We start from the raw sequence: 57,671 nt of genomic DNA, 5'->3' as shown, positions 1-57,671 counted from the left end.
AGCCGTTAAGACATATTTAACGGCTCCTTTTTTAAGTTAAATCACGTTTTAAAAATACTGTATAGGAAATGATTAAAAATACAAATAAATACAGTAATAACATACATGATGCAAACGGGAACGTTACTCCATCAATAACGCTTCCATTCTTTGCAATACTATATAAATCTGTGTTTGCTGGCAATAAATATTTCGCCCAATCATATCTAGTTGCTGCTAGTAATGCGATGTTTCCTGATAAAGCAAGAAATAGTGAAATACCAATCGCCCCTCCGCTAGATCTTGTTAGCACAGAAATCATAAACGCAAACGCTGCGTACACAATCGTCGGCAACCACGATAAAATATAATACTTACTAGCTTCTACAAAAATATTTTGTTTTATAATATTTCCATCTTGGAAAATAAACTCGCTCCATGCAGGCTGCTGGAATTTATAAATAACCAGTCCACATAAAATGGAGAAAATCATATTAAATATAAACAATAATGCTGCAAATATGACAATTGCTAAAAACTTAGCTGTCAAAATTTTAAAGCGACTCGCTGGTCGTATTGTTAAAAATTTATATGTTCCCCAGCTATATTCATTCGCAAAAATTGTACTTGCATACACGAGGATAAACGGAAGTAATATTGGAAATACGATAAAGCCTGTATCTCTCATGAAAGAAAGTGGAGAACTACTTGCCGGTGCTGTATCTGTATCTAAATGCTTCATCTTAAGCTGATATTCCTTTACAAGCTCATCCCCAGATCGTTCCGCTAAAATTGCTTCTTTTTCCATGCCTAGCTTTTTCTCAATTTCTACAGTTCGTTCTGTATAATCAGCTTTCCATCCTTTTGTTTCCGGCTCCAAATACTTTACAGTAACCCATCCTAATCCGATTATTAATACTGCAATAACTGCAAATGGAATAATCGTTCGCTTTCGCTTAAATATTTTATACAATTCGTTATACACTAAATTAAACAATATCTTTTCCCCCTGTTAATTCTAAAAATTGCTCTTCTAACGTTTTTCTTTCTTCATATACACGATATACTTGAATGTTTTTCTCAAGCAATGTACGAATAACATTTGGGATTTCTTCATCTTTTACATGAATAAGTAAATCATTACCTTTTATTAAAACATCTTGGTCTAACATTTCCGCCGCTTTATTCGCATCATCTACGCGTATACGGATTGGCTCCATCTCTTCACTTTGATGATGCTGAATATTTTGCGTCGCGACATATTCTCCGTGCTGAATAATGATAACTCTATCACACATTAGTTCAACTTCTGAAAGTAAGTGACTAGATACAAGAACAGCTTTTCCTTGTTCATGTGCAATTTTCTTTATGTACATTCTCATTTCATGTATTCCACTAGGATCTAATCCATTCGTTGGTTCATCTAATATCAATACATCAGGATCGTGAATAAGCGCTTGAGCAATTCCTAATCGTTGTCTCATACCGAGTGAATATGCTTTTACTTTGCGATCAATGACTTGTCCCATACCTAGCAGTTTCACTACTTCATCGATACGTTCTTCTGTAACGTTACCATTCATGCGTCCGAAATATGTTAAATTCTCATAGCCACTCAAAAACGGATAAAATTCCGGTGTCTCAATTACCGCTCCAATTTTCGAGGCAGTACTTTCAAATTGCTGTTTTACAGATTGACCATCAATCCAAACTTCGCCCTCTGTCATACGAATCATACCGACCATCATTCTCATTAAAGTCGTTTTTCCAGCACCATTTGGTCCAAGCAAACCAACTACTTCACCTTTTTTAACTTCGAAACTAATATTTTCTACAAGTGTCTTTGAACCGATTCGCTTCGTTAACCGCTCAACCTTTACAATCGATTGTTCATTTGTCATGCTATACAACCTTTCCTTCCCATTCTTTGTCAGGTCTTTACACTGTAACATGATTATTTTTATGTGTAAAATGGAAAAAGGCATGATTTCTCATGCCTTTTCTTTAAACTGAAATGAATTTTCATCTTGTAAACTTTGAACAAATCGAATACATTGCACCATCGATAATAGAAGGATAACAATCATAATTATACTCACTACTACTATTGCATATATTGTAATCGGTGCACTATTTATCCCTTGTATTCCTGTTATTTTCATAAAGATAATCGTAAATAATTTTAAAAATAACATCCCATTAACTAATCCAAAAACAAACGCTGCTCCATAAATAAATAATTGCTCCTGACATAATAAACATAGTACATCATTTCTCTTCCTATTCTCTGCTACATAAGATTTAATTTCTTCTTTCCTCGCTTGCAAAAGAGAATAAGTCATTTTATATGTAATAAACGTACATATGAAAATGACTACGATAAACAACGTGTAAAAACACATTTGAAATAAAAGTGTAGTCCCTAATTCCCCAGCAACTACTTCATTAAATTGTAGCGATATCATAAAAAACAAAATCATAATACTCATAGCAATCCACATAAATTGCTTCATCCTTTTGGTAGCAAATGTTCTTATATTTTTTCTCGCTAACCGACATAAAGACATAAAATTCTTCCCCTACCTTATTACATACGCATTCTATACTACTAGTGTATAAAAATATGACATTTTAAACATCACACTACAATCGGAATTTTCTCTAAGTCTTTAGTCCTAGAAAACAAAAATGAACATGTTTATCTCTTTCGTATAGAACTAAAAAAAGAACACTAAAGCGGAAATGCAATTACATTTCCGCTTTAGTGTTTAACGAGGTGTAATTTTTAATAACTTAATTAATCTCATCCTCAACTTCTATTCTTTTCTTCTCTCTTGCAATTTTTAAAAACTCTAAAAGCTCTGGATTGCTATTCATTTTTTTATAAGCGACTGACATTTCTGCAACAAAATTAGAATCATATAGCTCTTTATATACAACTTCGGTTTTATATAATTTATTTGCCGATACCGGTATTACTGTAATTCCAATCCCTGCTGCTACAAGTCCCATAACTGTTTGATATTCCGTTGCTTCTTGCACAATACGCGGGCTAAATCCAACTTCTCTACAAAGGGATAAAATTGTATCATACAAAGCTGGCCATACTGGTCTCGTAATAAATACAAACGGTTCATCCCGTAAATCTTCTATATGTATTTCATCTTTCTCTGCAAGTGGATGAGCCTTCGGTAAACATAAAGTACAAGATAGTTTTTGAATTGGCTCTAATTCTAATAATTGTGTCGGGATTGGTGGACGCAAAAATCCAATATCAATACGATTATCATGAAGTGCATGCACTTGATCTGGAGTAGATAATTCATGTAATGCAACAGATACCCTCGGAAATTTCTTTCTATACTCCCTTACGATAGATGGTAAAATATCATATATCGCCGCACCTACAAAACCAATTGAAAGTGAGCCCACTTCTCCCCTTTGGGCACTTTGTGCAATCTCTACAGCTTTTTCAATTTGTTCAAACGCTTTTTTTACTTCTTTCAAAAACATTTCTCCAGCTTCTGTTAATTCAACCTTTCTCTTCGTTCTTGAAAATAACATAACTCCCATTTCTTTTTCTAATTGCTGAATTTGTTGACTAAGCGGTGGTTGTGTCATTTGTAAACGAGCAGCTGCTCGTCCAAAGTGTAACTCCTCTGCCACTACAACAAAATATTGCAAATGCCGTAATTCCATTTTGGACACCCTTTTCCATTTCAATTAATACGTCTAATATATTAATAACATATAATTTATATATTAGACAAATTTTTCGAATGAACGTATAGTAGAAATTGTTAATTCTTTTTTACAATTTTTATGTAAAAAAAGAAAGAGGGGGTTACTGTATGAAATGGTGGAAATTAAGCGGACAAATTTTACTATTGTTTTGTTTCGCTTGGACAGGTGAATGGATTGCAAAACAGGCACACCTCCCAGTTCCAGGAAGTATTATTGGTATTTTTTTATTATTAATTTCATTAAAATTTAACCTAGTGAAAAAAGAGTGGATACAGGACGGTGCAGACTTTTTATTAAAAGAACTTATTTTATTTTTCATTCCTTCTGCAGTCGCTGTCATACGCTACAAAGATACACTATCACAATATGGAATCGATCTCATCTTAATTATTATGATTAGTACACTTTGTGTCACTCTCGTTACAGGACTCTTAACAGAATTGCTACTAAAGCGGAAAGGATCCGTGTAATGATCGGCTTTCTTTGTTTACTATTAACACTATTCACATATTGGATATCGAAGAAAATGTATCAACGCTGGAATTGGAGCCTACTTTCTCCTCTTCTCGTCTGTCCTATTATTTTAATCGCTTTATTACTCGGACTAGACACATCTTATGAAACATATGAAACTGGAGGCCACTGGTTAACAGAATTATTAAAACCTGCAACAGTTGCTTTCGCGTGGCCCATCTATAAATACTTTGATTTACTCAAGAAACATGGAATAGCTATTTTACTTAATGTCATTGTCGGTTCGTTTCTATCAGTTATTACTTCAGCACTACTAGCAAATTATTTTCAAATTGATTCGTCGTTAGAACATAGTTTAGCACCTCATATTGTAACGACACCAATTGCAATGGCTATTTCAGAAATGATTGGTGGTATGTCACAATTAACAGCAGTATTTGTTGTTTTAACTGCGTTAACAGGAGCATTGCTCGGACCTTCTCTCATTCGTATATGCCGTATAAAAACAGCAATTGCAAAAGGTATTATGTTAGGAACAAGCGCAAATGGAACCGGTACATCAAAAGCATTCGAAATCGGTCCTGTAGAGGGAACAATCGCAAGTTTATCTATGCTTTTAACAGCAGGAGCTAGTTTAGTTATCGTTCCGCTTTTCTTATCGTGGATACATTGAAAAAGCAAGTGTTCAAACACTCGCTTTTTTATTTATGTATTTGTTTAAAATCTCATAATCCTCCGGGAAAGATAGCGTTAATTCCTTCATTTCCTCTATCCCCTTCCAAGCAATTTCATGTATTAACTCATCAGGATCTTGGATTTTCATTCTACCGCCTATTTTTTTACGACATAATAATGAACGTATACAGGAACCCCGTATGTAATCCCTTCTTTTTCGTATATTTTACTTACAACTTCCACATTGTAACCTGTTTCTTCCCAAACTTCTCGGATACAACATTCCTCTAGTGTTTCTCCTTTTTCAAGTCCTCCACTTGGGACGGACCACCTTTTTTCTTCACCCTTTTGTCCTTGCAATACCATTAAAACTTCATTTCTTTCATTTACACATACTGCTGCACAACCTATCCATCTTTCCATATATATCCCTCCCCTACTACTATTCGTCTCCTTTTTTATTTTCTCCTTGAAAAAAGAGGAAAAAAGGAAAACAATGACGAAAATTTACATCAACTTCATAGGCAGTTCCTTCTTAGCAATTAAAAACGGAAGGATGAAAGCATGATTTCTAAATATGTTGTGGAATGTGTCTTTTGTGAAGAAAATCGAAAACCTCGCCAAGCTATCGTCACAGTTCCTGCTACTACTCAGATACTAGCCATTGCAAAAGTGCGTGCAGAATGTAAACGTCGTTTCGGAAAAACTTTATTATTACAAACAGAAATTAAAGAAGAAATAGTTTTTGAACAAAAAGAAAGCTGACCATAAATTGGTCAGCTTTCATATCCGATCATATTTTCACATGAAGATTAGGGGCATCCTCTTTAAGGATCGGGATTTTCCCATTATGTACGTTCCATAATGGTCATCGAACAATATATTTCTATACAATTAAATATTGAATAGAATAGGGCAAAACTTGTTCGCATTTTTAGAAAAGGGATAGGGATATAATTCAAGTAGTACTTCGAATACTCGAACTTTACACTCATTATATTAAAGCAAATCCTTTTATATGGGAAATATGAATTACTTACATAATTCATTCGTAAAACATATTAGTTTGCTATATTATTTTCATTCCATTAATAGCATACATCCAGCGAAAACTGGTGTCATAATCATTGAAAACTTCAAAAGCATACGTGGTGCATAATTTGTAAACTTCGCACCGATATAAGCTCCTAACATCGTCCCAATTAATACTTGCAATAATAATATATAATCTAGATACCCTTCTGAACTATACCCTAACCCACCCCCAATCGCAATGGGCAATATAACAAGCATTGTTGTTCCTACAGATTGCTGAATCGTCAATCCTAATAGAACCATTAATCCAAGTTGAATAAATGGTGCAGAACCAATCCCAAATGAACCAGCCATCATTCCAGTGACTAATCCAAGACATATACATTTCATTATGTTCTCTTTCGAAAAATCTTTAATCTCTGCTAAAAGTAACTCTTCCCTATTTTGAAACTTAATTAATTTAATAAACATAAAAATTGCAGATAAAAATAACATCCCAGCTGTAAACCAATGAAGAAGATGTCCTGGTATAAGTGAACCGATATAAGAACCAAGCGCTCCACATCCCCCAACAATCCCGCCTATAGTAAGTACTACATTTCCTTCACGATAATGACTTATAACCCCAGATAATGTCGTAAATGCCATAGCAGTTAAAGACGTTGCAAGTGCAACGTGAATAGGAATATGGAATACTAAAGTGAGTATCGCGATAATGAACCCGGCTCCCCCAGCTCCAACAAACCCTAATAAAATCCCCATTACTAACATCGTTATAATAATTGCCACATACTCTCCCTCCAGTAAGGCAATTATCCACCATATTCTTTCTTCTACACAAATAAAAAGCATCCATCTAGGATACTTTTCATTTCAATACTATGTACTTAATCTTGATTAATCAAAATAACCGCGGGGCCAGCGACTACTACTCCAGCTACTTCGATTTTTTCAAATTCCTTTACTGTAATAGATATAACGCCTTCTCTTTCCATCAATTCTTTACTCAGGACATCAGTCGGTATAGCTTTCACCGTCTTACCTCCTTTTCATTTATACAATATGCAAAAAACAACTTAACGCATCTATATATATGCATCACCTCCGCTTTCATTCCTTATTCCCTTCAAAACCCTTCTCTCCCTTCCGTAACGTATTGAAAAATAAAAAAAGCACTCGCAATCGCGAATGCTTTTTCATTATTTACTTTCTATTACTTTTAACATTCTATTAATAAATGCTGCCGATTCTCCACGCGTTGCAGAACCTTTCGGCATAAATTCATTATTTTCATTTCCTTTTACAATACCTAATCCATAAACACGTTGTACAGCTTGTTTATCATATGCTAAATCTTGATCTGAAAATGGTAACGAGACTAAGTTACCTTTAATTTTTTTATATTGCAGTGCACGGTCAATCATGATAACAGCTTCATCTCGTTTAATCATATCGTTTGGAGCAAATATACCATTTCCTCTACCACTTATTATCCCAGCACTTGCTGCACGATTAATACCATCTATTAGCGATGGATGTGCTGTATTTAAGTCATTAAAATTCGATGATCCTTCAGGTAGCTGCAATGATCTTGATATTAAATTTGCAAATTCACCACGTGTCACAAGGCGCTCTGGCCAATAAGAACCTTTTCCATCTCCAACCATAATACCGCGCTTATCTAATTCACGAATGTCTGCTTCATACCAACCACCCGTTATATCATCTTTATGGTTCGCATCATAATAAACTTTCGTTCCTTGCAAGAATGGTTCCCACCCATTATTTTTAATCATAATGGCTGGACAAATCTTCCCACTCCAAAATTGATGTTTTTTCACATTTTCTAAAGGAATATTTAATTCCCCCATTAAATAAGCTGCTAGTTTACGAGCATTTTCAACAGCTTTATTATAATCACCATCTTCGTTTACAGCAATTTCAATCGCAATTGATTCTCGATTCCCAGTTCCTTCTGCTCCATCTCCTGCATGCCAAGCATTTTCGTTTAATGGCAGGTGTTGATAAATCTCTTTATCGTCTACCGTAAAGTGCCACGACGCTGAACGATCTTCCGTTCCTATTGCTTGGTTATATAAATATATCGCATGGTTTCTAGCATTTGCCCCAACATTATAATTATCGGTCTCATGAATCGTAATATACTTCGGGTTCATCGCATAACCTGGACGAATATTTTCATTTCCTTTTGGTACAATCATTTCTTTTAAAGGTACACCATAAATATCCGTTGTTTTCTCTTCTATTGGCGCAGCATACATAGCTGCTGCACGTTTTGTACGTGTTGGTGCTGCATCTTGTATAAGTGAAGCTTTTGTTCCTTCAAATTTTGCTGAAGGTGAATGAATCCATTTCATCTCATTATTTATTTTTACTTGGAACCATTCTCCCGCCTGTCCAATTGCTTGAATAGTTTGCGGCTCCAGTACATTTTCTTCTTTGTATGAAGTAAATGGTTCAGAGTAAGTAGAGCTTTCTTCATTAATAACTAACTTTTCACTTAATAACGGGTGAATTTCTTTAACCTCTACATTTCCATCACTATTTTTTATCCATCCCGTTCCCGATGAAGTTTGAACATAGTAAGCGTTTCCTTTTCTCTTCTCAGCTTTTACGACTTGATTCGAAATACGAATCCCTGTCTCTTTTTGAAAATTACTAGAATCGTATAAAGGTACTTCTTTCACTATATGTACAAGAAACTCACCTTGCACTTCACTTCTTACTCCTTTATCTTCCCCTCGACCATCTTCATCTTTCATATGGTTTTCAATACTTTTTAAAGCTTGTTCATCAGATGAAACTGTAACAGTTTTTCCAAGTTCATTAGCGTAGGAATAGTTTGGAATAGTTACCATACTAAATACAATTGATGCAGCTAAAACATTATAAAATCCTTTTTTCATCATACTACTTAACACGCATATCATTAAATTCGTGTTAAAATTCCCCTCCTCAACCAAAATATAGATTATCTACTAAACTATTAAGCAACATAACCATTTACAATATAACAGACTCATTCCAATTCGTATAGATAGGAATGACTACTATTTGCCTACATTTACTATATTGGAATATAAAAAAGAAGCTATAATATATAGCTTCTCTCTACGGTTCTTTAATCGGTATGCACCTTATATTCCAAAACTTTACCATCTCTATCAAATTGTAAAACAAGATGTTCACTATCTATGCGAATAAAGCCACGTTCAGTTCCAAGATAGTACGAAGTGATAACCCCGTTTTCTCCATTTCTCGTTTCAGTAGGCGTTCCTAATAATTGTGTAATTTCTTCATTTGATTTTCCTGTTAATTTATATTTTTGCAATAGATCATCTACCATATGTACCCGTTTATCTTCAGCATGTAACCACCGATCTTGGTTAAAATTGGAAGTGTACGTATTCATACTTAATTGTGCAGTACATACTACTAACGGAATAAGTGCTACTATTAATACTCCCGACATTTGCTTCTTTTCTTCATTACGATTTTTAGCAACATATAAGATCGACTTTTGAATTATAACTAATAAAACAAATGGCATGACTATTATAAAAATGCTCGTTACACTTAATGACGTATGAGCCATACCAATAATAAACATAAAAGCAAGATACATGAGTATATACAAACAAATATAAACATACAAAATACCCCTTAATATAGCACTCAGAAAGCCCACCTCTTTTTAATTCATTATATAATTCATTCGATTAATGGTTTCTCGAAGTTTTTCTAACTCTTGACCTGTATATATTACTTTCCCCGTTAAGAATTCATTTCTGAAAAACGATACAAGTTGCTCTCTATCTTTTAATCTCGGCGTTTTTTCTTCAGAAAGATCTAACACTTCTTTCCCATTCTCATTATAAAAATATACAATCGGATTTATGTTTTCCTTTACAATATCAACTTGCATTTCTTTCAAACAATTGTATAGAATATGAGATAGTTTCTTCGCTCTATATACTGGGTTCCCGTCATTTTTCACTTGTATCGTTAATGAATCTTCACCTGTAATATATTCAAACGTCTCTTCTTTCTCTATCTCTTGTTGATACTTGCCAATTTCATCAATCATAAATGAATATGTACTAGCATTTTCTTTCGTTAAGCCATGAATTAATTTCCCTGTCCATTCTTTCGTTTCAAGTACATACATACCCGTTTTACTTAAAACAAGATGATGAATTCGAAAATCATTTCTTCCATGCTGATTTCTCATAAAAACATTCGGCATAATATGAAATTCATTATCTAGTATTATGCCTTGCTCTACGAAGCCACGCTTCATATACTGTAATGTTTCGTGTGTACTCACTTCGGCTCCATTTTTCGTATACTCTCGCAAATCTGCAATTAACTTTTGAAACATATGTATTTCGTTACTATGTTTTTCTTGCATTTCACTGCGTTCTTTACTATGTTGCACAGCTAATTGATTTTTCATCATACGCATATTTTCAAGTTCTCTCGCTGCACTTATTTGTAAATCATTGTATTTTTTCTGTTCCATATTTTTTAATGTATTTTGCTGCTCTTTATGTTCTGTAACCGTAGCTGCAATTTCATTTTCGTACGTTTCAATTGCTTGTTTTTTTTCAAATTCCGCTTGCTGACTCTCTGATTCTAGCTGTTTATTTTTATAAAACAGCACGAATACTGCAGCTAATAATAATAAAATTACACCTATTAGCACATATTCCATATTTTTTCTCCTTTATTGCATTTCCAATTATTTTTATAAACATCCATTATATTATACTATGCTTTTAATATACACTTTGTAAAAATTACATATTTATAATAAAAGGCATCTCAAGCGAGATACCTTTTACGTTCATTTTATTGTACACTATACTGAATATAACTCGGATCATAGTATATCCATTCGCTTTCACCTAAAGCAAGCCAACTATCTTGTTCGTCCAAAACTTCATATGATTCTCCTCTATTTAGCTGACGGATTACATTTGAATGTAAAGATGGTCCACCCCATAAATTTACATTATCGCCATTAATTACAGTAACACCATAGACTGCAGTAGCACTACTGGGCAGGGAAACATTTCCACCACCATTTGTTCCATTTCCTTGCAAAGCTTCTAATGAAACCGCTGCTGTGACGACGTTTATACTATAGACATAAAGAGTAAACATATTTTATAAACAAAGTAAAAAAGCCTTGTAATTACAAGGCTTTTTGTAAACTTCCTTTATTTTGTAGTAAGTACATATTATAATACAATCCTTGTTCACTCAGTAATTCTTGATGTGTTCCTCTTTCTACTATCTCTCCATCGTGCATAACAAAAATTTGATCTGCATCTTGTATGGTAGATAATCTGTGTGCAATCGCTATCGTAGTCCGTCCTTTTCGCATTTGCTGTAACGCTGTTTGGATTGCATCTTCAGTTTCTGTATCAATATTTGCTGTTGCTTCATCTAATACTAACACTTTCGGATTCGTTGCTATCGTTCTAGCGAAAGTAATTAATTGTCTTTGACCACTAGAAAATGCAGCTCCTCTTTCTACTACTTCCGTTTCATACTGCTCTGGTAATTTTTCAATAAACGTATTCGCTTGCACAAATTGTGCCGCTTCTTTTACTTCTTCATCCGTAATTTTTTCATTATACATACGAATATTTTGTTTTACATTTCCCGCAAATAAAAATGCATCTTGCAATACAAGTCCTATTTTCTTTCTAATTTCTTGTTCTTCAAATTTCTCTAACTCTACACCATCTATTACAATATTTCCGGAATTAATATTATAGAATCTCAGTAATAAATTCATAATAGTACTCTTTCCGCTGCCAGTGTGCCCAACGAAAGCAACCGTTTGCCCTTGTTTCACGTGAAAAGATACATTTTTTAAAACATCACGTTTTCCATCGTACGAAAAAGTAACATTTTTAAATTCAATATCTCCATTAATAACTTGAGGATTTCCATCCCCTTTTTGAACTGGCGCTAAATCTTTCTCATCCATTAAATGAAATACACGTGATGATGAAACCAGTGCCTGTTGGAAAAATGATAATTTCATCATCATCTCATTTACAGGCTGGAAGAAACGATGTATATAGTTAACAAACGCATATAAAACGCCTACTTCAACAGGACTCTTCAAAGCATCAATTCCAAATAAACCAAGTACTAACGCAATAGCTACAATATGAACTAAATCAGTTGCTGGACGTAAAAGTAATGCATCTAACTTTAATGTACGTCGCCCTGCACTATAATGTTTATTATTCACTTCTTCAAATTCTTTTCTCATGCGCTTTTCTTGTCTGAACACTTGAACAATATTCATCCCTTGAATGGACTCGTTTAACTTTGCATTTAACACACTTAATTGATTACGGACTTCTAAATAAAAAGCTGCACTTTTCCGGCGATATAATACCATAATCGCAAACATGATCGGAATTAATACGAGAGAAAATAGCGCTAATTTTACATTTAATAAAAACATCGCTACTAAAATCCCTACTAAAAATACGATATTCTTAACAAATGTTGATAATACACTGACATAAAAATCTTTAATTGCTTCTGTATCATTCGTTATGCGCGATACGAGCGTACCAATCGGCGTACGATCAAAGAAACTTAATGACAATTTTTGAACATGCTCATATACTTCAACACGCATATCTTGAACAATTTTAAAAGCGATATTTTGAAAATATAACAAGTCTAAATAAGTAAATAATACTTTTAATAAGTGAGCAACAATATACACTACAAATAGAGTAACAAGTGCTGATTGATCAAAGTTACGTGGTACTAAGTGTTCATCAAGAAATTGTTTAATTAAAAAAGGACCCATCATTTCTGTTACAGTTGCACCAACTAGAAATAAAAATGCTAATGCTAACAGTCCTTTATATGGCCTCATATAAGACAGTAATCTTCTTAAATCGCTCTGTTTTTTCTCAGCCATCATACGCCTCCTTTCTCGACTAATGCTTCTAACTGCTGGCTCTCATACATTTCTTTATACCAACCATGTTCTTTCATTAATTGTTCATGTGTACCTCGTTGTACAATTTTACCTTCATCCACAACAAGAATAAGATTGGCATGCTGAATTGCACTTAAACGATGGGCAGTAATAATTGTCGTTTTCCCTGCTCTCTCCCTCTTTAAAGCATTTAAAATCGTTTCTTCTGTTTTTGCATCTACTGCTGATAAACAATCATCTAAAATTAAAATTTCAGCATCCGTTAATAAAGCACGCGCAATAGAAATTCTCTGTTTTTGACCTCCAGATAAAGAAACGCCTCTTTCCCCAACTACTGTTTCATATCCTTCTGAAAATTGAAGGATGTCATTGTGAATACAAGCAATCTCTGCAGCACGGGTAATTTCATTATATGTAGCATCCGCCTTTCCAAAGGCAATATTCTCCCCAATACTCGCTGAAAATAAAAAATGATCTTGCGGCACATATGAAATAGCAGAACGGACACCGTAAAGTGTTACATCGCGAATATCCCGCTCTCCAACTTTTAATTCACCATTAAAATGATCATACTCACGGATTAAACATTTTAATAAAGTCGTTTTCCCTGCACCTGTACGTCCTACAATCCCTAACGTTTCCCCTTTCTTCAAATCAAAGTGAATATCTGTTAAATGTAACAGTTCATTTTTCTTATACGAAAACGAATCAACCGCAAATGAAACATCACCGCTCGCTATTGTATGCACAGCATTTTCTCTATTTACTACATCTGATTTTTGTGAGAGAATTTTTTCTACACGGTCATACGAAGCACGCCCACGCTCCATAATATTAAACAGCCATCCAAACGCTAACATCGGCCAAACAAGGGTACCTAAATACGTCGTAAATGTAACGAGATCACCTACTGTTAATTCACCTCTCACAACTAATACTGACCCGTAACATACTGCGATTAAAAATGAAAATCCTACGATAAGAGCGATTGTTGGATCAAATAACGAATCAATACGTGCAACTAACATATTTTTATGTACGACATCTTCTGATTTTTTTCGGAACGCTTGCAAATCTTCTTTTTCTTGTCCAAGCGATCGAATTACCTTCATCCCACTCATACTCTCTTGCACTTTATCATTGATTTCCGAAAACGATTGCTGTGCTTTATGAAACCTTTTATGTAATAAAGTGCCGTAATAATTTGTCGATATTGCTACAATCGGCATTGGAATTAAGCTTAACAATGTTAACTTCCAACTAATTGTAAAACCCATTGCTACGAGTACACATCCTCCAACAGCCAATGAATCAACAAGTGTTAAAACACCCGCCCCAGCAGTTTGCTGAATTGCTTGAATATCATTGGTCGCGTGCGCCATTAAATCACCTGTGCGATTTGACTGATAGAAAGATGGACTCATCTTTGTAAAATGTTCATACAAATTTTTTCGTAATTGGCGAGCTAACTTTAATGAAGACCCAAAAATCATAATGCGCCACACGTAACGTAATATGTACATCGTAATACCTACGAGTACTAAGAGTACAACCCATTTCAGTAACTTTTCAGTCGTTAATGTTCCATCGTTAATTTCATCTACAACAATCCCAATCACTTTTGGTGCTACAAGTTCTAAAAGTGCGACGCCAAATAATAAAATAATTCCGGTTATGTACGCTCGTTTTTCTTGTTTAAAAAACCACGCTAAATTCATAAACACTTTCATATTTTTCCTCCTCCCTTAAAATGAGCGATGTTTTCAGTTTAACAAAAATACAGAATTTTTAAAAGTTTTAAACTCTATTCGTATAAAAAAGAAAAGACACTCTTAGCGAGTGTCTTTTAGCGCTTATTTCATTTGTTGCTTGTTCATCGCGCTCATCATTTGATTGATTTTCTTTTGGGAAGGTTTTTGTCCCATTTGCATCATCATCATTTTTAACATTTGTTCGTTAATTGGTGGATTTTTTTGTAAGTAATTCATCATGTATTTGCGGGCAATGAAAAATCCTAACGCCACGCCTGCTACTAGTGCTACTACGCCCACTAGAATACCTAACCAAATTGGCATATATTTTCCTCCTTCATGTTGTCTACCTTACAGTGTACTAAAACCTTTTCAATAAGACAAGATACAATTCGACATTTTTTACACATATGTTCGTACTTGTTTTAGAGGATTCAGCCATCCGTACTTTGTATTTTCATAATCCATAGCTAAAAATGTTAATTCACACTTCCGAAGCACCTCAAAGAAAGTCGTTTCCATAGAAACATTTCCAGAGGTATTCATGCGAATATAGTGTGGTTTCACCATTATTTCGCCATATTCTGCCCCTGTATAAAGTGTATGTGTATGATGTGTTCGATCATATTTACCAAGAACGCGCAAAGCTTGTTCTAATTTATGATGAATTTTCATTACTTGTAATGGCATCGTTATATACATCATTTGTTTATATAGCACTTTTTTCTCCGAAAGGGACCCAGATTCTGAAAATCGAGCAAATAAATCAAAAAACAAATATTCACGACCAAAGTAAGCTTTCGCAATATCCTCTTGAATTAAATACAATTCATACGTTTTCATCTTTCGCCTCCCCATCTGGACAACCTTTTCTCTTCATTATATAGAAGAAATTTTGCAATGATTGTCTGACTGCGGAGAGAGAAAAAACTTTTTCTGTCGAAAAAACTCATTTACATAGAAAAACCTCTCCATGCCGGAGAGATTTTTCTAAAATCATTAAAGCATTTCTTTTACTTTACGAACAACGTTCTCTACAGTAAATCCATACTCTTCCATAATCTTCTCACCAGGAGCAGAAGCACCAAATGTATCGATACCTAACACATCTCCTTCAAGACCTACGTAACGGTGCCATCCGAATGTAGCACCCATTTCGATTGCGAAACGTTTTGTTACTGCTTTTGGTAATACAGATTCTTTGTACTCAGCAGTTTGAGCTTCAAAGCGATCCATAGATGGCATGCTGACAACAGATGCGTCAACACCGTCTACTGCTAATGCTTTTTGAGCTTCAACAGCTAGACTTACTTCTGATCCAGTTGCAAGTAAGATTACATCAGCTGTTTCTTTCTTGCTTGCAGAAACTACATATGCACCTTTTGCTACTTTTTCATACGTATCGTCTTTTGCACCTTCTAATGTTGGAAGATCTTGACGAGTTAATACTAAAGCAGTTGGTTTGTTTGTAGATTCTAGAGCTAGTCTCCAAGCCGCAACAGACTCGTTACCGTCAGCTGGACGAATAACAGATACATTTGGCATTGCACGTAGCGCCGCTAATTGCTCGATTGGTTCATGTGTTGGACCATCTTCACCAACAGCGATACTGTCGTGTGTGAATACATACGTTACCGGCAATTGCATTAATGCTGCAAGACGAATTGCTGGACGTAAGTAGTCAGAGAATACGAAGAATGTACCACCGTAAGTTTTTAAACCACCATGTAGTGCAATACCGTTCATTGCTGCACCCATTGCGAACTCACGTACACCGTACCAAATGTTCTTACCGCTGTAATCATCTCTTGTAAAGTCTTTTTCGTTATTCATGTATGTTTTGTTAGAACCAGCAAGGTCAGCTGATCCACCGAAGAATGATGGTACAGATTCTGCAATTGCATTAATTACAGCACCAGAAGAATTACGAGTTGCTGCTTTTGATCCTAATTCATAAGTTGGTAAGTTTTGCTCCCAACCTTCTGGAAGTTGACCGTTCATTGCTGCTTGGAATTCGTTTGCTAATTCTGGGTATGCTTGTGCATATTCACCTAGCATCGTGTTCCACTCTGCTTGCGCAGTTTCACCAACGTCTTGTACTGTTTTACGGAAGTTGTCGTATACTTCTTCTGCTACGTGGAAGTCTTGCTCAGCAGTCCAAGCGTATGCTTCTTTCGTTAATTTTGTTTCTTCTACACCTAGTGGAGAACCATGTGAAGCTGATTTTCCTGATTTGTTTGGAGAACCGAAACCAATTGTCGTTCTTACTTCAATTAGCGTTGGGCGTTTTTCGTCAGCTTTCGCTTCTTCGATTGCTTTTGCGATAGCTTCAATATCGTTTCCATCCTCAACACGGATTACTTGCCATCCGTATGCTTTGTAACGATCTTCTACACTTTCAGAGAATGAACGATTTAAATCGCCATCTAATGAAATATCGTTTGAATCGTAAAGCACAACAAGACGACCTAATTGTAAATGAGCAGCTAATGAAGATGCTTCAGCAGAAACGCCTTCCATTAAATCTCCATCACCACAAATAGCGTATGTATAATGATCTACTACATTATACGCATCACGGTTATATTTAGCAGCTAAATGTCTTTCTGCCATTGCCATACCTACAGCAGTTGCAATACCTTGTCCAAGTGGACCAGTCGTTGCATCTACACCAGCTGTATGACCGTACTCAGGATGTCCTGGAGTTTTGCTTCCCCATTGACGGAAGTTCTTTAAGTCATCCATTGTTACATCATAACCAGATAGGTGAAGTAGGCTGTATAATAACATTGAACCATGACCTGCAGATAATACGAAACGATCACGGTTAAACCACGTTGGGTTATTTGGATTGTGTTTCATAAATTGAGTCCATAATGTATAAGCCATTGGTGCTGCACCCATTGGCATTCCTGGGTGACCAGAGTTTGCTTTTTCAATCGCATCGATGGATAATGTGCGAATCGTGTTGATAGAAAGTTGTTCGATTGAATGTGACATGCTATTCTTCCCTTCGCTTATATTAGTAAACGTTTTATACATTTATATGATAGCTTCCCACGCAAGATTATACAACATGTATCGACAAATATGTTGATGTTTTTTTGATTTTTTATAAAAAAATCAATGTTTTCGGGAATGTATGGGTATTCAATATGACATACTTTTTTATTATTTTTATTATTTTTATTTTGAAAAGAAAGGGAATTATCTGTATATTTATACAGATATACAAAATTCTTCTATACTTACTTTTTTCAATACATTTTACAAAACACAAAAAAGCATCTAACTTCGATGCTTTTCAAATCAGTTAAACAATCCGTTTCCGAATCGAACTTGAAATAAAATCAATGATAATGACCATTAAAATGATGCCCAATAAAATAATTCCCACGCGAGACCAATTACGTGAACTCAGCGCAAAAATTAGGGGCGTACCAATACCACCTGCTCCAATAACACCTAAAATGGCAGCGGATCGTACATTAATTTCGAACCTGTATAATGTATACGATAGAAAATCTGGTAATACTTGTGGCAATACTGCATACCAAAGTATTTGGAACCGGTTTGCGCCTGTAGCTATTAACGCCTCTGTCGGCCCCTTATCTATATTTTCAATTCCTTCTGAATATAATTTCCCTAACATTCCAATAGAGTGTAATCCTAAAGCTAGAACGCCGGCAAAAGAGCCTGGTCCAACAGCCTTTATAAATAAAAGGGCCATAACTAATTCAGGAAATGTACGAACAAAACTAAGTACAAATTTCCCAGTTCCTGAAGTTAGTTTTCCACTGCTCATATTCGTCGCCGCCCAAAAAGCAAATGGAACAGATAAAAAGGCAGAAATAAATGTACCCAATATCGCAATTGCCAACGTATCAATTAAACCATGTAATAAATCTTCACCATCTGGCAAAGATACATACGCCCAATCTGGATTCAATACACCTGTCATAATTGCTTTTGTAATTTCTCCTGCCGTATCCTTAATTCCTTCTAGCGGTACTCCTGAAAAAGCCCATACGTAAACAAATGTAAGTGCTATAAAAATAAACAAGCGATACACACTCGGTTTCTTCGTTTTTGGTACGATTATCGTCGTTTTACTCATTATAATTTCTCCCGCAACAATGTACTTACATAATCAATTAACAATACAACAACAAGGGTATAGATAATAATAGATGCAGTTTGCTGATATTGTAAAAATCCAAGTGTACGATCATAGTATAATCCAATACCACCTGCTCCTACTAAACCTAAAACAGCTGCTGCACGTACGTTCACCTCAAATGTATACAGAACATAAGAGACAAAATGCGCTTTCACTTGCGGAATTACTCCATAAACAATCCATTGCACTTTATTTGCTCCTACTGCTGTCATCGCCTCTAACGGACCTGGATCAATTGATTCAATTGACTCATACAACAATTTCGCCACGAGCCCAATCGAGAAAAAAGTAAGAGCCAGAATACCTGGAAGTGGCCCGATTCCAAAAATCGCTACGAAAATTGCCGCTAATAATAAATCTGGTATCGTTCGGATAAAATTTAATATCATTCGAGCTGGACTGTATAAAAATGTACTAGTAAATACATTACTTGCCGCAAATAGTGCCAGTGGAATAGCTAAAATCGCACCTAAAGTCGTCCCAATAATCGCCATACGTATTGTATCTAACATCGCTGTTGTAATAACTTGAAAATAACTCCAATCTGGCGGCACCATCTCTTTTAACAAATCCATCATATTAGGAAAACCAACTACTAGTTTTGACAATGATGCATCGACCTGTACACTACTTCCCCACAACAGTAAAATGACTAGAACAGCCGTTAACATATGTTTCAACTTACTCGGTGGCTTCGGTATCGATTTCGAATATATCGTCACGTCATTCATTTAACTGCCACCTCTAACAATTCACTTTTCTGTACTACGTCACCATAAATTTCAGCAAACTTTTCATCCGTTGCCTCTTCTACTAAGCCATCAAAAACAATTTCTCCTGCATGTAATCCAATAATGCGCGTCGCATATTGCCTAGCTAAATCAATAGAATGTAAGTTTACAATTGTTGTAATTCCAAAATCTTCATTAATTTTCTTCAAATCATCTAATACTTGCTTTGTTGTTAGCGGATCTAACGATGCAACAGGTTCATCTGCCAATATGATTTTTGCTTCTTGCGCCAACGCTCTAGCAATCGATACACGTTGCTGTTGTCCTCCTGATAATTCATCAGCACGCGCATATGCTTTTTCTAAAATATTTACTCTTTTTAACGATTGAAAAGCAAGCTCCAAATCTTCTTTCGGAAATAGGCCTAACGTTGTACGCAACGTCGAATGATACCCAACACGGCCAGCTAATACGTTCTTTAATACTGTTGATCGCTTTACAAGGTTAAAACTTTGAAAAATCATACCAATATCCCGGCGCATGCGGCGTAATCCTTTTCCTTTCGCAGCCGTAATAGACTCACCTTCAATCATGATTTCTCCTTCTGTAATCTCATGAAGACGATTTACCGATCTTAGAAGTGTAGACTTTCCAGCTCCGGAAAGCCCTACCATTACAACAAACTCACCTTTTTGAATTTTCAAGTTTATATTATTCAATCCTTTTGTACCATTTGGATACACTTTGGAAACATTTCGAAACTCTATCACACATCTTACCTACCTTCTATGTATTCAAAACGGCAAACTAACTGAAAACATACCTTTCCAGCTAGTTGCCATTTCCATATGTATTATTGCGTTTTTACTTTCTTTCCATATTCACGAACGATATCAAATTTACTATCATCAGATTTAACATATCCTTCATGTGAATATACTTCTTTAATGATTTTGTGACCTTCCTCATTCTTTCCAATTTCAATGAAAGCATCCTGTAATTTCTTGCTCCACTCTTCATCTAAATCAGAACGTACCGAAATCGTATCGTTTGGAATTTTCTCCGTAAATTTCACTATTTTCGTTTGATCGAATATATTCGGATAATCTTTTTTTACAATATTACGAGCATCTTGGAATACAACAGCTGCATCTACGTCACCATTTAAAAGAGCAATAAGCGACTGATCGTGACCTTTTAATGTAACAGGTTTCACATCTTTTAACGGATCAATGCCCTCTTTTAATAGTACAGCCGCAGGCCACACATATCCCGCTGATGACGTTACATCTTGATAGCCAATTTTTTTACCTTTTAAATCTTTTACACTATTAATATTTGAATCTTTCTTAACAACAAACTCAGATTTATAAAAGTCTACTAAGTCCTTTGTAGGAGCTCCCGTTTCATCATCTACGCCAAAACGTTGCGCTTGTAAAATTACGTTTGCTGCCTTTTTCTCATGTGCTAACACATACGCTGTTGGGGGTAAAAATCCTACATCTACTTGCTTAGATGCCATCGCTTCTACAATTGTATTATAATTCGTTGAAATACTAACTTTTACTGGAATATTTAACTTATCACTTAATAGCTTCTCAAGTGGTTTTGCCTTCGCCTCTAACGTATCTGCATTTTGAGAAGGAACAAATTGAACATTTAAAGTCTTCGGTACATACCCTTTTTTCGTATCTTCATTTTTACTTGCGCTTGATTCCTTCGTTCCACAGCCACTTAACAAACCCGCTGCTAATACAACTGTTGTGCTCATTGCAAAAACTTTTTTCAACATGTTAATGCCTCCATTTTTCATTGTTATAAAATAACCTTTCATAAACATGAAGAAATATATCACACATTTTTACAAATAATTGATTATTTACAGAATCTTTACACATTCTATACACTCACATTAAAATTCTCTCCATATATTTGATATGCTTAATCAGTAGATAATAATAGAAAAGGTGAATGATATTGAATCAAAATCAAATTGTAACTTTAAACATCCTATTAACAAGTGATATACATGGTACTGTTTATCCAATTCACTACCAAGATAACTCTCCAGCAGAAATTGGTTTAGCTAAGATTTCTACTCTTATAAAAAAAGAACGGTCCCAAAATAAAAACGTTCTTTTAATTGATAACGGTGACTTCATACAAGGAACACCATTTACTTACCATTACGCTACATATGAAAAAGATAAGAAAAACCCAATGTCATTAATAGCAAACTATTTACGTTATGACGCTGCAGTGATTGGGAATCATGAATTTAATTATGGAATGGATGTATTAAACAATGCTATTTCTACTGCAAACTTCCCATATTTATCAGCAAATATTTTAGACAAAAGCAGTAAAAAACCTTATTTCGGGAAACCATATATAATAAAACATATTGAAGCAAATATAAAAATTGCTATTTTAGGGGTGACAACGCATTATATTCCAAATTGGGAACAACCCCATCACATTAAAGACTTGCAATTTGAAGATGCGTTAGAAACAACAAAAAATTGGGTTTCTTACATTCACGAACATGAGAAACCAGATTTACTAGTCGTAGCGTATCATGGGGGATTTGAACGCGATTTACAAACTGGAGAACCGACTGAAGTTTTAACAGGCGAAAACCAAGGGTATGCTATGTGTCATGAAATTGAGGGCATAGATATTTTATTAACAGGCCATCAGCACCGAGAAATGGCTCAAACAGTGGGTACTGATGTAACAATTTTACAGACTGGATGTAATGGACATTCAGTTGGAAAAGTAACTGTAACATTTGAAAAAATAAAACAAGAGTGGGTAAAAAAAGAGAGTTATTCAGAACTATTAACTGTGCAAGAAATCGAGGCAGATCCAGATGTTCTTTACTTGGTAGCCGATTATGAAGAGAAAACACAAAAATGGCTTGATCAACCTATTGGAACCATCCACGGTGACATGCAAATTTCAGATGCTATGCAAACTCGTTTGCAAGACCATCCTTTTATTGAATTCATAAACAAAATACAGATGGATATAGCTAATGTTTCTATTTCTTGTACAAGCTTATTCCATAATACATCTCCAGGTTTCCCGAAATATGTAACAATGCGTGACATCGTTTCTAATTATATTTATCCAAATACATTAAAAGTAATTAGAATAACTGGAGCAGATATAAAAGATGCTCTCGAACTCTCTGCTTCTTATTTCACATTAAAAGAAGATGGAACCATCATCGTAAACCCTAGCTACATAGAACCAAAACCGCAACACTATAATTACGATATGTGGGAAGGAATTTCGTACGTATTAAACATTTCCAAACCAATTGGCGACAGAGTAGAATCTTTACAGCATAAAGGCACTCCTCTTAATATGAGTGAAGAATATGACGTCGTTATGAATAATTATCGCGCGAGCGGCGGAGGGAACTTCTTTATGTTTCAAAATAAGCCCGTAATAAAAGATATACCAACAAATATGTCTGAACTTATCGCTAACTATATATTGAAGCATAAAAAGATAGAAGCAACAGTCAATAACAACTGGAAAGTTATTAAATAAATAAAAAAAGATGGGCTTCGCCCATCTTTTAGTTTAATTTTGCATTATCTTGCTTTTTTAAAGCTTTTAATTTCGCCGGTGTAACATCAGTACCTTGTTCGTTAACGACTTTAATTCCTTTTAGTTCGTTTAACATATTTTGACGAAATCCTTTTAAATATTGTTCACGTAGCGATTGACGCTCACGTTGTTCTTCTTCAGTTAAACCTTCAGCTTTTGCTTTTTTCGCTAAGAAGTTAATGCGTTCAACGAGTTCGTGACTAAGCATCTCGAATCCCCCTTCTACTCAAAACTGATTATTATCATACAATAGTTACTCTTCTTTATCAAGCAATTGCTTTGTATACTCTACATATCTACGATGTACCGTCGCTTTTGAAACATTATGACCAAAGCCACGTAGTGTTGCTGCAATTTCTTCGAAAGTAAGTTCACTCTTACGCAAACGTACAATTTCCTCAATTGGCACTTCTTTCTTCTCTCGTCCTACACTTAAATGACGATTCTTTAAATTATTTTCTGGACGATAGCCTTTTTCTACTGCTCGTTGCATACCACGTTTAATTTTTAAATTATGAATCTTTCTTTGATACTCTTCAACAATACCAATAATATCTAATACCATTGAATCAGAATCCGACAATTGCAATTCACCATTATGTGTATGCGTATATACTTTTATTCCTTCTTTATGTAAACAGTGCATTAACGCAATCTTTGCATTCCCCCTACCAAGGCGCGTTTCATCTTGTATAAGTAGCACATCAATTTGTTCGTCTCGAATTGTATCTAGCACTTCTAATATACCATCACGTTCAATTGTATAGCCACTAGCCTGCTCTTCAATCACCTTAGTAACATTCATTTGATAGCGCTCCGCTAAATGCAATAATTCATCTTTTTGACGTAATAATGATGTTTCTTGCGCTTCTTTTGTTGTACTCACACGCGCATAAATAATTGCATTCATTATGAACCCCTCTTTCTCACTATAATTTCCCTTTAGTGTAACATAAATTCGCCTTTTGTTCGAACTTATGTTTGTAGAATGTTTTTTCACATGTTATACTTATTAATAAGAAAAATGAAAGAAAACGAGGTGTTAGAAAACATGGAAAAGTTAACGAAACGCCAGCAAGACATTCTCGACTTTATTAAGCTAAAAGTACAAGAAAAAGGATATCCACCTTCCGTACGTGAAATTGGTCAAGCAGTCGGCCTCGCTTCTAGTTCTACAGTGCACGGACATTTATCAAGATTAGAAGAAAAAGGATACATTCGACGCGATCCAACAAAACCACGCGCAATTGAAATTTTAGGTGAAGACCGAATGGATACAGAAACACAATCTGTTATTCAAGTTCCAATTGTCGGGAAAGTTACTGCTGGATTACCAATTACAGCAGTCGAAAGCGTTGAGGAACACTTCCCTCTTCCAGCTAGCATTGTCGCAGGAGCAGATCAAGTGTTTATGTTACGTATTTCTGGAGATAGTATGATTGAAGCTGGTATTTTCGATGGAGATTTAGTTGTTGTTCGCCAACAACAGTCTGCATATAATGGTGAAATTGTAGTCGCTTTAACAGAAGATAATGAAGCAACTGTTAAACGTTTCTATAAAGAAAAAGACCATTTCCGTCTACAACCGGAAAACTCTTCATTAGAACCTATCATTTTAAAGCAAGTGTCAGTTATCGGTAAAGTAATTGGCGTATATCGTGATTTACATTAAGAATATAAAAGAAGATAATTACCTTATTTATATAAGGTAATTATCTTCTTTTTTTGTATTTTGATAGATTTTCACACATTCTATTTCTTACGAACGCGTTTCAATCGTCACATCGCCCGCAGCTGTTTTACCGCTAATCTTTTTACTCCCATTACCAATCGTTACGTCTTTATTTTCTTCATTAAAAATTGTTACATCCCCGGCAGCACTTTGCCCAGTAATTACCGCATCTTTTGGTTTTTCCGATAAAGTAATATTTATATCTCCCGCAGTTGAACTTGCTTCTAGATTGTACTTAGAATCATGATCTAGAATATTTATTTCCCCACTGGTCGTTTTTGCAGTCACTTTCCCTATTACTTTTTTAAAGTTTACTTCACCAGCTTTTGTAGATCCCTCCACATTCTTAGCCGTTACATGTTTCAAATCCACTTCTCCAGTAAGTGTTCTAGCACTTACACGGTCACTTTTCACATCACTTATTTCAATTTGTCCAGCAGATGAATTTACTTTTACATCTTGGTAAGAGCGTTCAGGCACAAGGAGAGTCAATGTAGACGTTTGAAACCTAAAATCGTAAAAAGAAAAATCAAATGAAGCACCTTTTTCTCTTTCTCCAATGATTTTTAATGTGTCACTATCTTCAGTAATACGAATCTCTTGTTTACGCGCATCTCCTGATTGCTTTACATAAAAAGAAGCGTCAGGAGATTTTTGGACAACAATATCCCCGACATCTAACTTAACTTCTATATTTTTTAGTGTTTCGTTTTTAATTATATCTTCTTTGTTTCCTTTTTCTGCAGTTTGCACTGCTTTTTCATATGTTTGTGAAATTCCTATTACTCCAATAATGATACAAGCGATCGCTACTAACAATATTTTTTTCATCATCTACTCTCCTTTTATCATTTTGAAGTTCCATATGACATAACGTACACATAACCTTTTAAACCACTTCGTACTATAATAAGCGATAATACATAACAACAAACCTATCCCAACAAATGTTATACTTACGAATACATCTAACCATATAAATGTACCCATAAATACTTTTCCAATTACGAAAAATGGTGTCACTACACTAGCAATCCCACCGACCCAAAAAGAGAATATAAAAGCGATAATTGCAACTAACGGGCCTAATACAATAATGAAATTAAACAAACTAAGTCCAATCGCTGCCATAACAGCTCTTGTCACATTTGAAGTTGACGGATCTTTTTTCATTTCATCAAATCGATACATCGCAAGTAATTCTTTTGCAATTACTTTCGGAGAGCCAAGACCCTTTATTATTTCCGATTCAGTTTTCCCCTCTTCTATCCCAAACTGAAAATGCTCTTCATAATCAAATAAAATATCTTTCCTCTCTTCGTCCGGTAACTTTCTAAGATGACTTGATAATTCCTTAAGAAACTGTTCTTTACTCATCCCATTCCACCCCTTCAATAATTTCTTGTACACCTTTCGCAAAATCACGCCACTCTGTTACTAACAAATTCAGTTGCGTTTCCCCTTGCTCAGTTAGTTGATAATATTTACGAGGCGGTCCCTCCGTAGATTCTTTTAAATACGTTTGAAAATATCCTTCTTTCGTTAAACGACGTAATAAAGGGTATACTGACCCTTCCGATATTAAAAATTTATTTGAGATTTGCTGAACAAGTTCATAACCGTAACAATCTTTACGTTTCACAAGTGCCAATACACACAGTTCTAACACACCTTTTTTAAACTGAACGTTCAAGTGCAATCCCCCTTTCTCATTCCAGTACTGTTCAATACACGGTACCTGGCATATCCATAATATACCACTCGATATTGTTTATTGCAAGGTACTCATTTGTATTTACTACCTAAATTTAAAAAACGCACAAATAAAAGCCCTAATAATGTCCTATTATAACTGACCATTATTCGGGCTTTTATTCGATTCGAACCGCTTGCATACAAAACTTCATTCACTCTTTCTCCTCTAAGAACCAACTTCCATTTGTGCCCCTAATAAACTTCGGAATACACCTTTTCTCTCTTTAGCCAATTGATTAAATTCACCTTTTTGGACAATTTCACCTTTTCCTAAGACAATGACTTGATCTGCATTGCGTATAGTTGATAAACGATGCGCAATCACAACAATAGTCATTGTTCCTTTCAATCTTTCTATTGCTGATTGGATTTTTACTTCATTTTCAGCATCTAATGCACTTGTAGCTTCATCTAATACTAAAATCGATGGCTTTCTTAAAATAGCTCGAGCTAATACAAGTCGCTGACGTTCACCACCTGAAAGCCTCACACCACGATCTCCAATCAATGTATCAAGCCCCTTTGGAAGTGTTTGTACAAATTCAGCGGCGGCCGCAAAACTTAATGCATCCCAAATTTCTTCCTCACTTGCATTCGGTTCAATCATCAATAAATTATCCCTTATGCTCGCATTAAATAAGAAAGGATCTTGTGGTACATAACTAATAGCCCGTCTTAATGACAATATATTATCAGTTATAAGTGGAGTACCATCTATTAATACTTGACCTTTTTCTGGCTGGATTAATCCCATTAATACATCAATTAATGTACTTTTTCCTGCACCAGAATGTCCCACAATGGCCGTCATACTATTTATTGGAATTTGTACATTAATATTTTGAAGTGCGTATAAAGATTCTTGCTTATTATAACGAAAGTGAACATCCTTACACTCAATACCTTGTTCAATACAAATCGGCTTTATATGCTTTTGCTGATGTATATCCTGCATTTCAAACACTTCCTTATATTCCTCTTGCAGCTCCCATAATGACTTAAAAGCAGGAATACTTGCAGCCAGTTGTTCTAAATTTGACTGAATCGTCATAAATCTTGGCCACAGTCTAGAAAAAATGAGAATGATTAATAGTAGTTGAGTGGATTGCGCTTGAAACATACTTACTGATAATAATAAAAAAAATGCAATTAATATAGCCATTGAAACTTTATAAAACAATTGAGAGTTCGATCTTATTCTCATATACTCCATTTGCTCATTACTCATCTTTTCTGTTATAGATTGTAACCAATCTAAACGTGATGATTCCAAAGTATTACTCTTTATCTCTTTAATTCCATTAAAATGATCTGTTATACCAGAAAGATAATCTTTTGCCAATTCTGAGGTCTTACCGCCTAGTATTCGTGCTTTTTTTATAAAAACACGAGAAGCTACCAAGAATAATAAACCAAAGACCAAAACAAATATAGTTATTTGAGGAGATAATAAAAATGCAATCCCCACCTGTATAAATGTAAACAGAATAGCAGCTAACAATTGTAAAATTAAATTAACCCCATAACTTACACGAGCTAATTCTGTAGTTAATATATTTATTAGGTTTGTTTTCCTTTTCTCTAAAAAAAAACTCCACTTTGCTTTTAAAATCATACTATATGTTTCTATTCTTAATTCTCGTACAAAAGCTTGTTGCGTTCTCGCATCCCTTAGCGCTATATTTCTTTGTAGTAAATTTTGACCTAACACTATTAGTATATATATACCTAAAATAAAAGCTAAACTTGTTGTTTTAGGAAAATCCTGCAAAAATCTAGAGACAGGTACAATAAAAGTAGTCTCCTCGCCTAAATTAATTATTCCAGTCATACTTATCATAGGAATTAATAAAATAATACCTATCCCTTCAAGTAAACTGATTAAAACCATACCAAATAAATTCACATACATTATTTTTCCCGCTGAAGAATATAATTTCTTCATAAAATATATAATATGATTCATCGATGTTCCCCCTATAACAAAGCAAGCTTCTTTGTTTTCCTCCAAAGACATAAAAACGGGCGTAAAGGAAAATATAAAAAATGAAGAAATTTAGGTAACGGTAATGTTTTTGCATCAATGGGATAAGGATATAATTGGCTCATAATATATAAAATCTTTTGCTGATTAGACATTAATGAAAATAAGTGTCGACTATGATAGATAAATACTTCTTCTGGGACAGGTTCGGTATGCAAATTTATCATTTGCTTGAAATAAAACAGCGCCTCTTGAGCTAACTGCTTTGAATGTTTTTTCGCTACTAATTCCATCATCCTTTCATCTAGTCGTATACCTAGCAATTGAGCTGCTAAAATTAATGCTTGTCCTCCTAAATGAAGCATTTGATATTTTCTCATTAACTTATGAATCTCACTCCAATTAAGATCTTGATCGACAATTTTTTTTATATCCACTAACCAGCGTAATCTGGACCAACCATGTCTAGCACCATGAGATACAAGAAACAAAAATAAATCTTCCTCCCCTAACATATATACAGAATTACTCGTAAGGGTACTTTTTCTCTTTCGCTTCCAAAGTTCTTCAAACCCAGGTTCCTTACCCGGTCCGGGATTTAACCTCCAATGAATCTCAAGCTTAATCTGCTTTGTTGGATGAAAAAATGTTATATGATGATGCCTCCATTTCCAATCATTTAATATCGTTTGAATATAATCATCTTTTACGTACCCCTGCTCTAAAAGTAGGATTTCTACTTTTTCTAAATTTTGCATCGGAATTAGAACGTCCAAATCACAGGATGTTCGTAAAGAAATATCCCCATATAAGTCCTGAGATAGTACTGGTCCTTTTAGAAAAATCATACGAATCCCATTTTCATTACATAGTTTATTTATTCGTTCCATTTCAGCACTTAAATAAAGCATGTGAAATGTATTTTTTTTATATTTCCTATTCAAAGTTTGTACAATATGTGAAGGAATTAGCTCCTCATCCACCTGTTTAAATTTTTGATATATCACCGGATAAACGCGATGATGCACAGCTTGCTCAAGAAATACCTCCCAATCAATATCCGAAAACCATTCATTACTGTACGTTTGCACTGTTTCATCATCTTGTAACTTCAAAATTGCAAAAAGAAGTTTCAATTCCTTAGACATGAACTCTACATTCAGACCAAAATCTTTCTCCATTTTATTCTCCTTTAATAGTGTCCTCACTTAGCCTCTTTGCAAATGATCCAACGACAGTAAATTTCTCCATTCCTTCTGATCCAGTAACATAAAAAGAACCACTCCGTAACCATGCATGCGCAATTAATTCCCCATGATTATCCTTAGCAGTTCCTAAATAAAGAGTACTCTCAATGTGACGTTTTTCGAGCATTTTCATCCCAGCTATAGCTTTAACAAGGCACTGACTTTCCCAAAAAGTATAACGGCTCATAATAGAAATAGCTTCAGACACCTTTTTTAGTGTATCCCCGTGTGGCTGAATTTGAGCAACTGATGTTTCGTTCATGTAATCCCCTAAAGAAGGTGCAACTTTGGAAAAGGTAATACTTTTTAGTACACGCGCCCACCCTAAAAAAATAAAAGCCTCTAAAAATAAAAGCTTTGTTTCCATGTTCAGCGATAAAAATACCCTTAACCTTTTCACAATATTCATTAATCCCTTCCTAACAGTTTTCTTAACATTACAAATCTATCTATTAGATTGACCTTTTATTTGAATTAAATCTTCTTGAAATAAACACTCTAAAAAGGAAAGAACTTGTTCTTCGCAATCGCTCCGTTCAATGTTGTACTTTGACAACAATGTACTGACAAGTTCGGTAACTATAATTGGAGTTTTTATTAGGTCCCAAATTTCCCCCCCTGTTTCTCCCAAATTATAATATTTCCCTTTCCGAACATTTAACATTACTTTTTCCCCATCCATATCACTCACAATATTCTCTTCACTTTGGACAATCTGACACTTTAGAGAAATTCTCTCTGTATACATCATCTATTACTCCTCCATGTATAGTTTTTAATATAATTGATACGAGCTCATGTGCTGTAAACCTATTATTTGGACGTTTCAAATGAAACATATCTACCTTGTTTATCACACTTGTAGAAGTAGTGAAATGCCACTCTGTCAATTTTAATTGCGTAACTAAAAACTTACGAAACGTGTGAAAAAACAATGTACGCAGCCGTTCAAGTCCTTCCATTCGAATTAATTCAACATTCTCATCCTCTGTTTTCGTTAACTCAATAACACCAGCAAGAGGTAATGGTTCAGAGAAAAAATGAGATTGTACAGGCACAGCATACTTTGTTTCTCGCTCAAACAATGGATTATAACTTGCCGTTCCCATTCCAAAAGCATTCAAACTTTCCGCCCACAATTTTTGTTGCGGATAAGATGGAATCACAATTGGAGTCTTATCTGCTGAAACTGTCACAGCAATTACATCATCACTCAAAAGTGTATATCCTTTACTTAAAAAAGCTGCTGCTAGGGTTGATTTCCCAGCTCCTGAATTACCTAAAATAGCATACACTTTTCCATCAATATTTATTGCACTCCCGTGCAAAGGCAATATTCCTCTCTGCATTAATAAGGCTCCCATACAAATTCCAAGTATATAAAGTCGTATCTTATCTTCACAAGTGTTCCCCATAGGCGAAACAATGATTTGCTTTCCTTCTTGTATAGAAAATATAGCTGTATCAGGAATACGAATCATAACTACGTTTTTATCAACTACAAAATTTTGTTCTGTGTTAGTAAATTCACTCCATTTCTGAAATAAATCAGCAGTTCGTATTATTACTTCCCTCGTTTCTTCTTGTTCATTAATTCTAGGTAATTCTGGCAATTGAATTTCACTCAACACTCTTAGCCCAAAAACTTTATACATATTTGTTTTTGTAGTTTTAATCAACTCTCTCACTCCAAATAATTATCAACGTTGTTTTACAAATCCCCCTTATACTTCTAGTGTATAAGGGGGATAGGAAACATGAGATCTAATTGCTACTCGATAAATTAACTATAGTGCACTACTTCATCAATATCTGGTTGAACAGCATCCGGTGTTTTAAGTCCCGGTCCAGCCATTGTCATATTAATATCAAGTACTTCCAGTGTAGGAGTGGTCCAATCTTTTTTCATGATGTCACCTCCCTTCAAATAATTTTCTTCATAAATCGATATACTATTAAACTACGCATTAAAATTCGAAAATCCAAATCAAATGCATATTCTGGATGGGGTTCTTCTTTAATCTTAGAAATCGCAGTTCTAATAACCTCTATATCCAAGAATTCTGAAATTATAGGATCCTTACTAAGCTGCTCAAGCTCTTCAATAAATCCACTCCATTGATGCGTCATACGATAAACACCATCAGAACCTTGAACACCTCGAGTAAGTTGATTTAACCTTATCTTATCAGGCAAATAATTTTTGGTTGCTCTTCGAATTAGTGCCCGATCCACACCATTTTGAACGTATTGTTCCTCTGGAACAGCTAAACAAAATTGAACAACCCGTAAATCATTCGTTGGATCTCGATCCCATAAAGAATAGCGCAAAGATAATTTAGATCCGTATGTACCAGTTATGCTCCAATAATATAACTGTTCAAATTGCCTTTTTTTTATTTCATATACATCTGTTATAGAGGTTCCTGTTATATCAACATCATGTTCTAGAAGTTTCTCAAATACATTCATTCTATTTGCAAATTCTGGATTTATTATTTTAGGAAACATAATTTGATTTTTTGATAAAGACATTCGATTCAAAAATGGAAATGTCTTTTTTCTCACCACTGAAAATACTCGCGATTTCTTTACACCAATATTTTTACTATACGAATATAACTCGTGCAAAAAGCGCCGCAATTTCATCTTTTTCAAAAGCATAGCTTGATAATCCAAAGCCGGGCCCCATGACACCGTCCAGTTTCCTCTCTGTCCGTTTAAAAGTACCCCAATCCCTTGTAACCGGGCCTTCTCATAAATTCCCCTAAGCCAAAAAGTGTTCTCGAAGAATTTATATGGCATCTCTAGAATTTCAAGCCACTCATCTATTTCTGATAGAGGACTTCTTCCTGAAAAATCCAAATAATGCTCCTTAATATTCCCTACATGCTGTACAGTTGATTGAATAAAAGGTCGTTCATCAGCCATTCTACTTCTATGCGTCCAATCTACAAAGCCTTTTACTGGCACATAACTATATGTATGTAGTCGTTTATTTGTTGCACTTAAATCTCGTGCAGCAAAGCTAACTACAGAACCCGAATCAAGTCCTCCACTCAAATGGGCCCCTACTTGATGATGAGTACGTAAACGTGATCTTATAGCATTTTGATACACTTCTAAAAACGCTTCTTCATACTCTTCATTTGATTTGAGCTGAAGCCTTTCTCCAGTAATTGGTGTATTGTATCTCGCTAACTGCACTTTCCCATTTTTCACAATTACAGAATGGGAAGGTGGGATTTGCTCAATAGTTTTATATACTGTTGAAGAAGGATCTACCGATTCGAAATTCACAGGTATAGCTAAAAATTCAGCAAACCACTGCTCATTCAATTGTTTTTCAACGTATGGTAGAGTAAATAATGGCTTTATAATAGTACAAAAAGCAAATTTTTCCTCACCACGATAAAAATAAAGCGTCCGGTTTCCCGAAAAATCTCTGGCCCCAAAAAGCATTTGTTTTTTTTCATCCCAAATCATAAAGGCAAAATCGCCTACCAAATATTTTGGAGCCTCTTCTCCCCATTTCTGATAAGAGAGTAAAATTAACTCACTATCTGCCATATTTTTCCGATCTGAATAATCCACTTGTAATTTTTCAAATAACTCATCACGATTATCAATAATAGCATCCGCTGTAATTGTCAATTGCTTTTCATAATTATAAAAGGGTAGTTGTTCACCAACTGACTCTGGTGTAATCCACTGTGCGTGACACCCAAAAAAAATATTTTCTTTGTGCCATATTTGAATATCGTCAGCAGGGTACTTTCGTAAGTCACTCATTAATCGTGTGCCATGTTCAATTGATATAGGTTCATTATTAAAGTGAATAATGCCAGTTATAGCGCTCATTTTCCCCTCCTAATATATAGAAAATTACTACAAATACTATTTACATATTAAATTCGTTAACCCTCCCTCTTTTTCATTCTTTTTTAAGAACGAAATTATTTATTTTCTCAATTACATGCCTTACTTTACTTTTAGACTAATACATAGATATTCAACATCCATAATCCTCTCTTTTTTATGGATTTTAAAACTGATCGCCTAAAAAAATTCATTATAAAGAACAATTTGTGGTACGTATACACATCTAATTCCACTTTCACTCACTTTTCTTTTACTTCTTCCATTCTACAGCTTTTAAAATACCTTGAATTACCCTTTGTTGATCTTCTTCTAACATATTAGATCCTGAAGGCAAACAAATTCCGCTTTGAAATAGGTACTGCGACATATCTTCATTTTTGCTATGCGGATAATACTTCTTACCTTTAAAGAGTGGCTGTAAATGCAGTGGCTTCCACATAGGACGTGCTTCAATATTCTCTTCTGCTAAAGTTCTCAATAATTTTCCACTAGAGATCGCGGATTCCTTTTCATCAATTGTCAATGTAGTAAGCCAACGATTCGAGCGGGTATTTTCTAATTCAGGCATAAAATAAAATCCTGGTATGAGAGATAATTCTTTGTAATACCGTTTATATACAGATCTTCTAGCTCTCACCCTGTCTTCTAACACTTCTAATTGTCCTCTTCCAATACCAGCCAATATATTACTCATTCGATAATTATACCCTACCTTACTATGCTCATAATGTGGCGCTGGATCCTTTGCTTGTGTCGCTAAAAATCTCGCCTTTTCTAACGCTTCCACATCATCAGAAACTAGCATTCCGCCGCCTGAAGTTGTAATAATTTTATTTCCATTAAATGAATAAATCCCAAACCTCCCGAATGTACCACTTGCTTTCCCTTTATATGTAGAACCTAAAGATTCTGCTGCATCCTCGATTATAGGAACATCATATTGATTACAAAGCGAAAGAATTTCATCTACCTTAGCACTCTGACCATATAAATGAACAAGAATGACAGCCTTCGGTAATTTCCCTGCTTTATTAGCATCATGCAACGCAAATGCTAGAGCTTGTGGTGACATATTCCATGTTTCCGGTTCTGAGTCAATAAATACCGGTTCAGCTCCCAAATAAACAATCGGATTCGCACTCGCTACAAAAGTGAAACTTGAACAAAATACTGTATCTCCCTTTTGAACGTCTAATAATCGCAAAGCTAAATGAATGGCAGCCGTACCCGAACTAACCGCAGCCCCACCCTTAACTCCTACAAAAGAAGCAAGCTCTCTTTCAAATTCATCTACATTTGGACCAAGAGGTGCAATCCAATTTGAGTCAAAGGCATCTTTAATATATTTTTGTTCATTTCCACTCATGTGTGGAGAGGAAAGATAGATTTTCTCCTTATTTTTTATCATCATTCTTCATCTCCTCTTAATTTACTACATTAATAACTTTGGCTGGAATACCAGCAGCAGTACAATTAGATGGAAAATCATTTATGACAACAGAACCAGCTCCAACAATTGACCACTTACCAATTTGAACACCTGGAATTATAGTAGCTGATGCTCCTATATGTGCCCCCTCTGCTATAGTGACAGAACCTGTAAGCGTAGCATGTGGTGAAATATGAACAAAATCATCAATTATATTATCATGTTCTATTATTGAGCCCGTATTTATTATAGTATGGTTACCGATGAAAGTATCCGCATTAACAACCACATTTGGCATAATTACCGTTCCGTTTCCTATATAAGCATTTGAACTTATAATGGCTGTTTTATGAATTAAAGTAGCATATATGCTACTTTGTTGATTTAATATTTCTGCAATTTCCCTTCTAATTTTATTATTTCCTATAGCAATAACGAGCTTTACATCATTAAAATTATTGATAATTTCCCTTGCATCTGCAATTGCTCCAAAATAAAGATTATCTACAATATTTATACCTGTATACAAATCATCTAAATAACCGACTATTTCATATCCTTTATTTGATAAAATTATATCCCTCACAACCTTGCTGTGCCCACCACATCCTATTATTAAAATTTTCATTTTCCCTCCCCCTTTATTTCTATTTTCCCTCCAGTAAATCGCTCCATTGTCACATGCCCTACATGGTTTATTCCCTCTGTTTTAAATACTTTTAATATTGTAAGTACAATTATTTTCAAGTCTAATAAAAAAGAGCGATTCTCCACATACCATACATCCAATTCAAATTTTTCTTCCCAGGTAATCAAATTCCTACCATTTATTTGTGCCCATCCCGTAATTCCCGGTTTTACATTATGCCTTTTAGCCTGTTTACTAGAATATAGGGGTAAGTATTCCATCAATAATGGTCGTGGACCTACTAAACTTAAATCCCCCCTTACAACATTTATAAGTTGGGGTAACTCATCCAAACTATATTTTCGAAGAATTGCCCCAAAAGCAGTCAGTCTATTTTGATCTGGAAGTAATTCCCCATCACTACCCTTCTTATCTAGCATCGTTCGAAACTTATAAAGATTAAACGGCTTTCCATGTTGTCCTGGGCGCTGTTGTGTAAACAGTACAGGAGATCCTAATTTCATCCTAACTAAAATTGCTACAACAAAAATAGGAAGTAAACATACAAATAATAACAATAAAGAAATACATACATCAAAAATTCTTTTCATGTACTATCCTCCCTTACCTATTTATGTTTAATACTCCTAACCTTTTAAAACTTTATATGCAATTAAACAAAACAAGAGGCAACTAAATTTAGTTGCCTCTTGTTTTGTTTAATTACGTTATCTATCATTCATTCTATCTCATCAAATAGGTTAACATAACTAACTCATGTAACTATTTCCATGCGGTATCACTACTTAGGAAGTGTCTGTTACTCCATTAATTCCTATAACTTTACACGGAAGGATCAAAGACGCCATTAATATAATTATCCTTTTTTATATGTTCATCCCTTAACTTTATAACTACTGTGTCCACAATATTATCTTTAAAAATCAAAGTGATTGAGGATGAAATCTGATTTGCATTCAAGCCTATCATGTTTTTATTTGACCTAAATATATTATTTTCTATTAACATAAACTCACTCGTAAATGTTTCATTCCAAAAATTAATTATACTGTCTGTCGATTCCGAATTAAGGTATTCGAATGCATTATTATTAAATTCGATTCTTCCCCCAATGTCCCACAAAAAAAATGCTGAGCCCCATCTTCCCCCTCTAAAATTACTATTTTTCACTTTTAGCATCGCTATCCTTTGAGAAGACTCAACAGTAAAAAGATTATACGCATCCCAACTAAATGAACATCCATTAAATTCATATTCTGCTTGAGGCGTTTTTGTAACAAATGATATTGTACCGCTGTTCTCAAATTTGCATCCCGTATATACTCCTGGCGGTAAATTCGTAATGATTCCTTGCGGGTGTTTCGTATCTATAAAAGAAATATTATTTAATCTCCATCCATTTTTCATACCAGGTGATACACCTGTTAAACTTGTACCCTCTACAGCCCCTCCTTTAATAACACAATCTGATATAGTTTGTGGTTCTGCTGAGAAACCTATTATTGAACCTAACTGTGAAAATGAATGAAATAAATCTTGATCACTAAAAAATTCGCATTGGTTAACTTGAATGCAATACGCTTTATCTCTTCCCATTAATAACGCACTATTATGGAAAATACAGTTACCAATAAGCGCTTCTTTGTCTCCTTGATCTATCGTGACTCGAGTAGCATACATTTGATTATTTGTAAAAGTTACTTCTCCGCTTAAAACACAACTTACTTCCCTTAAGTGGTTATTGTTTATAATCACTTTCTCTACATTTTCGCCCACTACTAATGAATTATTAGCTAATTTATTTTGAATAATATTAATATATCTACCACCGACTACAACAATGTTATATCCTTGATTATCATATATATTATTACGCTCAATGTTTATATATTGATTTAATAGATATCCATCTTCAATATCTATTGCTCCCTGAGGTGCTGTACCTTTCATTTTGTAAATTTCACAATCTCTAATGTAAATTTGTTTCGCTCCAGATACGCTTATCCCAAGTCTTCTACAATCATGTATTTTACATTTTTCAACAAAGACATTTTTAGAGAATTCCGGAATTCTAACAGTTATTTTACAACCATTTTCCGTAGGTATTTCACCTTGGTGAAGAACTATTTTCGCATAATCTGCTTCTTTCGGAACACTCACTTCTTCAAAAAACCTTACTCTCTTAGCAGCCGTTACAAAAGTATTATCAGCCTTATAAAACAACACATCATATAATTCTGTGTATATCTCTGAACCAATTCCACCATAGCCATCTCCATACAAACCGAAATATCCCCACTTTATAATGCTATCATGATGTAAATCTATTTTTAAATTCGATCTAATTTTATTATCATCTACTATTAGGGCACCATTGACATCACTAATCCCGCCCACTTCAAATGTACCAGCAAAATCATATTCTCCAATTTGTCCCCATGTACTTTCCATCGCTATACCATCGCCAGTACAATTCAAAATTTCCATATTATCTATTGAAATGTAATTCATATTACTCCCCTCAGCAGGAGTCGTATTCCCTACTTCAATCCCATATCCCCATTCATGAGTATGAGGAATCGTTGTATAATCGTGTGTATCTTTATCCCCTTCAACTCTTCCATTGGTAACCCGAGAAAATTTTTGATTTCTTTGATATCGTACGATTGCATATTTAACTAATCCATTACTTCTTATTTTTAAAGTTGATCCACCTAAATTTAAAGTCATAAAGCTTTGTGGCTCAATTGGTGTATTTTCATCAATTAAATATGTCCCCGGGGGTAAAACAACTTCTATAAACCCTTGTTGAGATGCCCATAATAATGCATTATTAATCCCTTTAGAAGTATTATCAGCGTCCGTTCCATCATTTTTAACATTCCATCTCTCTAACTCAAGAACATACGTGCCCGAAACCACATTAGCAGATTCTGTTTCTCCAATCAGTGATTTTCTGGAAGTAAAACCTCCAAATGTATTGCTTTTAATTTTACTTACTAACCTCTCAAATTTATTCTCTGTTGATACTTTTACATTCCCTTTTTTCGTCCCAATAAATAACTCACTAGTATCTATACAAAAACAAAATTCTCCCTCGCTTAACACAGGAAGATTACTTTTTAAAACACATGTCACCTGAAATTTTGCCATGATTTATATATAACCTCCAACTAAGATGCAAGCTGAATTTCACCAGAAAATTCAAACTTATATCAGTAGATTGGGATAAATATTTTATATTCTGCCTACATAAGTATCCCTTTAATAGAATACTATGCATGATATAAATATTATGTTAGGGCTAATGCTTCACGTTTTCTAATTAAAATCAGGTTTCTACAATATTATACTTTCTTATTAATTCAAATCAGTATAATGTCCATACTTTTTTATACCTAAATAACGTTTTTTTTCTTTTTAATTTGTAAAAACATCATACTAAATATATTCCTTACATATTGAAATTCTGTGCTTTTATAAAAAATTAAAACGTATATTACATTTGGTACTAATAAACAAATCACACCTTTTCCAACTAACGAAATAAAGGTACTACCTTCTATAAAATAATTACATATACTTGTAGTAATAAAGCCTGTCACGACAGTTAAAAACACATAAAATACATATGTTGTAAAATACTTCCAAACTGATTTCTTAAAAAGATTTCTATATACAATATAAGGCTGAATCCAAAGTACAGTAGCAATTGTACTAATCGCCGTTCCTATGAATATACCTACCAATCCAAACATTTTAGCTAATAGAATAGATAAGCTTAAATTGATTATCGCTTCAACTAATGGAATATACTTATCTTGTACAAATAATCCTGCTTTATTTTTAAAAATGGCTATTGCGGTTCGCATCCCTGTTATATAAAAGTTTATGAGTATCACTACAAAAACTATGTTATTTAATAAATACTTCTTATCAAGCCACCACCCTATAAATGGCTCTAACAGATTAAATAAAAATATGGTACAAAAAGAAAAGATCCAAAAATTCACTAGATATGTCACTTTAAATATTGCATAATTTTTGTCACTATTCTCAGTTGCGATTAGATTTCCTACACTTGCTTCAATACCATTTAATATAGGATTTACTACAGCTGCTAATTGATTTATTATCATTGTATAGTTCGAATATATCCCGACCATAGCAAGACCTATAAAAGATGAAATCAGTATATTATCCGTTCCAAATACAATATATCCTCCAATATTATGCAAAAACATCGCCTTTACATTTATAATTAATTTTTCTTTCGTATCATTATCTATAGAATACTTCTTTTTCGTCTTTATATAAGAATAGTTTTTATTCACAATCCTACCGTTTACGACATTTTGAATTACATATATACTCAACTCTATAATTAAATACAATATATAATTTTTTGTGTACATTAGTATAAATATTTTAAATATTGTAGTTACCACTTGGAATAAGAGATCCACCCTAGCCAATACGTATCCTCTTTGATCAGCTTGTATTAAAGACCTCTTATGAGCATTTAAATAGGTAACGACATTTTTCACCACGAATATCGAATAGATTATCGCAACATTCGATATAGACTCCCCATCTTTCATTAAATGACTTAAGACGGGATATATCATAGCACTTATTACTAAAATAATGATCGCTAAAATCTGATAAATTTTTTTATATAATTGAACAAGGGCTATAATTTTATACTGATTATTTTCTGCCAATGGTTTATACAAATTGTATACTATACTCGCTCCTATACCAGCTTCAATTAACACTAACATAGATAAAATATTAATTAACAAGCCATCTATCCCTAAATACTCTATTCCTAAACTATCTAAAAAAACTTTCCTAGATATAAACCCTAGAATAACGATAACCATTTGAGAAAGTATACTTATTGATATATTCTTGATTGAATGCATCGTTCGCATGATTAAACCCCTTCATAAGTTAAACTAAACTATCGATAGGTGAATATTTAAATTGTATTATTCTGGATATCCCTCACTCCTATCTTTTAAAATCCCAGCTACAGCCACCTCTTCTTCATACCTATCCCCTTTTTGCAAAATTATTAATTAAAAATTTATACAATAATGGATGTAGCTTGGTCGCCAACAATAAAAACTTTACACTTTTCCCATACTCTTTTAAACGTATTGTTTTATAAAAATAACGATTCAATATACCAGTAACCTTATAATAGTTATTCTTATGCTCAGCAAGCCTTCCATTCGCTAATATTAAATTTAAAACTACCATCGAGCAATTTCCTAGTTTTAATATAACTAGGTTATATAGCTCCTTATAGTATCGCTCCATAAAACTACACATCTCATCATAAATTAAGACTGAGTCAATCTTAATCTCTTTTACAGCCTGATCCATCATACTATTATCACGCTTTATATAATGATATTTAGGTTCTCCTATAAAACATACTTTTTTACACTTATGAATAACTTTATACGTAAATGCTGTATCTTCATATGACATACCTACTGGAAATTTAATATCTTTTAACAATTTCCTTTTGAACAATTTCGTCCACACAACTTCATCATATAGATTCCCTTCTAACATCGCTTTCATCGCACTATTTCTATCATGAATAACAAACGGATGATTGCTTGAAATTACTGTTTTATCATTGTAATGAATTTCACTACTACAAATAGCTATATCACAATCCTGTTCTACACACATACCATATAACAATTCATACATATCCACTTCTATCCAATCATCACTATCAACAAACCCTATATAATCTCCTTGCGCTATTTGTAATCCAACATTTCTTGCAGAAGATAAACCACCATTCTCCTTATGAATTACTTTAATCCGGCTATCTTGAATCGCATACCTATCACAAATCTCACCACAACTATCAGGGGATCCATCATCAACAAGTATCAACTCAAAATCTTTGAACGTTTGCTTTAATATAGAATCTATACATTTATGGATATACTGCTCTACTTTATAAACTGGAACAATAATACTAATTTTAGGATTCATAATTGCACCCTTTCATTTGCAATTAACTCAGAAAACTATTTACCTTTTCTGAATTATTAAATTTCTCTTCTGACAATTTAGTCGTTACCTCTTCACGCACTCTTTGTTGATCCAAAAGATATTTAATCTTGTTATATAGACTTTCCTCATTACACTCAGCAACAAAACCATTGTATCCATCTTTTATTTGCTCATATGCCCCTGTAAAATTAGTCGTTACAATAGGTTTTTTTAAGCATTTCGCCTCAGCTAATGTGAGGCAGTACCCTTCATGCCTAGAAGTTTGAACATATATATCTGATTGATTTACATAGGGATATGGATTATGTGTCGATCCTAATAGTACAAAATCCTTTTTTAGATTATATTTACCTATTAGTGTCTCGTAATACGCTCTATTCTCTCCTTCTCCAATACAGTACCATCGTACTTCATATCCTTCTTTACGTAACATTGATAAAACTTTAATTGCAATGTCTTGGCCTTTTTCTTTTGAAAGTCTACCTACTGTTACTATCTTCATACCTTCATATCCATTATCAAATTCTATTTTTTCTTTCGCCATTTCATTTATTAAATCTGGAAGTACAATATTTAAAAAGACACTTGTCTTACTTTTTACTTTAGGAAATTTCTCTATTAAATGTTTTCGTGCTTCTTTAGAAACTACAAATATATTATCCAGCTGCTCATATAATTTCTCATATAACTTTGTATTAATTTGATGTTGAAACACATCAAAATGTATCCAAGAAATTTTCTTTTCTGCATTTACTCTATTAACTATATAATAATCAATTATGTCAGTAGGTCCTTGATATGCTATTGCAATATCATATTGATTCTTATTATGCGGAATATCTTTAAACACCTCTTTATAGAAAATATATCTATCCTTTAATTTTTTGGATATCACATAAGTGCGTAAAAAATTTAATCCCTTAATATACCTTGCATTTTCAAAGTACTCTTTAATCGTTTTCTTTGGTGGTTGCATAATTATAGGTTTAATATTTTCAAACCAAGTAACTTCTTCTACCTTTACCCAACTTGGCAATTGTTTCAAAAACCCCCCTCGTTTCTCTAGCATCAATACTGTAACATCATACTTTTCTTTCGAGATTACAGATAACAATGAAAGAAGTGATTTTTCTACACCACCTATATTCATACTACTTACCATAAAAAGCACTCTCTTCATAACAATCTCCTTATATCACCTAAAAGTTGTATAACAAAATAAAAAACACCTTCCTAAAGATGTTTTCCAAACAACATAATTTATAATAATGAGCCGCCAATTTTTTTGTAATACGAAAATAATACCTTCTAAAACAAGTTACATATTAGAGTTTACTATTCTATATAACTTTTCCAACTCTTCCCTCGTATCTACCACTTCTTTTTCTATATTTTTTCTCAACCGTCCACCCAGCAATTTATCACTTAATATTTGTACAATAGAATCATACATTTGCTGCTCATCAAATTGAACAATTAATCCATTGTGGTTATGAATGATTTGTTCACTTGCTCCTGTAAAATTTGTACTAATAATTGGGTTATTAAAACACCTAGCTTCTGCAAGCGTTATGCAGTATCCCTCATATCGGGACGGCTGTACATATATATTACATTGTTTCATAAATGGATAGGGATTGGACACTGATCCTAAAAATATATAATCGTCCTGAACATCGTAATCTTCCACAAGCTTTTCATACAATGCTCTTTCCTTTCCATCACCTATACAATACCATCTAACATTGTAGCCAGCTTCTTTAAGTTTTGCTAACACCGATATTGTTAAATCTTGTCCTTTTTCTATACTCAATCTACCAACAGTAAGGATTCTTATTCCTTTAAAATCATCCGTAAATCCAACTCCTTCACTCGCCATATTTGCTATCATTTCAGGTGAAATAATATTTAAAAATGTCTCTGTCTTATTAATTAATTCCGGTACCTTTTGATTAAGTTTTTTCTTTCCTAAATCCGAAACGACAAAAACATGCTGAAATTTTTTATATACTTTATTAACAAAGTATTTGTTAAAATATATTTTTTCAATGTCAAAATGTATCCATTGAATCTTTCGTCTGGCTTCTATTTTATTTGCTACAAAGTAACTAATAAAATCCATCGGTCCAGCATAAGCGATAGCAATATCATAATTTTTATAAGCACCTTCATAATTCTGTAAACAATATTTAAAAATAACACTCCGTTCTTTCATAATCTTAGAGATTACGTACAACACGGCCAGTTGCAGCGCTTTTACAATTTTTCTTTGTTTTATAAAATCTGCTATAACTAATCGTGTTGGTTTATTCAATATATATTGCATTTCCTCGTAATCCTTTACATACTCAATACGAACCCCCTTTGGAATAAAATTTAAAAAATCTCCTTTTTTCTCTAACATTAAAATTGTCACTTCATATTTTTCTTTTGGGATTTCTGCTAGCATATTTAATAAGGCTTTCTCCGTACCACCTATATTCATATTTATTATCATAAAAAGTATTTTCTTTTTCATAGTTCCCCTATTCTTTCTATTTATAAAATCCTTTAATCGAAAGAAGCATATATCTTCTCAATTTCCTCTTCCGTTCCAACCTTTTCTTTCTTTAAATTTTCAAATAACCGTTTTTTTAGCAAATCGTTTTCTATAATTTCTTTCACTCCTTCATATATTGCTTCCGAATCCATCTTTACTATTAAACCATTCTCTCTATGTTTGATTTGATTATGAACTGTAACAAAGTCGGTTACTACTATAGGTTTTTGAAATATTCTAGCCTCTGCTATTGCCAGGCCAAATCCTTCGTACCTAGAGGGTTGTACATAGATATCACTTTGTTTGATAAAGGGATAGGGATTCTTGTAAGTACCTAATAATATAAAAGTATCGTGTAAATTATATTTACTTATCTTATCCTCGAGTTCTCTTTGTAGATTTCCTTCGCCAATTACATACCACTTAAATCTATACCCTTTTTGCTTCAATTTATAACAAGCTTCTATGGCCAATTCATATCCTTTTTCATAGACTAACCTACCAATCGTTAATATTCGTAATCCCTCAAACTGATCACTAAATCCTCCACTCTCATTTGCCATCGATTTAATTAATGTCGGCGATATAATATCATAGACAACTTGAATTTTCGACTCTACTTTAGGAATTTCTTGAATCAATACTTCCTTACAACCATCGGAAACAGCTACTATTTCATTAAATTCCTCATAATAGTTCAAGTCAAAATCTTTATTATATGCAGCTAACCTATAATCCGTATTCACCCAAGCGATTTTTTTGCACGCGTAAACCTTATTTGCCACAAAATATGTTGGCATTCCTTGACTATAAGCTATGGCAACATCATATGTCCCCTTTAAACTATCCATCCCTTTAGACACCCATCTCCAAACTACTTGAGCTGCATGTAATTTTTTATTTATGTATGGATTTCTAAGAGATATAGAAGCCCCAACTCTAAGAAATAACTCTTTAAAGTATTTATGTTTGATTAAATAATTAAATTTCTCAGCCTGTCTTTTAATAATTGTCGGGACTTCTAAAATGTTTACCTGTTTTGGAAGTAATGGTAAATACAATCCACTAGCAGAGAACATTAACAAATCAACTTCATATTTCGTATAATCAAATAAGGAAAGTAAAGAAACCAAACTTTTTTCAGCCCCTCCACTTTGTAGCGAATCTATAACGAATAAAATTTTTTTCTTCATAACTATCACTACCCTAAAGTGTTTTTATTGCGCTCAAAATATTAAAAATCATTTAATTATTCTCCCTTTACGAAAATAATGCATATAATTTATTGATTTCATTACGATTTCCATATTCACCTTTCAGAGTATTTTCTACCAGTACTTCCCTTAATTCTTTATCTTCAATAAGTCTCTTTATTCCATTAACTATCCCGTTTATTCCCATCTCAGTTATTAATCCATCAATTCCATCCTGTACCTGGCTTTTGGCAGTTGAAAAATTAGTAATAAGTACTGGCTTTCCGATGATTTGTGCTTCACGAACTGTTACAGCTTTCCCCTCATACCTCGATGGCTGCACATATATATCACATGCTTTTATATATGGATAGGGATTTGTCTTTTTACCCAATAAAAAAAAATGTTTTTCCAGGTTAAGTTCAGCTAATAACTTTCTAAGTTCAGCTTCTAGTGCTCCATACCCAACTACATACCATTCCATATCATATCCCTCATCTAATAACTTTCTTAAGGCATGCATAGCAACGTCTATTCCTTTTGCATATGATAACCGCCCTACAGTAACAAGCTTTATTTTTCCAGGTTTCATCTGTAGTTCTTTCATAACATCTTCCCTGTGTGCTTGCTCACGTACGAACTCCGGAGATAATATATTTTCTATAATTTCAACATTCTTATTTACATTTGGTAAAATACTAAGAAATGAGTCTCGACATCCTTCTGAAACTGCTACGATGTTATCCATTTTGCTCCACATTTTATACTCCATGTTTGCATTAAGATTTATATTTGAATAATCTGTATGAATCCAACCAATCTTTCGTTTCGCTCGAACTTTATCTCCAACAAAATAATGGGGCCATAAAAAACTAATTGCTACATCATACTCCTCTTCCAGTTTCGGTATAAATGGTAAAGTTATTCTCCATCCATACTGAATAACGAAATATCCCACCTCTGCACTTTTCACATATCTCCCATGCACATCTCCTAAAATTTTCCCTAAAGTCCTTGCCATTCCAATTGTAATTTGCCCTTCTTGCAATATTTGTTTAATCGATTTTCTAAAAGTAGTATATTGTTTTACTTCCTTTAACAAATTAGGCAGTTTAGGTAATAAAAAAAGAAACTCTCCCTCATGTTTAAATAACATTAAATCTACATCATATTTGCTATAGTCGATTGTATTTAATAAACCAATTAAACTTCTTTCTACTCCTCCAATTGCCATATCAAATGATGTAATGAGAATTTTTTTCTTTTTCATTTCTTACTCCCTCATCCGATTTATTTTACTAGTTTTGTTTTTATGAAAATGATTGCATTTAACTATGGTCCCCTATACTCTAACCCATATAATAATAACCACTCTGGAATATTACTTTTTATATCAAAACCTAGCTTCGAGATTGTAGCAGCTGTTATTTCTGTATTTAATTTTTCTTTTTCCAAAAGCTTTTGAATTTCTACAGACCATATTTTAAGATTTTCATCTAAGCTAACAAATGATATTATCCCTAATCCCATATCAATATCTTTAGTTATTGTATTTGCCACTACACATGGAACACCTGCACACTGTGCTTCTAATGCAACAATTCCAAATCCTTCAAAAAGTGACGGAAAAAGAAAAACATCAAACATCCTTATAATTCTTGGAATGTCTTTTCTTACTCCTAAAAATCTAACTTTTTCATAGATACCTAGTCTTTTAGATTCTAGCTCAATAGAATTCTGTAACGGACCATCTCCTACTAAAACAAGAATAAAATTAGGATCATATTTTAATACTTCATTGAAAACTTTTAATATAAATATATGATTTTTAGATTCAGAAAAACGCCCAATATGACCAATTACTTTCTTTTCAACCGGTATATTGAATTGATTCCTTACTTTATTGTCATCCTGCATATCTGCATTAATAAATTGATTAGTATCTATTGCATTTTTCATTATCTTTACCTTTGAATTATCAATATTTTTTTGAAACAAAAAACGTGCAGAATCTACACTGCACGCACAATAATTTGTTCCAGCATAAGTAATAATTGTTCGTAAAAAACTCAATAAAACTTTCCCTTTTACCCCCGATCCCATCGGCCAATTATTACTATGCGAATGACAAATCCTTATTTTTATCCCAGCTATTTTAGCAGCAATAGCAACAAATCCACCTTGATAATCAGTGTGTGCATGGGCCGCCACATATCGATTACTAGACATTACCTTAACAAGCTCTTTCATGTATGCAAGAGGTCCTAGCTGCCCTAAGCTAGATATTCGGTGTATTGTCCCACCCAACGCAATGATTTCTTTATCATAATCACTTTCTTCACTTTTATGGGAAACAAAATCAAATTGCACCATTTCTCTATCTATATTCCTATATACATTCATTAATAATGCCTCAGCGCCACCTCGGTCCATCGCACTAACGATATGTAACACTCTTTTTGGTCGTTCTTGTTTAAGCATTGAAAATTACTCCCATCTAAGAATGTTTTTCAAATATATATTCTATCCCCAGAAACTACTCTGATAAATTATCCCTAAAGTAATAATATGTTCATATACAAAATAGACAAAATAACATACTATTACTGCATAGTAAATCAACTTTTGATCCTTTTCTATAAATAGCTTTATAACCCACGATATCAATATCAAATGGTATAGTCCAAAATATATGGAGAATCTTGCAAAAATCCAATTTTGAGTTGAAATAATCATAAAAACTAAACCTAATAATGCCATATTTACAATATAATCACTTTCCGGAAAAATCTCTCTTAATTTATGTCTTCCAATATAAGCTAGAATGAGCGGTATTGCATCCACAGCAACCCGAAGAATATTAGCTCCTCCTTCTTGAAAATCCTTATAGTGACCATATTGTGTATCCCCTATAGTTGCAAAGAAAATTTCTGCAAACTGATTAAACCCTATTACTATAAGTACCGCAATAAAGAGTAGTATAAATGTTATTGTCGACCATGCTTTTCTTCGGACTACAAAATAAATAGGAATTAATACAAGAGCGCTTTGATGAAAAGTAGAAGCAAATAAAACAATCAAAAAATATCTTTTCCAATTCCCATCTAAAATATATTTTGTAGCAGTAAAAATAATCGCTGCGGTTAAATACTGTCTTACTCCATTCATTGAAACTAAATACATACCCGATGCGATATACACATATAAACTTAACTCAATCATTCTTGAATATTTATATAGAACTGCTACTATTAATATATTTGTTATTAGAGCTGTTATAAAAACCAAAACTTGCGGATCATTCGTATATGTTTTTAAAATCATTTGTAAAATACTGAATCCAACATCCTTACTACTTTGAATATAAGCCCAATTAAAATCAGTAACTGTAAAAGCATGCATATAAAAATACGTATCACCAATATTATTTCTAAAACCAGATACTAGTACAAGAGAGGTCGTCGCCATTAAAATCAATAGTCGATTTGGTTTTAACATCACAATTTCTGAAGTTACTGGCATAGCAAAATACCGTGCGAAAAATGCTAGTATGAACACTATAAAGAAATTCATCCAAAGTATAGTCATTATTCTTCCCTCTTATCAATCCTAAGTAAATTCCTATATATTTACTTTTATTCTTGTTTTCAATGTAATGTAACTATATAGAATAACCCCAAATGGTACTGCGCAAAGGGTAAGCACTTTGCATGGTGACTCTTTTATAAATTTTTTATTTTTCGCTATAAAGCTACTTGATACATAATGTACAGCTTGTCTATATTTAAATAACCTATTTGCAAACGGTAGCTTCATCAGTTCCTTACGATAAAAAGCAAAACCTTTTGGATTTTTACGATATTGACTTAACATATTCATCGAAGAACCATCGGGCATATATTCAACATAACAAAGTGCTTCGTTCATGAGTAACATCTCATGTTTCTGATCCAACATATAGTATTTATATGCCAAACCTACATACTTTTCATTTTTAAAAACCGGATAAGGATACTTCTTAGTTAATTCTGTGCGATATACTAATTTCTTATCTCCAGTTACACCATGTTTATTGTAAAGATTAAAAAGCGTAGAACGTTTTAGATTCAATGGTAATTTTGAACCAATTAATGTCCCATCTTTATATAAATCAAGAGCAATGATTCCACTTACTTGGTCACTTCCATTTTCATCCCAAAACGAAATGATTTTCTCAACAGCATCACTAGGCATTGAGTCATCCGAATCAATACATACATTAAGTTCTGTATCAATCAGCTCGTAAGCTGTATTATGAGCACCATGCATCCCTTGATTTACTTGCCAATAATACCGTATGCTTATGCAATCTTCAGAAATCCAAGAGTTCACTAACTCCTTTGTAGAATCATCAGACCCATCATCTATAATTAACCATATAAAATCTTTACACGTTTGCTGCTTCAAACTTTCATAACACCCCTGAAGACAATATGCCCTATTATATGTAGGGGTGAAAACAGTTAGCTTTTTCAATATGCTCACCTCGATACTGCTACATAAAATTTTTGGGTAATGCCTGTAATATTTTTTATATCATATCCTTTTTCGGCTAATACATGTTGCGCCACACTTCGCGATACTTGTTTGTCCGTAATACCTTGTAATTCACCTATCCAATTTCTTATATTTAATAAAGAACACCGTTCAACTAAATTCAACCCCAAATCCACATCTTGTGTAATCGTGTCCGATATAATACACGGTAACCCCGCTCCTTGTGCTTCAATAAGAGTAACTGGTAAACCTTCATAAATTGATGGAAATATAAATGTATCAAATGCTTGTAATAAACAATTAATATCTCCACGCATTCCTAAAAATTTAACTTTATCTGTTAAATTCAGCTTTTCTACTTTTTTCTCAATTTCTAATCGAAGCGGTCCATCTCCTACTAATAGAAGAATAGAATTCGGTTTATATTCTATGAATTGAGCAAAAATATCAATTAATAAAGTATGATTTTTGGGATATGAAAATCTTCCCACGTGTCCAATTACAAAAACATCCTCATGAAGTTTGAGCTCTTCCCTTACTCGTTTTCTAATATCTAGATTAAATGCAAATTCATCACATTCAATTCCGTTTTTCAATATTTTTGTTGTACTTTCTCTATTAGCAAACAGCCATTGTGCTGCCGCTGCTGAACATGCTAAAAAATGTGTAGCACAAGACGCAATAAATGCACCTGCATACCATTTATATAGTTTCGCTATAGTTCCTCCCTCACTGTTTGTACTATGACTATGCGCAATCCTTACCGGCACCCTCGCTTTTTTAGCTGAACGAAGTACAAATCCACTCATTTTATCCATATGTGAATGCACAATTTTGTATTGTGGATGAGAGTTAAAGAAAGTATCTAGTGCTTTTATATACCCTCTATGACCAACATCTGTAACGTATGGAATTCGATGAACTTTCCCGCCTAATTTTACTATCTCTTCATCAAAGACCCCCTCTTTACAAGTTAAAAAATCAAATTGTACTTTTGAGTGGTCTATATTACGATACAAATTCATAATTAAAGTTTCGGCTCCGCCTCTATTCATATTTACGACTACATGTAATACTCTTAATGGAGCGCCCAATTTAAATCCTCCATTTCATCCATATATGGTGTATAAATTTCTCGTTTCTCTTTCAATACTTCATTAACTGAATATTTACTTGCAATAATAGTACGTCCACACTGCCCAAACTGCGCTTGTAATTTAGTATTTTTAGAAATAAAATGGATTCTTTCAGACATCGTCTTTATATCATCGCGTTCTATAATCCAACCATTTGTATTATGAATAATTAACTCCCTATGCCCTCGGTTATCAGTAGCTACAACCGGAAGTCCACAAGCCATAGCTTCCATAATATTAACTGGCAAACCCTCCCTGTAACTGGATGCAACGGCTAAATCACACATTTGTAGTAAAGAAGCTATATCATTTCTATAACCAAGAAAATGCACCATACTACTCACACCTAATTGCGTCGCTAGTTTTTTGCATTCTTCCACTAATGGCCCTTCACCAGCAAGTAAAAGCTTCGCCCGTGGCATTTTACTTTTCAATTGTGCTACTACACGAATTAAAAAACTTTGGTTTTTATTCTTATTAAATTCAGCTGCATAAAACATGAAAAAGTCTTGTGGGTTATAGCCGAGTTGTCGCTTTAATTCTCGTTTTTCAGCTTCAGTTACTGGGATAAATCGTTCTATATCGATCCCTACACCGTGAAGGAGTTTAATATCTTTCGCTTGAAAATGATGTTTAACTGCTAGATTATAATCTTCCTGATTAATTGTTATGAGGCAATCTGTAACAGTGGCTAAACTTCTCTCAATTGGATAGTATAAAAGCCAATTGATGAATGATGCCCCTTTACAGAAGTGAAATCCATGCGCAGTATATATTACTGTTGTTCCTTTCCTTCTCGCTTTCCGAGTAGCTAAGCGAGTAATTGCTCCTCCCATAGGCGTATGACAGTGAACGATGTTATATTTATTCCGATGAATAATTGATTGTAGTTCTTTATATGCGCGAATGTTTTGTATACTAAGAGGTGATCTTTGAAGAGGAATATTATATTTTTGAGTTACGTACGGAAGATGTATATCCCCATTCGCTGCAACATGTACTTCCCAGCCTTGGTCTGCAAACCATTTCAAATACGGTAAATGAAAAGCCTTAAAATGATAATCCACAGTTGCACAAAATAGAACTTTTTTAAACACCATCCCACGCACCCGTCTTCTACTAATTTTTTATCCTTAACCTGATACTGGTACTAATAGTTTTAAAGTTTTACGTTGATTTACTAAATGTAACAATCGCTTTCTTAATTCCACTTCATTTAAATCTGCATATTCTGAAATTAACAATTCTATTTCTTCTATACGGACGTTCATTTCATGCCCTACATAAATTCTTGGATGAACTTGTTTTTCATTCATTTCATCTTCTTTTAGTAATTCTTCAAAAAGTTTTTCTCCAGGTCGTATACCCGTAAACTCTACTCCTATTTCCTCCACAGAGTTTCCGGATAATCGAATGAGGTTTTTAGCAAGATCCACTATTTTTACTGGTTCTCCCATATCCAGCACAAAAATTTCTCCACCTTTTGCTAACGCACCGGCTTGTACTACAAGTCTAGATGCCTCTGGAATAGTCATAAAATAACGAACCATATCTGGATGCGTAACTGTAACTGGTCCTCCCTTTTGAATTTGCTTCTTAAATAACGGGATAACACTCCCTCTACTTCCTAACACATTCCCAAATCGCACAGTAACAAACTTTGTATGACTTATTTTATCTTTATGTTGTATGACCATCTCCGCTAATTTCTTTGTGGCACCCATAACACTCGTTGGGTTTACTGCTTTATCAGATGAAATCATAACAAACGTTCCTACTCCATGTGTTCTTGCCGCTTCCGCTATATTCATAGTCCCAATCAAATTATTTTTAACAGCCTCTTCAGGATTGTTTTCCATCAATGGTACATGTTTATGTGCAGCAGCATGATATACAACATGGGGACGATGTTTATTCATTATTACATGCATCTTCTTTTCATCTTGAATATCTGCGATTTCTGGAATAAACACACCGTTCCTATCATTATGTTTTCTATTTAATTCCATTTCTATTGAATATATACTGTTTTCTCCGTGCCCTAATAAAATCAATTTTTCTGGCTTAAATTTCGCAACTTGTCTACAAATTTCTGAGCCTATTGATCCACCTGCACCAGTAACTAAAATGACTTTATCAGTTATATAATCTGAAATGATATCCACATCTAACTCTACAGGATCTCGCCCTAGTAAATCTTCTACTTGAACATCTCTGAATTCATTCACTGAAACTTTACCTGTCACTAAGTCTTCTAACATTGGAAGAATTTGCGTTTTCACATTTGTTTTTAAACAATCTTTTAAAATAATATTTCTATCTTTTTTGTTTAACGAAGGAATTGCTAAAATTATAATTTCAATATTCAGTTTTTTAACAACGTGATCAATTTGACTCATACCACCAATTACCGGAATTCCCCAAATATCAAGATTATGTTTTTTGACATTATCATCAATAAATGCGACTGGCATTAATTCTGTAGTACTATTCTTTAACAACTGTCTTGCAACCATTGTCCCAGCAGATCCAGCACCAACAATTAACGTTCTTTTCTTATCGCCTTTTTTTACATAATAAATATCTCTGTACATTCTCCAAATAAAGCGAGAACCACCTATTAATAAAATATGAATCATCCAAGTAACCACTAACAAACGAAAATACATTTTTCCCATGACTAGTTGCTGCACAGCCGCTGTAGTAAGTATAGAAAATGTAACAACCTTACATATAATTAACAACTCTCCTATACTTGCATATTCCAATGCCTTTTTATACAACTTATAAATAAAAGCAAACAAATGATGACTAAATAATAAAGTGATAGAGCTAATAACTGATGATAAAGTGATAACACTGAAGCTAGCATTTACAAAAAAATAACTAAAAAAAATAGCAGTTAATACTATCAGTGAATCCATTAAAAGCAATAACGATATCCTCCGGCGATACGTCATATAACTTCCTCCTTTAATCAATTCCTTACTTAACTCTTTCAAACTTAAAGTTTCTAACTATATTCTCTTTATTAAAAACACATAGTTAGAAACTTTAATAAAACATGGGCATCTAACCCTCCCTCACATTACACTTTTGACGACTGGCATCTAAGGTTGTTTTCACAACCCACAGCATAATCGAGTGCCTCCATTGATAGCGGTTAGGAGACATCACCACATCACAATTGTATTAAATTTTCTTTATAACGAACCATTTCACGTACGAATGTTTAATTTAAAACTATCCTTTATACTTTCCCATTCAAAATCGCACCCAATATTCTACTTTTCGTAAAACTTAATGCCCTTTTCGTTTCAAGTGCATCTTCGTTCACAGTGCGATTATACCGGATCACCAAAAGTACCCCTTCACACTTGTCAGCTAATACGCTCGTATCTGTTACTTCTAATACAGGAGAAGAGTCAAATAATATGATGTCATATCGTTCCATCGCCTTTTGAATTAACATGTCCATTGCATTTGAACTAAGTACTTCTGATGGATTAAATGGTACTGGACCGCTAGTTAACACATCCAAACTTTCCATCCCAGTTTTTTGCACAGCACCTATCAAATTTGTTTTTTCATTCAATATGTCAGTTAATCCAATTGTATTTTCTACTCCAAAAATTTCATGAATTGTTGGTGTTCGTAAATTCGCATCTATTACCAATACTTTTTCACCTTTTTGCGCTATTGAGACTGCTAAATTAACTGTAATTGTTGATTTTCCTTCACCGTACCTCGGAGAAGTAATCACTATCGTTCTGCTTTTATGAATAGACGAAGTTAATTGAATGTTTGTTCGAAGCGAACGATACTGCTCCGAAATTTTCGATCTTGGGGCGGTATACGCAATTATACTTTCTCCTTTAACTTCATTTGTTTTTCGTCTATTTTTGTATGCCACTCCGTTCCCTCCCCCAATAACACTGTATTTTTCCCACTAAATTTATCTTTCATATTTTTCTTATTCATTTTAGAAATCCCACCCAAAACAGGGATATCTAACAATTGTTCAATTCGTCGTTCTGATTTGATTCTCTCATCAAGCGAATCCAATAAAAAAATAAAACCTATACTGAGCACCATACCTAACGTGAATGCAATTAGTATCGTCTTAAAGTGATTTATATTTATAGGCATAGAATATTTTTGAACTGGATCCTCTGGTAATATATTTACATTATTAAAATTCAGTATATTCGCTACCTCTTGCTTATAAACAGCAGCTGTAGTATTTGCAATTTTATGTGCAAGTACAGGATCTACATCCACTACATTTATCCTCATAATTTGAGAGCCTTGTACACTTTCTGTACTTATTTGTCCACTTAATGCACCTGCTGATCTCTTCATATTCAATTCAGCAGCTACTTTTTCTAATATTACAGGCTCATTTACCATCGCTTTCAATGTATTCATCGTTTCAGCGTTAGCTTGAACAATTACCCTTGCTGAGGAAGCATACAAAGGCGTTTTCATATAGATACTATACAGTGCTCCTCCTACCGTTGTGAGAGTCGTAAACAATAACAGTATCCATACTTTTTTCCATATTACACTAAATAAATTTTTTAAATTTATTTCCTTATTCATTACTTCTCCCCCTCATTTAATACCAATGAGATTTCAGTTAAACATTCTATAAAATAACAAAAACAAAAACATTATTTTTATCTTTCGAATATACGAAAGTTTCTAATTAATGCCATTTTAGTTCTTTATATAGAACGAGTCAATACAATTTATTTTTGTTTAACCGCTTCTTCATTTCAACTCAAAAATTACGACAACATTCTTCATAATTCACTGTAGATAAATGACGAACCCCCCCTATTACTGCAGTATCAGGGGGGTTTTCTTTGTATTGAAATGTAATTGAGTCAGGCTCTTTAACCCATTTAAATAACTCCATTTTTAAAATGATACTCATTTCGCATAAGTATTAACAAGTACGTTTTTGAATTTGTTTACCTCTTTATATTTCTCCTATAAAAATTCCTGATAAATAAAAAACCCTCAACACATTATGTGTCAAGGGTTTAATCCTCTTAGTAAAGAGACATATATTGATCGCGTTCCCATTGGTGAACTTGCGTACGGATCAAGCTTCACACCCTAATAACAAATCAAAATAATCACGAAACCCCTATTTATAGGGAATCATAAAAATCCGAAACTCAAAACAAATAATATTGTTTCATTATTTCGTGGGCATTTTGTGGGTACTTTTGTGGGCATCTATTAATCAAAAAAAACAAAAGAGCACAGCGTGTATATAAGGTGCTACCAACACTCTATATACCGTCCGCCTACTCACGATAGGCAAACACTTGCTGTACTCTTACGGACTATTTTACAGTACGTAAGGGCTCCTTAGCAACAGTTTGCTTACACTTGGCATTCTGTTGCTTTTTTGTTTACACAAAGGAGCTCATATTATGAAAAAGAAACGTATCGATGTAATCGCAACTAAAGAATCCTTCCACAACTTATCATCATTCAAAGATGTGGAAGAACTGAATAAAACTGTACGTGCATACAGAGACACTATCCGTATGTCCATTAAACGTACTGACGTACAATCTAAACTAATTACATTACTTGAAATTTTAAAGCGCCACAGCTGCAAATATGTAGGTGTTAGTTTCCTATGCAAAAATAGTATTGCTGAAAAAATGGAAGTTTCATATAAAACTGTACAACGTTTAATGAATAAGCTTGTGGATCTAGAGATGATTAAACAGGTGGCGATGAAGCGTACAAAAGATATGCTTCAAACTTCTAATGCAATTATTATTCAACCGATTGTGGAAGAAGTGTCCAACAAGGTAGATGCAAAAAGTCCTACAAAGTGTCCTACCATTAAAACAACCCCTGTTTCCTTAAAACAAAATATAAAAGATAAAAACAAACGTAATAGTAATGAGAATAGCAATAAACCAGAAGAGAATATTGAACAAGCTGATTTTGTTGCTCACTGGGTACCGAAACGTTTTGTTTCTTTAGTTAGCTCTTTTTATCATGAATCAAAAACAATTCAAGAGTTCTGGAAGGTCGTAAGACAGTGCAATAAAGTTACAAACTTCTCTACAGGTGATAAAGCATTCGATAAAGACCAAGAGCTTACTATAGGCTTAAATGCTATTAAAGAATTCGTTATGAAAATTAAAGCCGGCACAAAAATGAACAAGGGTAAATTTGCTTATTTCAACGGGATTGTAAATAACTTAATGGACAAGTTCTACTTTGATAAAGAGTTTATGGGAGCATAATAAAAATTTAGAAATGGGGAATGCACGATGAAAACAACTGAAGAAATGCTACAAGCAATTAAGGACT

The 57,671-nt window shown here is 33.8% G+C and carries 54 protein-coding genes and 2 pseudogenes; 6 read left to right on the top strand and 50 right to left on the bottom strand.

Translation table 11 applies throughout. The features are described from left to right. Positions 1-31 precede the first annotated feature (31 nt). The 4 genes from RCJ96_RS24215 to alsR form a co-directional block, all read right to left on the bottom strand. The gene (locus RCJ96_RS24215; protein ID WP_416503880.1) at positions 32-976 is read right to left on the bottom strand and encodes an ABC transporter permease; all 945 of its coding nucleotides are present in this window, start codon (positions 974-976) and stop codon (positions 32-34) included. Then, positions 969-1,880, bottom strand: coding sequence for an ABC transporter ATP-binding protein (locus RCJ96_RS24210; protein ID WP_270794159.1), 912 nt, complete (start codon positions 1,878-1,880; stop codon positions 969-971). Before RCJ96_RS24210 ends, RCJ96_RS24215 begins: the two co-directional genes overlap by 8 nt. A gap of 90 nt (positions 1,881-1,970) precedes the next feature. After that, positions 1,971-2,546 (bottom strand): FtsX-like permease family protein, encoded by a 576-nt coding sequence (locus RCJ96_RS24205; RefSeq protein ID WP_000050622.1) that lies wholly within the window; start codon positions 2,544-2,546, stop codon positions 1,971-1,973. A 226-nt stretch (positions 2,547-2,772) separates the two neighbouring features. Continuing rightward, positions 2,773-3,678, bottom strand: a complete 906-nt coding sequence (alsR, locus tag RCJ96_RS24200; RefSeq protein WP_000423226.1) for an acetoin biosynthesis transcriptional regulator AlsR — start codon at positions 3,676-3,678, stop codon at positions 2,773-2,775. A 152-nt stretch (positions 3,679-3,830) separates the two neighbouring features. Here alsR and RCJ96_RS24195 point away from each other — a divergent pair, with 152 nt between their 5' ends. Together RCJ96_RS24195 and RCJ96_RS24190 are read left to right on the top strand one after the other, a co-directional pair. After that, positions 3,831-4,193, top strand: a complete 363-nt coding sequence (locus tag RCJ96_RS24195; protein WP_416503881.1) for a CidA/LrgA family holin-like protein — start codon at positions 3,831-3,833, stop codon at positions 4,191-4,193. Then, the gene (locus tag RCJ96_RS24190; RefSeq protein ID WP_000578957.1) at positions 4,193-4,870 is read left to right on the top strand and encodes an LrgB family protein; all 678 of its coding nucleotides are present in this window, start codon (positions 4,193-4,195) and stop codon (positions 4,868-4,870) included. Before RCJ96_RS24195 ends, RCJ96_RS24190 begins: the two co-directional genes overlap by 1 nt. A 12-nt stretch (positions 4,871-4,882) precedes the next feature. On the opposite strand, the pseudogene RCJ96_RS24185 reads toward RCJ96_RS24190, so the two are convergent. Continuing rightward, positions 4,883-5,295 (bottom strand): annotated as a pseudogene (locus RCJ96_RS24185) (NUDIX hydrolase). Positions 5,296-5,436: 141 nt separating this feature from the next. Here RCJ96_RS24185 and RCJ96_RS24180 point away from each other — a divergent pair. Continuing rightward, complete coding sequence (locus RCJ96_RS24180) at positions 5,437-5,637, top strand: DUF3903 domain-containing protein (protein ID WP_074608398.1); 201 nt, start codon at positions 5,437-5,439, stop codon at positions 5,635-5,637. Positions 5,638-5,952: 315 nt separating this feature from the next. Here RCJ96_RS24180 and RCJ96_RS24175 read toward each other — a convergent pair whose 3' ends face one another. The 15 genes and pseudogenes from RCJ96_RS24175 to RCJ96_RS24105 form a co-directional block, all read right to left on the bottom strand. Further along, positions 5,953-6,696 (bottom strand): sulfite exporter TauE/SafE family protein, encoded by a 744-nt coding sequence (locus RCJ96_RS24175; protein WP_416503882.1) that lies wholly within the window; start codon positions 6,694-6,696, stop codon positions 5,953-5,955. Positions 6,697-6,794: 98 nt separating this feature from the next. Beyond that, entirely contained in the window at positions 6,795-6,941 is a 147-nt protein-coding gene (locus tag RCJ96_RS24170) for a BC1881 family protein (RefSeq protein WP_000644411.1), read from the bottom strand. A gap of 165 nt (positions 6,942-7,106) precedes the next feature. Further along, a complete protein-coding gene (locus tag RCJ96_RS24165; protein WP_416503915.1) occupies positions 7,107-8,834 on the bottom strand; it encodes an S-layer homology domain-containing protein in 1,728 nt (575 codons plus the stop codon). Between the two features lie 215 nt (positions 8,835-9,049). Then, on the bottom strand, positions 9,050-9,616 hold the full coding sequence (locus RCJ96_RS24160) for a hypothetical protein (RefSeq protein ID WP_270794156.1): 567 nt from the start codon (positions 9,614-9,616) through the stop codon (positions 9,050-9,052). 6 nt (positions 9,617-9,622) lie between these two features. Next, the gene (locus tag RCJ96_RS24155) at positions 9,623-10,642 is read right to left on the bottom strand and encodes a nuclease-related domain-containing protein (RefSeq protein ID WP_147790982.1); all 1,020 of its coding nucleotides are present in this window, start codon (positions 10,640-10,642) and stop codon (positions 9,623-9,625) included. Between the two features lie 149 nt (positions 10,643-10,791). Then, positions 10,792-11,061, bottom strand: a pseudogene (locus RCJ96_RS24150) (SH3 domain-containing protein); the annotation flags it as partial. A gap of 64 nt (positions 11,062-11,125) precedes the next feature. After that, entirely contained in the window at positions 11,126-12,889 is a 1,764-nt protein-coding gene (locus RCJ96_RS24145) for an ABC transporter ATP-binding protein (protein WP_416503883.1), read from the bottom strand. Next, positions 12,889-14,640: an ABC transporter ATP-binding protein gene (locus RCJ96_RS24140; protein WP_416503884.1), complete on the bottom strand. Its 1,752-nt coding sequence runs from the start codon at positions 14,638-14,640 to the stop codon at positions 12,889-12,891. The genes RCJ96_RS24145 and RCJ96_RS24140 overlap by 1 nt, the downstream gene beginning before the upstream one ends. 123 nt (positions 14,641-14,763) lie before the next feature. After that, entirely contained in the window at positions 14,764-14,985 is a 222-nt protein-coding gene (locus RCJ96_RS24135) for a YneF family protein (protein WP_001123317.1), read from the bottom strand. A 78-nt stretch (positions 14,986-15,063) separates the two neighbouring features. Then, positions 15,064-15,504, bottom strand: coding sequence for a sporulation inhibitor of replication protein SirA (gene sirA, locus RCJ96_RS24130; RefSeq protein ID WP_000860645.1), 441 nt, complete (start codon positions 15,502-15,504; stop codon positions 15,064-15,066). A 156-nt stretch (positions 15,505-15,660) separates the two neighbouring features. Beyond that, entirely contained in the window at positions 15,661-17,661 is a 2,001-nt protein-coding gene (gene tkt / locus RCJ96_RS24125; RefSeq protein WP_000019767.1) for a transketolase, read from the bottom strand. Between the two features lie 313 nt (positions 17,662-17,974). Next, on the bottom strand, positions 17,975-18,778 hold the full coding sequence (gene phnE, locus RCJ96_RS24120; RefSeq protein ID WP_074608388.1) for a phosphonate ABC transporter, permease protein PhnE: 804 nt from the start codon (positions 18,776-18,778) through the stop codon (positions 17,975-17,977). Beyond that, entirely contained in the window at positions 18,778-19,572 is a 795-nt protein-coding gene (phnE, locus tag RCJ96_RS24115; RefSeq protein ID WP_074540617.1) for a phosphonate ABC transporter, permease protein PhnE, read from the bottom strand. Before phnE (RCJ96_RS24115) ends, phnE (RCJ96_RS24120) begins: the two co-directional genes overlap by 1 nt. Beyond that, entirely contained in the window at positions 19,569-20,342 is a 774-nt protein-coding gene (gene phnC, locus RCJ96_RS24110; protein ID WP_000569254.1) for a phosphonate ABC transporter ATP-binding protein, read from the bottom strand. The genes phnE (RCJ96_RS24115) and phnC overlap by 4 nt, the downstream gene beginning before the upstream one ends. A gap of 83 nt (positions 20,343-20,425) precedes the next feature. Then, a complete protein-coding gene (locus RCJ96_RS24105; protein ID WP_074608386.1) occupies positions 20,426-21,364 on the bottom strand; it encodes a phosphate/phosphite/phosphonate ABC transporter substrate-binding protein in 939 nt (312 codons plus the stop codon). A gap of 185 nt (positions 21,365-21,549) precedes the next feature. On the opposite strand from RCJ96_RS24105, the gene RCJ96_RS24100 reads away from it, so the two are divergent. Next, a complete protein-coding gene (locus RCJ96_RS24100; protein ID WP_074608384.1) occupies positions 21,550-23,133 on the top strand; it encodes a bifunctional metallophosphatase/5'-nucleotidase in 1,584 nt (527 codons plus the stop codon). Positions 23,134-23,161: 28 nt separating this feature from the next. On the opposite strand, the gene RCJ96_RS24095 is transcribed toward RCJ96_RS24100, so the two are convergent. Both RCJ96_RS24095 and RCJ96_RS24090 read right to left on the bottom strand, forming a co-directional pair. Continuing rightward, positions 23,162-23,401 carry a DUF896 domain-containing protein gene (locus RCJ96_RS24095; protein WP_000948565.1) on the bottom strand — a complete coding sequence of 80 codons (240 nt, stop codon included), beginning with the start codon at positions 23,399-23,401 and terminating at the stop codon, positions 23,162-23,164. A gap of 45 nt (positions 23,402-23,446) precedes the next feature. Further along, positions 23,447-24,103: a YneB family resolvase-like protein gene (locus RCJ96_RS24090; RefSeq protein ID WP_000991471.1), complete on the bottom strand. Its 657-nt coding sequence runs from the start codon at positions 24,101-24,103 to the stop codon at positions 23,447-23,449. A gap of 141 nt (positions 24,104-24,244) precedes the next feature. Here RCJ96_RS24090 and lexA point away from each other — a divergent pair, with 141 nt between their 5' ends. Next, the gene (gene lexA / locus RCJ96_RS24085) at positions 24,245-24,865 is read left to right on the top strand and encodes a transcriptional repressor LexA (RefSeq protein ID WP_000413738.1); all 621 of its coding nucleotides are present in this window, start codon (positions 24,245-24,247) and stop codon (positions 24,863-24,865) included. A gap of 87 nt (positions 24,866-24,952) precedes the next feature. Here lexA and RCJ96_RS24080 read toward each other — a convergent pair whose 3' ends face one another. From RCJ96_RS24080 to RCJ96_RS23945, 28 genes are all read right to left on the bottom strand, one after another. Then, positions 24,953-25,759, bottom strand: coding sequence for a DUF4097 family beta strand repeat-containing protein (locus RCJ96_RS24080; RefSeq protein ID WP_074608383.1), 807 nt, complete (start codon positions 25,757-25,759; stop codon positions 24,953-24,955). Then, positions 25,760-26,302, bottom strand: coding sequence for a DUF1700 domain-containing protein (locus RCJ96_RS24075; protein WP_046198986.1), 543 nt, complete (start codon positions 26,300-26,302; stop codon positions 25,760-25,762). Further along, positions 26,295-26,618, bottom strand: coding sequence for a PadR family transcriptional regulator (locus RCJ96_RS24070; protein ID WP_001102620.1), 324 nt, complete (start codon positions 26,616-26,618; stop codon positions 26,295-26,297). Before RCJ96_RS24070 ends, RCJ96_RS24075 begins: the two co-directional genes overlap by 8 nt. A 228-nt stretch (positions 26,619-26,846) precedes the next feature. Further along, entirely contained in the window at positions 26,847-28,646 is a 1,800-nt protein-coding gene (locus RCJ96_RS24065; protein WP_242304339.1) for an ABC transporter ATP-binding protein, read from the bottom strand. Positions 28,647-28,657: 11 nt separating this feature from the next. Continuing rightward, on the bottom strand, positions 28,658-29,845 hold the full coding sequence (locus RCJ96_RS24060; RefSeq protein ID WP_074607928.1) for a nucleotidyltransferase domain-containing protein: 1,188 nt from the start codon (positions 29,843-29,845) through the stop codon (positions 28,658-28,660). A gap of 1 nt (position 29,846) precedes the next feature. After that, entirely contained in the window at positions 29,847-30,320 is a 474-nt protein-coding gene (locus RCJ96_RS24055; protein ID WP_001989480.1) for a lasso peptide biosynthesis B2 protein, read from the bottom strand. Positions 30,321-30,356: 36 nt separating this feature from the next. Next, positions 30,357-30,662, bottom strand: coding sequence for a lasso peptide biosynthesis PqqD family chaperone (locus tag RCJ96_RS24050; RefSeq protein WP_000990395.1), 306 nt, complete (start codon positions 30,660-30,662; stop codon positions 30,357-30,359). Continuing rightward, positions 30,613-31,590: an aldolase gene (locus RCJ96_RS24045; protein ID WP_080493727.1), complete on the bottom strand. Its 978-nt coding sequence runs from the start codon at positions 31,588-31,590 to the stop codon at positions 30,613-30,615. The genes RCJ96_RS24050 and RCJ96_RS24045 overlap by 50 nt, the downstream gene beginning before the upstream one ends. Positions 31,591-31,694: 104 nt before the next feature. Then, a complete protein-coding gene (locus tag RCJ96_RS24040) occupies positions 31,695-31,820 on the bottom strand; it encodes a paeninodin family lasso peptide (RefSeq protein WP_139302779.1) in 126 nt (41 codons plus the stop codon). Positions 31,821-31,834: 14 nt separating this feature from the next. Next, positions 31,835-33,772 carry a lasso peptide isopeptide bond-forming cyclase gene (locus tag RCJ96_RS24035; protein ID WP_074607926.1) on the bottom strand — a complete coding sequence of 646 codons (1,938 nt, stop codon included), beginning with the start codon at positions 33,770-33,772 and terminating at the stop codon, positions 31,835-31,837. A 271-nt stretch (positions 33,773-34,043) separates the two neighbouring features. Beyond that, a complete protein-coding gene (locus RCJ96_RS24030) occupies positions 34,044-35,201 on the bottom strand; it encodes an aminotransferase class I/II-fold pyridoxal phosphate-dependent enzyme (RefSeq protein ID WP_074607935.1) in 1,158 nt (385 codons plus the stop codon). A gap of 16 nt (positions 35,202-35,217) precedes the next feature. Beyond that, positions 35,218-35,850, bottom strand: coding sequence for an acetyltransferase (locus RCJ96_RS24025; protein WP_000697621.1), 633 nt, complete (start codon positions 35,848-35,850; stop codon positions 35,218-35,220). Next, on the bottom strand, positions 35,847-36,461 hold the full coding sequence (locus RCJ96_RS24020; protein WP_074607922.1) for a sugar transferase: 615 nt from the start codon (positions 36,459-36,461) through the stop codon (positions 35,847-35,849). The genes RCJ96_RS24025 and RCJ96_RS24020 overlap by 4 nt, the downstream gene beginning before the upstream one ends. A gap of 232 nt (positions 36,462-36,693) precedes the next feature. Then, positions 36,694-39,024, bottom strand: coding sequence for a right-handed parallel beta-helix repeat-containing protein (locus RCJ96_RS24015; protein WP_074607920.1), 2,331 nt, complete (start codon positions 39,022-39,024; stop codon positions 36,694-36,696). Positions 39,025-39,269: 245 nt separating this feature from the next. Next, positions 39,270-40,808: a lipopolysaccharide biosynthesis protein gene (locus tag RCJ96_RS24010; protein ID WP_416503886.1), complete on the bottom strand. Its 1,539-nt coding sequence runs from the start codon at positions 40,806-40,808 to the stop codon at positions 39,270-39,272. A gap of 121 nt (positions 40,809-40,929) precedes the next feature. Next, complete coding sequence (locus tag RCJ96_RS24005) at positions 40,930-41,898, bottom strand: glycosyltransferase family 2 protein (RefSeq protein ID WP_046198994.1); 969 nt, start codon at positions 41,896-41,898, stop codon at positions 40,930-40,932. Between the two features lie 22 nt (positions 41,899-41,920). Then, positions 41,921-43,099: a glycosyltransferase gene (locus tag RCJ96_RS24000; protein ID WP_416503887.1), complete on the bottom strand. Its 1,179-nt coding sequence runs from the start codon at positions 43,097-43,099 to the stop codon at positions 41,921-41,923. 138 nt (positions 43,100-43,237) lie between these two features. Further along, positions 43,238-44,437 carry a glycosyltransferase gene (locus tag RCJ96_RS23995; protein ID WP_074533368.1) on the bottom strand — a complete coding sequence of 400 codons (1,200 nt, stop codon included), beginning with the start codon at positions 44,435-44,437 and terminating at the stop codon, positions 43,238-43,240. 32 nt (positions 44,438-44,469) lie between these two features. Further along, entirely contained in the window at positions 44,470-45,651 is a 1,182-nt protein-coding gene (locus RCJ96_RS23990; protein WP_074607912.1) for a glycosyltransferase, read from the bottom strand. A gap of 67 nt (positions 45,652-45,718) precedes the next feature. Further along, positions 45,719-46,921, bottom strand: a complete 1,203-nt coding sequence (locus tag RCJ96_RS23985) for a glycosyltransferase (RefSeq protein WP_046198998.1) — start codon at positions 46,919-46,921, stop codon at positions 45,719-45,721. Between the two features lie 62 nt (positions 46,922-46,983). After that, complete coding sequence (locus RCJ96_RS23980; protein ID WP_046198999.1) at positions 46,984-48,132, bottom strand: glycosyltransferase family 1 protein; 1,149 nt, start codon at positions 48,130-48,132, stop codon at positions 46,984-46,986. Positions 48,133-48,174: 42 nt separating this feature from the next. Further along, positions 48,175-49,239 carry an EpsG family protein gene (locus RCJ96_RS23975; protein ID WP_046199000.1) on the bottom strand — a complete coding sequence of 355 codons (1,065 nt, stop codon included), beginning with the start codon at positions 49,237-49,239 and terminating at the stop codon, positions 48,175-48,177. A gap of 33 nt (positions 49,240-49,272) precedes the next feature. Further along, entirely contained in the window at positions 49,273-50,166 is an 894-nt protein-coding gene (locus tag RCJ96_RS23970) for a glycosyltransferase family 2 protein (RefSeq protein WP_046199001.1), read from the bottom strand. A gap of 5 nt (positions 50,167-50,171) precedes the next feature. Next, positions 50,172-51,281, bottom strand: a complete 1,110-nt coding sequence (locus RCJ96_RS23965; protein WP_074533367.1) for a glycosyltransferase family 1 protein — start codon at positions 51,279-51,281, stop codon at positions 50,172-50,174. Continuing rightward, positions 51,266-52,423, bottom strand: coding sequence for a glycosyltransferase family 4 protein (locus RCJ96_RS23960; protein WP_074607911.1), 1,158 nt, complete (start codon positions 52,421-52,423; stop codon positions 51,266-51,268). Before RCJ96_RS23960 ends, RCJ96_RS23965 begins: the two co-directional genes overlap by 16 nt. A gap of 33 nt (positions 52,424-52,456) precedes the next feature. After that, positions 52,457-54,283 carry a polysaccharide biosynthesis protein gene (locus tag RCJ96_RS23955; protein WP_080493726.1) on the bottom strand — a complete coding sequence of 609 codons (1,827 nt, stop codon included), beginning with the start codon at positions 54,281-54,283 and terminating at the stop codon, positions 52,457-52,459. A 290-nt stretch (positions 54,284-54,573) separates the two neighbouring features. Beyond that, complete coding sequence (locus RCJ96_RS23950; RefSeq protein WP_046199005.1) at positions 54,574-55,236, bottom strand: CpsD/CapB family tyrosine-protein kinase; 663 nt, start codon at positions 55,234-55,236, stop codon at positions 54,574-54,576. Then, positions 55,185-55,925, bottom strand: coding sequence for a YveK family protein (locus tag RCJ96_RS23945; RefSeq protein WP_046199006.1), 741 nt, complete (start codon positions 55,923-55,925; stop codon positions 55,185-55,187). Before RCJ96_RS23945 ends, RCJ96_RS23950 begins: the two co-directional genes overlap by 52 nt. 845 nt (positions 55,926-56,770) lie before the next feature. On the opposite strand from RCJ96_RS23945, the gene RCJ96_RS23940 reads away from it, so the two are divergent. Then, the gene (locus RCJ96_RS23940) at positions 56,771-57,604 is read left to right on the top strand and encodes a helix-turn-helix domain-containing protein (RefSeq protein WP_446699866.1); all 834 of its coding nucleotides are present in this window, start codon (positions 56,771-56,773) and stop codon (positions 57,602-57,604) included. The last annotated feature ends 67 nt before the right edge of the window (positions 57,605-57,671 follow it).

It is taken from the genome of Bacillus sp. BSL6, from assembly GCF_052928345.1.
The sequence above is the reverse complement of the archived record's forward strand: the minus strand, read 5'-3'. Positions and strand labels throughout refer to the sequence as shown.

Excerpts from the sequence above, each read along its gene's own strand:
- RCJ96_RS24210 (WP_270794159.1), bottom strand. The coding sequence starts at position 1,880 with ATGACAAATGAACAATCGATTGTAAAGGTTGAGCGGTTAACGAAGCGA.
- RCJ96_RS24205 (WP_000050622.1), bottom strand. The coding sequence starts at position 2,546 with ATGTCTTTATGTCGGTTAGCGAGAAAAAATATAAGAACATTTGCTACC.
- alsR (WP_000423226.1), bottom strand. The coding sequence starts at position 3,678 with ATGGAATTACGGCATTTGCAATATTTTGTTGTAGTGGCAGAGGAGTTA.
- RCJ96_RS24195 (WP_416503881.1), top strand. The coding sequence starts at position 3,831 with ATGAAATGGTGGAAATTAAGCGGACAAATTTTACTATTGTTTTGTTTC.
- RCJ96_RS24190 (WP_000578957.1), top strand. The coding sequence starts at position 4,193 with ATGATCGGCTTTCTTTGTTTACTATTAACACTATTCACATATTGGATA.
- RCJ96_RS24180 (WP_074608398.1), top strand. The coding sequence starts at position 5,437 with ATGATTTCTAAATATGTTGTGGAATGTGTCTTTTGTGAAGAAAATCGA.
- RCJ96_RS24165 (WP_416503915.1), bottom strand. The coding sequence starts at position 8,834 with ATGAAAAAAGGATTTTATAATGTTTTAGCTGCATCAATTGTATTTAGT.
- RCJ96_RS24155 (WP_147790982.1), bottom strand. The coding sequence starts at position 10,642 with ATGGAATATGTGCTAATAGGTGTAATTTTATTATTATTAGCTGCAGTA.
- RCJ96_RS24145 (WP_416503883.1), bottom strand. The coding sequence starts at position 12,889 with ATGGCTGAGAAAAAACAGAGCGATTTAAGAAGATTACTGTCTTATATG.
- RCJ96_RS24140 (WP_416503884.1), bottom strand. The coding sequence starts at position 14,640 with ATGAAAGTGTTTATGAATTTAGCGTGGTTTTTTAAACAAGAAAAACGA.
- RCJ96_RS24135 (WP_001123317.1), bottom strand. The coding sequence starts at position 14,985 with ATGCCAATTTGGTTAGGTATTCTAGTGGGCGTAGTAGCACTAGTAGCA.
- sirA (WP_000860645.1), bottom strand. The coding sequence starts at position 15,504 with ATGAAAACGTATGAATTGTATTTAATTCAAGAGGATATTGCGAAAGCT.
- tkt (WP_000019767.1), bottom strand. The coding sequence starts at position 17,661 with ATGTCACATTCAATCGAACAACTTTCTATCAACACGATTCGCACATTA.
- phnE (WP_074608388.1), bottom strand. The coding sequence starts at position 18,778 with ATGAGTAAAACGACGATAATCGTACCAAAAACGAAGAAACCGAGTGTG.
- phnE (WP_074540617.1), bottom strand. The coding sequence starts at position 19,572 with ATGAATGACGTGACGATATATTCGAAATCGATACCGAAGCCACCGAGT.
- RCJ96_RS24105 (WP_074608386.1), bottom strand. The coding sequence starts at position 21,364 with ATGTTGAAAAAAGTTTTTGCAATGAGCACAACAGTTGTATTAGCAGCG.
- RCJ96_RS24095 (WP_000948565.1), bottom strand. The coding sequence starts at position 23,401 with ATGCTTAGTCACGAACTCGTTGAACGCATTAACTTCTTAGCGAAAAAA.
- RCJ96_RS24090 (WP_000991471.1), bottom strand. The coding sequence starts at position 24,103 with ATGAATGCAATTATTTATGCGCGTGTGAGTACAACAAAAGAAGCGCAA.
- lexA (WP_000413738.1), top strand. The coding sequence starts at position 24,245 with ATGGAAAAGTTAACGAAACGCCAGCAAGACATTCTCGACTTTATTAAG.
- RCJ96_RS24080 (WP_074608383.1), bottom strand. The coding sequence starts at position 25,759 with ATGATGAAAAAAATATTGTTAGTAGCGATCGCTTGTATCATTATTGGA.
- RCJ96_RS24075 (WP_046198986.1), bottom strand. The coding sequence starts at position 26,302 with ATGAGTAAAGAACAGTTTCTTAAGGAATTATCAAGTCATCTTAGAAAG.
- RCJ96_RS24065 (WP_242304339.1), bottom strand. The coding sequence starts at position 28,646 with ATGAATCATATTATATATTTTATGAAGAAATTATATTCTTCAGCGGGA.
- RCJ96_RS24060 (WP_074607928.1), bottom strand. The coding sequence starts at position 29,845 with ATGGAGAAAGATTTTGGTCTGAATGTAGAGTTCATGTCTAAGGAATTG.
- RCJ96_RS24055 (WP_001989480.1), bottom strand. The coding sequence starts at position 30,320 with ATGAATATTGTGAAAAGGTTAAGGGTATTTTTATCGCTGAACATGGAA.
- RCJ96_RS24050 (WP_000990395.1), bottom strand. The coding sequence starts at position 30,662 with ATGATGTATACAGAGAGAATTTCTCTAAAGTGTCAGATTGTCCAAAGT.
- RCJ96_RS24040 (WP_139302779.1), bottom strand. The coding sequence starts at position 31,820 with ATGAAAAAAGATTGGACCACTCCTACACTGGAAGTACTTGATATTAAT.
- RCJ96_RS24035 (WP_074607926.1), bottom strand. The coding sequence starts at position 33,772 with ATGAGCGCTATAACTGGCATTATTCACTTTAATAATGAACCTATATCA.
- RCJ96_RS24030 (WP_074607935.1), bottom strand. The coding sequence starts at position 35,201 with ATGATAAAAAATAAGGAGAAAATCTATCTTTCCTCTCCACACATGAGT.
- RCJ96_RS24025 (WP_000697621.1), bottom strand. The coding sequence starts at position 35,850 with ATGAAAATTTTAATAATAGGATGTGGTGGGCACAGCAAGGTTGTGAGG.
- RCJ96_RS24020 (WP_074607922.1), bottom strand. The coding sequence starts at position 36,461 with ATGAAAAGAATTTTTGATGTATGTATTTCTTTATTGTTATTATTTGTA.
- RCJ96_RS24015 (WP_074607920.1), bottom strand. The coding sequence starts at position 39,024 with ATGGCAAAATTTCAGGTGACATGTGTTTTAAAAAGTAATCTTCCTGTG.
- RCJ96_RS24010 (WP_416503886.1), bottom strand. The coding sequence starts at position 40,808 with ATGCGAACGATGCATTCAATCAAGAATATATCAATAAGTATACTTTCT.
- RCJ96_RS24005 (WP_046198994.1), bottom strand. The coding sequence starts at position 41,898 with ATGAATCCTAAAATTAGTATTATTGTTCCAGTTTATAAAGTAGAGCAG.
- RCJ96_RS24000 (WP_416503887.1), bottom strand. The coding sequence starts at position 43,099 with ATGAAGAGAGTGCTTTTTATGGTAAGTAGTATGAATATAGGTGGTGTA.
- RCJ96_RS23995 (WP_074533368.1), bottom strand. The coding sequence starts at position 44,437 with ATGAAAAAGAAAATACTTTTTATGATAATAAATATGAATATAGGTGGT.
- RCJ96_RS23990 (WP_074607912.1), bottom strand. The coding sequence starts at position 45,651 with ATGAAGAAAAAAATTTTATTCGTTATAGATTCGCTACAAAGTGGAGGG.
- RCJ96_RS23985 (WP_046198998.1), bottom strand. The coding sequence starts at position 46,921 with ATGAAAAAGAAAAAAATTCTCATTACATCATTTGATATGGCAATTGGA.
- RCJ96_RS23980 (WP_046198999.1), bottom strand. The coding sequence starts at position 48,132 with ATGCTTAAACAAGAACGACCAAAAAGAGTGTTACATATCGTTAGTGCG.
- RCJ96_RS23975 (WP_046199000.1), bottom strand. The coding sequence starts at position 49,239 with ATGACTATACTTTGGATGAATTTCTTTATAGTGTTCATACTAGCATTT.
- RCJ96_RS23960 (WP_074607911.1), bottom strand. The coding sequence starts at position 52,423 with ATGGTGTTTAAAAAAGTTCTATTTTGTGCAACTGTGGATTATCATTTT.
- RCJ96_RS23955 (WP_080493726.1), bottom strand. The coding sequence starts at position 54,283 with ATGACGTATCGCCGGAGGATATCGTTATTGCTTTTAATGGATTCACTG.
- RCJ96_RS23945 (WP_046199006.1), bottom strand. The coding sequence starts at position 55,925 with ATGAATAAGGAAATAAATTTAAAAAATTTATTTAGTGTAATATGGAAA.
- RCJ96_RS23940 (WP_446699866.1), top strand. The coding sequence starts at position 56,771 with ATGAAAAAGAAACGTATCGATGTAATCGCAACTAAAGAATCCTTCCAC.